The sequence below is a fragment of the Leucobacter celer subsp. astrifaciens genome (assembly GCF_001273835.1).
Taxonomy (GTDB): Bacteria; Actinomycetota; Actinomycetes; order Actinomycetales; family Microbacteriaceae; genus Leucobacter; species Leucobacter celer.
In genome coordinates, this window is the sequence record NZ_JHEI01000145.1 from 1 (window position 1) to 56,753 (window position 56,753).

The following is a 56,753-nucleotide window of genomic DNA, read 5'->3' on the forward strand; positions in this document are numbered from 1 at the left end:
CCCCCCCCCCCCCCCCCCCCCCCCCCCCCCCCCCCCCCCCCCCCCCCCCCCCCCCCCCCCCGAGACCGGATCCAGCCCCCGACACCGCGCCCGTAGTTCGGATCACACCCGTCATTCGGACCCGCATCGTCGATTCCAGCCGCAACAGGGGTGTGATCCGAAACACGGGCGGCACGCACCGCATCGTCGGTGGACGCCCGCAGCATCGACGAATCCGAGAAGATCGGGTTCAGCGAGTTCCACCTGCTCATGCGCCGCGGTCCTCTACCCCCTGACCCTCATCGCGGCGGTCTACGGCATGAACTTCGACCTCATGCCCGAGCTGCACTGGGCGTTCGGCTACCCGCTCGCGGTGGGCGCGATGGTCGGTTTCGCCGCGCTGCTGTACGTGGTGTTCAAGCTGAAGAAGTGGATGTAAGGCCCGAGCCGCACTCAGTCCGCAAGGCCGAGTTCGTCCATCACCTCCGCGAGGTGGGCGCGCTGCGCATCGGTGAGTCCCTGGATCGGCAGCGGCAAGCAGCGGTGCGGGGCGATCCCGAGCCGCTCCGCGATCGCCGCGACCACGCGCAGACTGCCGCCGAACTCCGCGAACAGCCGCCACAGCGGGTCGAGGCGCTCCGATTCCGCCCGGGCCGCGGCGAGGCGCCCCTCCCGTGCGGCGCGCGTGATGCGCAGCGCCGGCTCGGGCAACGCGCCCGCGATCACCGAATACCAGGCGTCGCAGCCCGCCCCCAGCCCGGTAGCCGCCGTGGCGTCGCCCGAGACGCCGACCGTGACGTGCTCCGGCACCGCCGCGCGCACGGCGCCGACGCGATCCCGAGCCGCCCCTGGTTCGTGCGGCACTCCCGGGATCTTGATCGAGGCGATGCCGGGAAGCCGGGCGATGCGCCCGTAGAACTCGGTGGTGAACGTGAAGTGCGTCGTCGCCGGGTTGTCGTAGACGATCACGGGCAGCGCGGTGCTCCCGCTGACCGCGCGGAACAGCTCGAACACGTCGTCCTCAGTGAGCGGCTGGTAGGTCATGGGCGCGAGCAGCAGGCCGCGAGCCCCCGCCGTCTCGGCACCTCGCACGTGCTCGAGCACCTGCGAGGTGCGCAGCTCGCTCACTCCGACGAACACCGGGGTCTCCCCCGCGTGCCGCACTGCGAGACGGGCGACGCGGGCGCGCTCCTCCGCCGTCAGGTACGCGGAGCACCCGGTCGAGCCGAGAGCCGTGATCGAGTCGACGCCGGCGGCCGCGAGACGCTCGACGATGCCGGCGAACGCCCGCTCGTCGACGCGGTCGTCGGCGAGCGGGGTGAGCGGGAACGCGCTGAGGCCGGTGAACACGGCGGTCACTCCCCCATCGCTGCGGGATCGGGGACCTGCCGGAGGCCGAGCGCTGCGACCGGTTCCGCGTTCATGCCGCCTCCGGCCGGGGGTGCGCCTGGAGCCAGGCGAGCACCTGCTGCGCGTGGGTGCTGGGCGGGAAGATCGGGTAGAACACGTGCTCGATCTCGCCGTCGGCGACGATCAGGGTGAGCCTGGCATAGAGGCGTTCGTGCCCGGGAGCGGCGAAGGTCGGCAGGCCCAGCGCATCGGCGAGGGCGAGCCCCGCATCCGAGATCATCGCGAACGGCAGCCGCAGCCGATCCGCCACCTCGGCCTGGTACTCCGGCGACTGGCTCGAGAGGCCGTAGACCCGCTGGGCACCGGCACCGCGAAGCTCCTCGAAGTGGTCGCGGAAGTCGCAGGCCTCGGTGGAGCAGCCCCGCGCGCCGGGGATGCCGTCCCACCCCTCGGGCAGATCGACGCCCGGACGGCCCGTCAGCGGGTAGAGGTAGATCACGGTGCGGCCGGTGCCGAGCGCGTCGAGGCGCACCAGACCCCCATCGCTGGTCGGCAGCTCCAGGGCCGGCATCTCGAGGCCCGGCAGGTGCTCCGCGGCCCCGTCGTCCTCGGGGACGGGCAGCCCCTCCGGCAGGATCGTGTAATCGGCCACGGGGTCCCCTTCCGCCTCGTGCTCCTCGGGAAAGCCGTGCGATGCGCCCTCGTCGAGCCGGCGCTGCAGCTCCCGCCGCCGTGCGTCGAGCGCGGTGATCGAGCGGTCGAGTTCGGAGATGGCATCGCGGTACACCGCGAGCGAGGTGACGCACTCGTCGCCGTGCTCGTGCCCCGTCTCCAGGCACTCCACGAACGGCGCGGTGCGGCCGGGTGCGATGCCCAGCTCGCCGAGCTCTCGGATCTCGCGCACCGCACGCACGTGGCGCTCCTCGAAATCGCGGTACCCGTTGGGCTCCCGGTGCGCCTCGATCAGCCCGATCCGCTCGTAATAGCGAACGGCCTTGATCGACACTCCGGCCCGTCTCGCGAGTTCTCCGATGCGCATCCTCTACCTCCGCTCCCACGGTAGACCCTCCCCCACGGGGCAGGGTCAAGCGGGAGCGCGGGTCTTCAGCCGGCTTCGGCGAGACTCGCGTAGTGGTCGGCGGCCTCCGCCACCCGGTTGTTGTACTCGACCGTGTCGTTGTAGGCGGCGACCGCGGCGATCCAGTTTCCCGGGTCGCGCAGGTCTCCGCCGATCCCGCAGAGATAGCGGGCCGCCGAGTACACAGCGTCGTCGATGTCCTGCGGATCGACGATGCCGTTGCCGTCGCCGTCGCTCCCCCACTCGGCCCAGGTCGAGGGGATGAACTGCATCGGGCCGACGGCCCGGTCCCAGACGGTGTCGCCGTCGAGTTCCCCTCCGTCGGTATCGGGGATGGCCAGGGTGCGGGTGCCGTCGAGGGCGATGCCCCGGATCGGAGGGACGGCTCTGCCGTTGTCGGCGAGCGTGCTCCCGTCGATGGTGCCGTGCACCGACTCCACGAATCCGATGCCGGCGAGGGTGTTCCAGCCGATCCCGCATTCCGGCTGCTCGACCGACATGCGGCTCGCGGTCTGGGCGTACGCCGTCAGCGCGCGCTCGCCGATGCCGGTGCGGCGGGCCATATCGGCCAGCCAGACGGGATCCACGGCGTACGCGGACTCCGCCGGCGCCTCAGCACTCGGCTCGGGGACGGTCTGCGGCGCCTCGGGCAGGGCGGTCGGAGCGCGGGGCGCGGCCTCCACGGCGGTCGGCGCGATCATCCCGCTGCCGAACACCACCGCCAGCAGCACCGCACCGACGCCCAGCACACCGGCTGCGATCGAGACGACGAGCAACCAGGTCCCGCCTCGCCGAGCACCGCTCATGTTCCTCCGTCCAGAGGCGGAACGCCCGCCCCGATCCTGCGAACGAACCAGATCGTCCCGCCGATGATGCCGCTGAGCGCCAGCGCGCCCCCGCCGACGATACCCGCTATCGCCGCCGGATGCATGTCCGCTCGCAGCAGGGCGTCCAACGGATCCTCGGCCTCTCGCGAGGCGGAATCCCGTATGCCCTTCGCATCGGCTCCGTTCGCTCCCCTCGCCGTCGTCTTCGCATGCTTCGACTGCGTCGCGGTCTTCGTCTGGGAGGCGGCCACGGCCTGAGCCCCTGCCGCCCGCACTGCCGCGCCGACCGCCGCGCCCGCGGCCGCGGCGTCCGGGTTCACTCTCACCTCGCAGAAGACGTTGCCGAGCGGCACGTCGCCGACCTGGAACACGTAGGTGTGGGTCGCCGTGCTGAGCGAGCGGCCGGAGCCCGGATTCGTCGCCACCGCTCCCACCGTGAGCTTGTAGACGCCCTTCTGGGAGAAGACCCAGGCGGCGTGGGTGTGCGCCGGCTCGGGAACGGGGATCGTGCCGGGCAGCGCGTAGGCGCCGCTCGTGAGGATCGGTTCCCAGCCGCCGAACGACCCCTGCGTGGCGAGGAACACGTCCCCCGGCCCCTCGACCGCCATGATGTTGATCGACACGTCGGTGTAGCCGCTCGCCTCCACGAAGCGCTTGGTGTTCCACCCCGGCCAGATGAGGTTCGGATCCTGCGAGAGCGGCAGCATGTACCCCCGCGAGGGCGCCCCCGCGATGCCCGCCGGGATCGCACCCCAGGCGTCCTCCTTCACCTGCAGCGCCACCGTCTCGGCCTCGCGGATCCTCTCGAACGCCGTCACGTCCTCCTTGATCTGCAGCACCGCCTGCCCGCCGCCGACGGAGACGTTGAAGGCGTCGATGTGCCCGTGATCGAGCACCACCGCGGGTGTGCACTGCTGCGTCGGCGCCACCGGGGTCGACGAGGGCGGCGTGCCGCCGCCCGGGTTGGTCCCGCTTCCCGGGTCCGTCCCGCCTCCGGGGCCGCTCCCGCCGTCCGCGGGTTTCGCGACGTTCAGCGTGTCCCAGCCGACCAGCGCGCCATCGCGGTCTTTCAGCACGAGCGAGTGGCCGCCCGCCGCCGTGTTCGCGGGAACCGCCGCACTGAAGTTGCCGCCCGTATTGGTCTGCACCCAGCCGAGCCACACGGGCTTCCGAGCGTGGAGCCAGACGGAGACCCACTCGCCTCGCAGTTCCTGCTGGGTGACCTTCGCCGTCGCGAGCTGCCCGGCCTGCACGGTCTTCTTCGGGCTCGTCACCTGCACGCCCGCTCCAGCCTTGACCTTCCGCAACTCGCCGTCCGGGATCGGAGTCCTATCCTCATGCCCGGGCCGCGTCTTCGCCTCGCCGGTGACGGTGAGCACCATCCGCTCGGACTTCGACGCGGAGAAGTCGCTGCTCCACGTCGGCACGAACTCGGCGACGATGGCGCGGTCGCCGGAGGGCAGCGCCGAGGTGCGGAACTTCGCGGTGCCGTCGCCGTCCACCGGGGAGTGCCCGAGCACCGTGCCGCTCGTCTCGTCGCGGAACTGCACGGCGCCGACGGCGGGCCGTGATCCACCGCCCGAAGCGGGGGCCGCATCGACGGAGGCGGTGAAGGTGACCGGCTCGCCAAGCACCGCCCGACCGGCCTCGGGTCCCTCGAGCACCTCCGTGTACTCCGCTTCGAAGCCCGTCGCCGTGGGAAGCGTGTGCGACGCGAGATCGCCGACCACGAAGGTGTAGTCGTTCTGCGCCCGCTGGGTCTTGCCCAGCACCCGCCCCTCGACCTCGAAGGTGAAGGTGTAGGTGCCCGCCGAGGTGAACGCCCAGTTCATATGCGCGTGCTGCGGCACGTCCATCGTCCAGTCGCCGAGCCCGCCCTGCGAGCTGAATATGCGCGTGGTGCCGAACGTCTCCTGCAGGAACAGCTCGGCCCGGCCTGGCCCGTCGACTGCGAGCAGCCGCACCTTCAGCCGGTTGCCCTCCACGGCCCCGCCGCGCAGCTTCGGATCCTCGGTGCTGAACCCCGGCCAGATGATGTCGTGGTTGCTCCACACCTGGGTGGCGAGCCAGATCGTGTCGCCCGTCTTGCCGACGAAGGGCCACTGCACGCTCGAGGGGATCTGCGTCTTCGCCTTGTCCGAGAGATGGTAGAGCGCCTGCTGCGGATCGAAGCGGATCTGGCTCCCGTTCGCGGCATCGTACTTCGACTGCAGCACGAGGTTCTGGCCGTCGAGGTACGCCGAGACCGCGTCGGTGTGGACGTTCCCGACGATCTGCTTCGCCCGGCTCACGGGGGCGGGCTGATCCGATTGGCCGGGGAGCGGCCCGCTCTCGGCCCGCGTCTCGGCCGCGGCTCCGGTCTGCGGGGCGGCCACGGGTGCCGACGCGCGCTGCGGGAGAGGCTGTGCGACGGGGCTGTCGCCGTCCTCGCCGCTGCCCCTGACCTCGTCGCGTTCCTCGTCCGGCGTATCCGCGGGAGCGCGTACGTCGCCGGAGGATGACTCCGTCGCCGGGACCTCGCCGGTCCCGTCTCCGTCCAGCTCCGGGTCCTCCCCTGCCTGCTGGTCCGCAGCGGGGTCGGGTGCCGTCTCACCAGCGGTCGCCTGTTCGGCGCCGGGATCGGATCCCGCGACTTCGCCCGAGATGATCTCGGCGTGGGCCGGCACCGGGGCGGCCACCGGGGCGGCAAGCGGGGCCAGCGCGAGAGCCAGCGCCGCTGCGATCGCGAGCCGGCGCACGTGCGGCCCCCGCGAGGTCGAGCGCAGCGAGGTCGATCGCCGCGCGAGGCGCAGTCGTTCGGTCATGATGCTCCTGCTTCGTGGAGTGCGCGGAGGCGACCGGGCTTCCCGGTCTCGCCATCGCCCTCGGTCTCGGTCTCGGTCTCGCCCTCGATCGGCCTGGCACGGCCGCGCAGGTACTTCATCAGCAGCCCGTGACGCGGTGCGAAGACCCAGGCCAGCAGGAACACGGCGGTGGCGACCAGCACGATGGTGCCTCCCGCAGGCCAGTCGAGGCTCCACGAGATGTAGAGGCCGACGAGCGCCGAGAACCCGCCGATCAGCGGCGCGACGAGCATCATCACCCCGAGTCGATCCGTGAGCAGCCGGGCCGCTGCCGCCGGCGTGACGAGCAGCGCGAGCACGAGGATGTTGCCGATCGTCTGGATCGAGATCACGATCGCGACGGCGACCATCACGTAGAGGGCCAGGTCGAGAGCGAACACCGGCAGACCCGTGGAGCGGGCCATCTCCCGGTCGAGGGTCACCGCCACGAACTCCTTGTGCAGCAGGAACGCGACGAGCAGCAGGATCGCCCCCGTCACGGCGACCGTGACGACATCCTCGTCGGGGATGCCCGTGATCGAGCCGAAGAGGAACTGCTGCAGCGATCCCGAGTATCCCGGGGACTGCGAGATGATCACGATGCCGAGCGCGAAGGCTGCGACGAAGAAGACGCCGATGACGCTGTCCTCCTTGATGCGCCGGTTCTGCGAGAAGATCGCGACGAGGACCGCCGTGAGCACGCCGGCCACCGCACCCCCGAGCACCAGGTTGCCCTGGATCACGAACGCGACGGCCAGCCCGGGGAACACCGCGTGCGCGACGGCGTCTCCGATGAAGGCCATGCCGCGCAGCACGACGTAGGTGCCGATGACGCCGCAGACGAGGCTCGACATCACGGCGACCAGGAGCGCCTTCGGCAGGAATCGCAGGTCGGGATTGAGCAGGTCGGTGATGAAATCGATGGGAGAGAGCATCAGGCGGCCACCTTCTTGATGGTTCTGCGCATGCAGAGCGAGTCGCAGTTTCCGAGTGCGAGCATCTGTGGATTCTGCGACTGCGCGCAGAATGACGAAGACAGGCGCATCAGGCGGCCACCCCCAGCACCTTGAGGATCGGGTTGTCGGCCTTGACGTCGAACGCGCGCATCCAGATCCTCGGTTCGAGCAGGTCTTCGGGGTGCGCGTCGGCGATCACGGTGCGGTTCACCAGGCACAGGCGGGAGCACTGGTGCATGGCGCTCGCGAGGTCGTGGGTGCTCATCACCACGGCCCGGCCTTCTCCCGCGAGCTCGTGGAAGAGGTCGAGCAGCAGCTCCTGCGTCGGCATGTCGAGGCCCGTGAAGGGCTCGTCGAGCAGCAGCAGCGTCGGCTGCAGTGCCAGCGCCCGGGCGACGAGCACGCGCTGCCGCTGGCCGCCGGAGAGCTCGCCGACCGGCCGGGCCGCCAGGTGGTCCATCTTCACGCGGGCGACGGCGTCGAGCACGGCCTCGTAGTCGGCGATCCGGGGGCGGCGGAGCCACCCGATCCGGCTCACGAGGCCCGTCATCACGACTTCCTCGACCGTGATCGGGAAGTCCCAGGCGAACTCGTGGCGCTGCGGCACGTACCCCACGCCGGACCGCGCGCGAGCCGCTGGGCGGTCATCGACGCGCACCTCGCCGCTCTCCGTGCGCACGACGCCGAGGATCGCGCGCAGCAGTGTCGTCTTGCCCGCGCCGTTCGGACCGATCAGGCCGACGAACTCACCGGCGTCGACGGTCAGCTCCACATCGCGCAGCACGCGCCGGCCTCCGAGGCGGACCGACAGGTTCCTCACCTCGAGCACGCTCATGCCGTCTCCTCACCGTCGTCGCCGTCGTCGCTGCCGCGCCGCTCGGCGACGCGCTGCCGTGCCGCCGCCCGCGCCCGCGCCCTGGCCCGCCGCGCGGTGATCAGCACCACGGCGACGGCGACGACGAGCGCGGCCCCGACCAGCCCGGCCACGATCCCGATGATGAGCCCGGTGCCACCGGATCCAGCACCGTCGGCGGCGGCAGCGTCGACAGCACCCGCCTCGCCGGCCGGAGCATCGCCCGCCGAATCCTCGTCGAGGGTGAGGGCCGACTCGTCGAACTCGGCCGCGAACGCCGCTTCGGGATCCGTCTCGTCACCGACTGCGAAGCGCAGCGTGTCGCGCGCCGAGACCGCGGTGCCGTCGACGAGGTCGCCCGAGAACTCGATCTCCACCAGGTAGACGCCCGGCTCGCTGAACACCCAGTTCGCGTGGGTGTGCGTGTTCACCTCGATCCACGACTCCTGCGGGAACGGATCGAACGTCGACCACAGCGGGTCGGGTTCGCCGAAATTGCCGCTCTGCAGGTACACCGACACGTCTCCCGGACCGTCCACGCCGAGGATGCTGAGGGTCGTGCCCATGCTGAGGGAGTCGAGCACCGTGGGCTCCTGCGTGTTCCAGCCCGCCCAGATCACCCCGGACGCCCGCACCTGCGGGATCACCCAGGCCTCGGCCCCCGGCTCGAGGCCGAGGAAGGAATAGGCGGGGTTGTCGGGGATCGTGAGCTTCGACGCGTCGCTCAGCTGCGCGACCACGTCCTCCGGCATGCGCCAGTACGAAGGAGAGGACGTGTCGTCGTGGATCTGCACGATCCACTCTCCCGTGTTCAGGGTCGGCCCGAAGTCGATGTGGCCGTCATCGAGCACCACCTGCCCCGTCCCCTGAGCCTGGTTCGGGTCGATCACCTGGCTGAGCCCGTCCTCCGGAGCCACCTCGTCGGCCGCCGCGATCGAGGCCGGCAGGATCACCAGCGCGGCGACGGCGGCGATGGCACCGCCGAGCAGTCTGCGTCTGAAGCGGGTCATTCGTCGTTCTCCTTGCTGTTGGTGCGGTTCGCGCGGTCATGCGCGTCGGTACCGTCGTCTCGGGTTGCGCCGCCGTCCGCTCGGCCCGGGTCGAGACAGTCGCGCACGGAGCGAGCATTGAATCGCATCATCTCGACGTAGCTCGTGACCTCCTCGCTGAAGGAGTCGCCGTAGACCGTGCACACCTCGATGCCCTGCTCCTTGGCGACCTCCACGAGCGTCGAGGAGCGCGCGGCGAGATTGGGCTCAAGGAACACCGCCGGCACGCGCAGATTGCGGATGGTCTCCGTGAGGCGCTTGCGCTCGGAGAGCGACGGCTCCACGGAGGGGTTCGACGTCACGAAGCCGGAGATGTCGAGGTCGTAGGCCCTGGCGAGGTAGCCGTAGGCGTCGTGGGTCGTGACGAGCGTGCGCCGCTCGCGCGGCACCTCGGCGATCGTCTCCCGCACTTCCGCGTCGAGCGCCTCGAGCTCGCGCAGATAGGCGGTCGCGTTCGCGCGATACTCCTTCGCACCCTCGGGATCCACCTCGATGAGCGTGTCGCGGATGCTCTCGGTGTACGACATCGCGTTGCGCACGTTCTGCCACAGGTGCGGATCGATCTCGCCGTGCACGTGCTTGCCGAGCACGGCCTGCGCGAGCTGGTAGACCTGCGACCCGGGACGCCCCAGGAAGCGGTACGCGGGATCACCGGGGATCTCGTGCAGTGCCTTGTTCGGCACCTCCACCACCAGATCCCCGGGGTCGAGCACCTCCTGGTGCACCTCGGAGGTGCCGTGCTCGTGATCGACGATCACCTGGAAGCTGTGCCCGTCGAGGTCGAGCGCCACATCGGAGTGGCCGGAGTTCAGCACGGTCGCGCCCTCCATTCCCGGAACGGCATACGGATCCACGCCGACGGCGAAGGTGATCGTGCCGGTGGCGATGTCGATCGGCTTCCGGTCCGGCGAGACCTGCAGTTTGCCCTGCAGATCGAGCGTGTAGTAGCCGGGCTCGGTGAAGGCCCAGCTCAGGTGCGTGTGCGTGTTCGGCGGGATCGTGACCGAGTCGTCCCTGTAGCCCCGCGAGCGGTCGAAGCCGTCGGACGAGTCGAAGTAGCGGTCGATGTCGCCGAAGCTGCCGGTGAGATAGGCGATCAGCTCGCCCGGGCCCTCGACGTTCGTGGCCGACAGGATCACGTCTGAGCTGCGGTCGGCGCCGTACTCCGCGCCTTCTCCTCGCACGCGCAGCCCGAGCCAGACCGTGTCGAGGGAGACGTCCTCGACGAGCGGGATGATCTCGGCCGCGTACTTCACCGCCTCCTCGGCGAGCGCCACGTTCGGCACGCCCTCGGGCAGGTTCGTATCGAGCGCTTTGATGAGGCTCTGCTCCTCGAGCATGAGGTAGTTGGAGAACGCCGCGTCGGCGTAGACGATGTTGCGAACGTCGCGCAGCGAGGGTTCGTAGCTGTGCGGGTCGCCGCCCTCGGGCACGAGCGACACCACGTCCACCCGGTCCCCGGCCACGTTACGCACGAGGTCGGCGAGGATCCCGGTCGTCGTCACGACCCGCACGCGCTGGTCGTCCAACGCCTCTGCGCTCGGCGAGCAGCCGGCGAGCGATGTGATCGCGACCGCGGCGAGCACGGTCGCGGCGAGGGAGCGGGTGGTTCGGGTTCTGCAGCGCACGGGATTCTTTCACTGGTGGCGGGTCGGACGGGCAGAGTCGGTGGTCAGAACGGAGCCTTCGCCGGTTGAGCGGAGCACGGAGCGCGGAGTCGAAACCCGGCCCGTCGGGTTTCGACTCGTCGCTGCGCTCCTCGCTCAACCGGCGAGGACGGACGCGCTCAGCGCTCGGCGCGGTAGAGGAACGCCGCCATCGCCTCACGCGTCACGTTCGACTTCGCCGCGTACACCGGCTTACCCGAGGGCTGCTTGATCCCCGTCGACAGACCGCTCTGCGACATCCACGCGATCTCCTTGTAGAACTTGTCGCTCTTCTGCACATCCGCGAACGGCGACACCGCAGGAACCGCAGGCTTCTTGCCCTCGTCGATGCGGTACATGAACGCCGCCATCGCCTCACGCGTGATCCCCGACTTCGGCTGGAACTTCACCGTACCGTTCGCCTGCTTCACACCCGTCGAAATCCCCTCAGACGCCATCCAGGCGATCTCCCGGTAGAACTTATCCCCCGGCTTCACATCCGTGAACAGCGACTTCACCGGAGCCTTGAAGTTCTTATCCCCGTACTGACGGTACAAGAACGCCGCCATCGCCTCACGCGTCACATTGTTCTTCGGCTGATACTGGAACGTACCATTCGCCTGCTTCACACCCGTCGAAATACCCTCAGACGCCATCCACGAAATCTCCGTGTAGAACTTGTCACCCTTCTTCACATCCGTGAACGACACCGTCGGCTTCGGATCCACGGGCTTCGGATCGGTGGGCTTATCCGCGGCCTTCACCGTGAGCTGCACCGGTGCCGACTCGGCGACGACTTCGTGGTCGTGATCGTAGAGCCGCGCGATGACCTGAGCCCCGTTATCGGCCTCGGCCACCTGATACTCGAGGACGTCCGAGAGCGCGCCTGAAATCACTGAGAAGTCGGCGGCGTCGCTCTTCTTGATGAACCAGTGGTAGTGATCCTCATCGGTCTGCGGATCCTGGTTCGCCTGCAGCTTCGCGGTATCACCCGGCTGGTAGGAGGCGGCGAGGCCCGAGATGCTGAGGGCCGTCTCCACAGGACCGTGGCCGTGATCATCGATATGGATCTCGATGGGCTCGGACTCGACGTACGCGGTGCCGTCGTCGTAGCTCAGCACAGCCTTGACCTTGGCGTGCGCCAGATCCTCAGTCACCTCGAAGGAGTAGCCGGCGCCGTGCTCACCCTCGATCTCGGTCCAGTGGTCCTCGCCCTGCCGCTGCAGGAACCAGTCGTAGCGGCTCAGCACCGAGGCCGGAGCGACGCTCGCGGTCAGTTCCGCCGTGTCGCCCGTGTGGTAGTGATCCGCTGCCCCCGAGACGGTGACCTGCTGGATCGGGGCAGCTCCGTGGTCGTCGATGTCGATCGTCACCGGCGCCGACTCGGCGACCAACGGCTTGTTCTCCCCCAGGCCGTCAGCCAGGAGCCGCGCGGTGACCTCGGCTTCGTCCAGCGCCTGCTCGGCGGTGATCGCGAGCTGCGTCCCGTTCTGGCCTTCGACCTTGACCGGCTCGCTCTGGTCCTTGCGCTGCACGTACCACTCGTACGAGCCGCCCTCGACGGATGGATCGACCGCCGCGTTCAGCACGATGGGCGTGTTCTGGTGGTAGTGAGCCTTCACTCCGGTGATCGACACCTCGGGATCGACGACGAAGCTGTACGTCGCGGTCTGGCTCTGCCCCGTCGCGCCGTTGGTGCCCGTGGCATCCGCGCGCACGGTGAGCTCGTAGGTGCCGGGCGCTGTGAACGCCCAGTTGGCGTGCGTGTGCGCCGGATACGGCTGCGAGATGGTGTTCGGCAGTTCGTAGCCGGTGCCGTCCTTCATGAGGGACTTCGGCGCCCCGAAGTTGCCCTGCGACCAGAGGAACACCTTGCCCGGCCCCTCGACCTCGCTCACGACGATGTCGGTGTCGGCGCCCGGGAAAGCCGACGTGATGGACTGGGTGTCCCATCCGGGCCAGATGAGGTTGTGGTCCTGCGTGAGGGGAAGATGGTAGATCTCCGAGGGCATGCCCGGCAGGAAATTCTCCGGCACTGTTCGCAGCGCCGCGTTCTTGACGACGAGGTCCACGGACTCGGGGGTGTGCAGCACGTGCGAACCGGTCACGTCCTCCTTCAGCGCAAGCCTGAGCGAGCCATCCTCGTCGAGCACCGGGTTGAAGGCGTCGATGTGACCGGTCGCGAGGAGTACGGGATCATCGAGGACCGCAAGGGGTTCGGCAGCGTGGGCAGTCGTCGGAACGACCAATCCGCCCACCAGTGCTGCGACGCCGGCGACCGCTACGGCCGTCGTGCGCGTGCGGGTCAGCAGTTTCATTGGAGCAACCTTCCATCTTCGATATCGCCTCTTTAATGAGAACGATTATCACTATAATTATGGAAGCGCCCCCGAAAAACAAATCAGGGGCGGGCGGTGAAAACCGCCCGCCCCTGATCGGAACGTGAGAAGAAGCGCGCGAACGCCTACCGAGCGCGACCGTACTGCGCCGAGATCGGGCAGTCGAACGGGTCGCGTGCGGCGAGCCCGACGCGGTTGAGGTACTCGATAACGATGGCGTATGAGCGCCAGAGCGAGGTCTCGGTGTAGGGAACGTCGAGCGTGCGGCAGTGCTCGCGGACGATCTCGCGCGTGCGCGCGAGATGCGGGCGTGCCATGCTCGGGAACAGGTGGTGCTCCACCTGATAGTTGAGGCCGCCCATGAGCCAGGTCGCCCACCAGCCTCCGCGGATGTTGCGGGAGGTGCGCACCTGCTTAGTGAAGAAATCGAGCTTCGCATCGTGGGCGATCACCGGCATGCCCTTGTGGTTCGGGGCGAACGAAGCCCCCATGTAGACGCCGAACACGGCAAGCTGCACGCCCATGAAGGCGAACGCCATGCCGAGCGGCAGGAGCATGAAGACCGGCACGAGCACGATCGCGAACCGTGCGGCGATGATCCCGAGTTCGATCCATCGTCCCTTGACCTGCTCGCGGCCGAAGAGATGCTTGAAGCTGTGGAAGTGGAGGTTGAGCCCCTCGAGCGTGAGCAACGGGAAGAACAGCCACCCCTGCCGCCGGGTGATCGCGCGCCGCAGGCCACGGGCCTGGACCGCGTCCTCCTCGATGAAGGAGATCGTGTCGACCTCGATGTCCGGATCCTTGCCGATGCGGTTCGGATTTGAGTGGTGGCGGGAGTGCTTGGAGTCCCACCACGAGTAGCTCATACCGATGAGCCCTGCGAGCACTCGGGCGAGGCGGTCGTTCGCCGGACCCAGCGGGAGGATCTGGCGGTGCGCCGCCTCATGCGCCAGGAACGCGATCTGGGTGAAGATGATGCCGAGCGCTGCGGCGATGAGGAGCTGGAACCAGCTGTCGCCGAGCAGGATGAATCCGGTGACGGCGCCGCCGAAGGCGATGGCGATCGCGACGCCGACCCACGTGTAGAACCAGGGAGCGCGACGCAGCAGGCCCGACTCGCGAACGACCTCGGACACGCGGCTGTAGGCTTTCGCGATCGGCGGGAAGTCACCGGCTCGAGCCCTGGTGGGGCGGAGCGGGCCGAGCCCGTCCAGCGTCGAGGTATGGGCGGTCGTCATGAGCGGCACCTGTTTCATTGTGAACCGCGCACGCTGCGATTCGGTGAAGCCATGGGCGGGTGCCGATCGCTGTCTTCACGGTATCGGGCCAAGCATGCAGGAGCCTGCATGCGTTGCGGATATGCAGCCGAATGTCAGGGATGCGGATGCGGGCGGACCGGGGCGCCGTGAAGTCGCCCCGCCGCCCGCACCGGGATCACAGTGCGCGGATCGCGCCGGCCTGCGGGCCCTTGGGGCCCTCTTCGGTCTCGAACTCGACCTTCTGGTTCTCCTCGAGGCTGCGGTGGCCGAAGCCGATGATCGCGCTGTAGTGCGCGAACACATCGCGAGAGCCGTCGTCCGGAGCGATGAAGCCGAAGCCCTTTTCGGCGTTGAACCATTTCACAGTGCCTGTAGCCATAGTGTTATTCCTTCGTAGTCTGGGACCGCATTGACGATCCGCGGTTCCGCGGCGGCGACGCCGGCGCGGGGTCTGAGTCGAGGCCGGAAGCCCCGATGACGAGGCGAGAGGCCTCGGTGATGCCGCCCGGGAGCAGGAGCCCGGAGCAGGCGCTGCTCGGGATTCGGGCAGGCGTCTTTCCGCGAGCGGGCGCGGGACGCCGGCTGCTCGCGGAGGGGTGATGACCCGGTGCGGCGGTGCGGGCCTCGATGCCTGCGTGCCGTCGGGGGAGAGAACGTCCGGAACGGTGGACGGGTAATGCAGTGGAGATGGTGAGTCGATTCGATCGAAGGTGCGCCCGCCGACAAGCGGGACCGCACGGAAAAAAGAAGATGCGCGAACCTTACGAAGCGCAGAAGTCAGAGACGAGAACAGCACGACGAACGATGTGCTGCAGGCCACACTACACGGCCCGGCTGGTAATACCATCCTGAGAACCGCACATCTTCGCCGCCTACGGTGAGGAGCATGACTGCAGCAGAGACCCCGAAGGGCGCGGACGACACGGACGACGCCCTGCCCCATCATGCTGCTTCCGAGCGGGCGGGGCACTGGGAGAAGGAGGTCGCGCGGTCCGGGCACGACTACCAGCCGACTCCTGCGACGGTGGCCCGACGAGCCGCCGAGGTGCGCCGGAACGCGGAGACGCTCAAGGGCGAGGGGACTCGTCCGAGGGAGGAGACCCCCGGCGACGAGGGTCAGGAGTAGCCGTCCGCGTTAGCCGTCGACGCCGGAGTCCGCCTCGAATGCCCGCCCCGGGTTCGATACGCAGATCCTGAGCCCGTCGGGTCGAACGCCGATACGCGCGCCGATGATCTCCCCGAAGCCGTCGCCGTCGAGCTGCACGGTGTGAGGCGTATCGAAGCGAACATCGAATCGCCGCCCACGCGCATAGACGAGCGCCCGCATCTTGGGGGCTCGCTCCAGCAGACGAGTGGCGAGCCGGGAGACGCGCGCAACACCCTGCGCGGTCAACCGGGTACCGATGCGCGCCCACCCGAACAGACTCTCCGGACGGAGCATGACCACGTCCAGCAGTCCGTCGTCGACCACCGCCTCGGGCAGCAACAGCATGTTGCCCGCGAGAGTGCCGCAGTTTCCGACGATCACCGTGTGCGCTCGCGTCGACCTCGCGGGGCCGCCGTCGATGCGATAGCGGAGAGAGAAGTGCCGATTCGCGAGGACCGAGCGGGTGATGGGCTGCACGTATGCCAGCCAGCCGATGCGCTTCTTCGCGATCGCGTTGGTGTGCTCCGCCATCTCCGAATCCAGACCGATCCCGGCCATCACCAGAAAGACGTGGTGTTCCCATTCGCCTCCGGTGCGCCGCAGTGTGGCGACCGCGATGTCGATGCTCTGGGTGGCGCCCGTGAAGGCGGCCCGAACCGCCGAGGGGATGTCTTTTAGCGGGACTCCCAGATTGCGGGCGAGGAGGTTCCCGGTGCCGCACGGCAGAATCGCGAGCGGCACCTCCGTGCGTTGGAGCGCCTCGGCGACCGCCCGCAGAGTTCCGTCGCCGCCGGCGACGATGACGACCTCGGGCCCGGCCTCGACCGCTTCGCGCGCAGCCCGCAGCCCCGAGTCGCCGCGATCCGTCGGATACCAGCGGGTGGGCGCCCACGATCGCCGTCGCCGTTCGGCCTCGACAGCCTCCCTCAGATGATCGAGCGAGATCTTCACGGGGTTGTACACGACGGCGGCGTGCGGCGGTGGAAGGAGCTGCGAGGGCACTAATTCGCTCCGCTGCCCACCGTGAGGTGGCTGCGCTGCTCGACGAGCGGACGGGTGAAGACGTCACGTTCGCCCAGTCCGACCCTGTTGATGTACCTGATGACGATCCGATACGAGGCGAAGAGCCCCACCTGCGTGTACGGCACGCCGCGCTCGCTGCAGTACGCGGCGATGAGAGGTGCGGCGCGTCGGAGATGGGGCCGGGGCATCGAGGGGAAGAGGTGGTGCTCGATCTGATAGTTGAGACCGCCCATCGCCGTATCGAGCAGGCGGCTCCCCCGGACGTTCCGGCTCATCAGCACCTGTCGGCGCAGGAAGTCGAGCGTGAGATCGCGCGGGACGAGCGGCATGCCCTTGTGGTTGGGCGCGAAGGAGACCCCCATGTAGAAGCCGAAGAGGCCGAGCTGCACGGCGAGGAACACCGCCGCGATCCCGGGCGAGAGCACCCAGAACACGAGTACGAGATACCCGATCAGCCGGAGGCTGAGCAGTGCGGCCTCCACCCATCGCCGCTGGAGGCGGCCCCGCGAGCAGACTCGTCGCACGCTGGAGGCGTGCAACGACAGTCCCTCGAGTAGGAGTATCGGGAAGAAGAAGACGCCCTGGTGCCCCCGGATCCATCGCAGCACAGGATTGCGCATAGTCGCCCCCTGCTCGGCGGTGACCGCGATGACGGGCAACTCGGTGTCCGGATCCATACCCAGTTTGTTCGGATTCGCATGGTGCCGGGTGTGCTTGTGCTGCCACCAGCCGTGCCGGCGGGTCGCTGCCAGGCAACGATCCCTCGATCGAGTGCCGCAACGGGCTATGCCGTGCGCCGCATTCAGATCTGCGGCGCATCCCCCCATCCCCCAGTGCATAGCCCGTTGCAAGGCGTCGGTCGGTATCGAACTTGGCGGAGTTCCCGATCCGATGATTTGGGCGGGGACAGCCCGAAATCAAAGCTACTCCGCCGCTCTCTTCCCGAAGACCATCGAAGGTCCAGATCACGCTCGACTTCCGGCCAGATCGCGTTCGATGGCCGAGAGGAATGGGCTCAGGGTTCAGGCCACCGGCAGGCGCGCCGAGACGAGCCAGGCATCATCGGTCGGCCCGGCACTGAATTCACCGCTCACACCCAGCACTCGTTCGGCCATCCGGTTCAAGCCGGTGCCCGTGGAGGGCAGGTCGCGGCGAGGTGTCGTCGGCAGGGGGCTCCGGATCGTCAAGGCGATCGATTCGGGGTCGAGTTCCAGCACGAATCGCACCTCCCCCGGGCCCGCGTACTTGAGGATGTTCGTGGCGGACTCCCGAACGATTCTCGCGAGGATGATCTCGGCTCCGCGAGGAATGCTCTCGTCGCTCGGATCGCCCACGCACGCGACGGGGTGTCCCGTCGCCTCGAACTCCTCCCGAGCCTCATCGATAGCGGCGGCCAGATCCCCCGAGGGGACCTCCGTGCCGCGCGGGGCGTCCTCGGCGAGTTCGATGACGAAGCGGAGGTCGCTCAGGGCTTTCCGCGCGGCAACGCGGATCGCATCCTGCGACCCGGGACGCGCACTGTCGTCGTCGAGCAGCTGCACGTGCATGGCGACGACCGTCAGGTGGTGGGCGATGCTGTCGTGGAGTTCACCCGCGATCCAGCGCCGTTCGGCGAGGACGGCCTGGCGTTCCTGTTCGGCGCGCTCGGCGAGTTCGTGCTCCAGGCGGCTCCCGCGCGTGTAGGCCAGGCGCAGCGCGAGTCCGACGCCTCCGGCGACCGTGGCGAAGATGAGGAACAGCGCGATGTTCGTCGGTGTGGAATCGCTCGCGCCGTACCGGAAGGCGTAGAGCGCGTTGAAGAGCAGAAAGCCTCCGGCGTAGCCGATGACCAGAGGAGTGGTTGCCAGCCGCAGGACGAGTCCGGCGGCGATGGCGCCGGCCACGAGCCCCGCAACCGCATTGTCCACGAAGAACGACAGCGCGATGCCAAGGCCAAGAGCCGACGTGGCCACCAACGGCGACCAGAGGTACAGGGCGAAGGTCAGAGTGGTGGCGATGCTGACGGCGCTGAGTACAGGGTCGGCATCGGGCGCCGTGAAGAGTCCGAGAAAGTCGAGGAGAGCACTGCCGCCGACGATGATCAGCAGCGCGATGCGCTCGGGGAGGTTCAGCCGTTCCGCCTGGCCCAATTGGAAGCGCTGAGGTTCACCCCTCGCTTCCGCGCGCCTCGACATGCTTCCAGTATCCCCTATCCGGCGGGTATATTAACGAATGCCGAGAAGCCTAGCGACGTGGTTCCAGAAAGTCATGGTCCTTGCACCTCCTCTCCTGGCTATACGTCTTACCTGACATCCATCCTTTCGGGAGCCACCTGTACGCACATCTGACGAAGCGGCAGACTCTTCCTGGACAAAGGTCTAGATGTCGGGTGCGGCGGCCAGGGAGCGCTCTCCCCCGGCGGCAACGCCCGCGTTCTTGCGGCAGTAGGATCGGTTCCATGGACGAGATCCGGGTTCTCATCACCGACGACGACCCTCTGGTGCGGGTGGCGCTGACGCATTTCGTGTCGCGCGCGCCCGAGATCAAGGTGATCGCAGAAGCCGAGAACGGCGTCGAGGCCATCGCCGCGGTCGAGCGCTACCAACCGGACATCGTCATGATGGACGTGCAGATGCCGATCATGGGCGGCATCGAGGCGACCGGCGAGATCACCTCCCGCTGGCCGGATACCTGCGTGCTCGCCGTCACCACGCTCGACGGGCGCGAGACCGTGCTCCCGATGCTGAGCGCCGGCGCTTCCGGATACATGCTCAAGGATTCCAGCGCCGACGAGATCGTCAGCGCTCTGCGACAGGCCCACCAGGGCACGAGCTCGCTGTCTCCTCGAATCGCCGCGATGCTCGTGAAGCACGTGCGCGAGGCGAAACCCTCGACGGCAGCAGGCGAACTCGATGCGCTCACGGAGCGCGAGACCGAGGTGCTGGAGCAGCTCGCGCGCGGCATGTCGAACGCGGAGATCGCCGACGCGCTCCACGTCTCGGAGGGAACGGTCAAGGCCCACCTCGGCAGCATCATGTCGAAGTGGCACGTGCGCGACCGGGTGCAGGTGCTGGTCGCGGCGGCGCGCGCCGGTCTGGTGAGTTTCAGCTAGTCCTGGGCGGCACGGCGACAACCCGATTCGGCGCTCTCCTGCCCCGGTCACCCCGCGTCGCGCATGGGCGACAGCTCACCGGTGCCGCGAATATGCGGGTTGCTGTGAGTCTCGTCTCATCATCCGGATGAGGCGTACCCTGAAGCCATGTGGACAGTACTCATAATCCTGTTCGTAGCGTAGGTGATCCTGTCTGTGGTGGGGTTCGCGATTCAGGGCCTGCTCTGGCTCGGGATCATCGGCATCGTGTTGTTCGTCGGAACCATCATCTTCGGGATCATCCGTCAACGAGTAGCGAATAAGAAGCTCTAACCGCGTTCCCCCGAAAAGGGATGATCCGAAAGAAGGCTGATCCGGCTCCCGCACTTCGCTCAGCGGTAGTGGTCGACGGCTTCGACCGGCCGCTCACGACGCTCGATCACCGCCAGATATCGCCGGCGTATGAGCAGGACCGCACCCGCGATCGCCGCTGGAACGATCATGTGCCAGCCGGCGAAGGGGACGGTCAGCGACAGCAGAACGACCGCGATGATCGCGACGAGTCGTCTGGTCCCGGAGAAGATCCGAATGGCTGCTGCAGAACCGATCAGATAGGTCGTGAGCACGAGGACGGCGGGCACGAACACGATGTCCTCCGTGCCCCAGCCGAACGCCGCTGCGCCGAGCAGGCCCGCACCGCCGATGCCGGCGACGGCGAGGATCGCGTTGCCCGGCACACCGTTGCCGTAGCGCCGTGCGAGGAGCGCGGGGGCCCAGCCGTCGCGCCCCAGGGCATAGCCCAGGCGCGACACCGAGGCGACGAACGCGTTGGTCGTGCCGAGGCAGATCACGACGGCGGCGATCGCGACGGCGGCAACGGCGGAGAGCCCGAGGCCCTGTTCGATGATGATGCCGAGAGAGACGCGGTCGACGGTGCGCGTGCCGTAGTTGCCCGTGCCGACGACCGCGAACGCGACGCCGAGGTACAGCACGGTGACGATCACGATGGTCAGCAGCGTCGCGAGAGGGAGCGTGCGTCTGACATCGCGGAACTCGGCCGAGAGGTGCGCGATGGCCTCCCACCCCGCGAACGCGAAGAACAGCACGACGACCGCCTGCCCGATCCCGGCGACGCCGTGCGGCGCGAACGGCGCGAATCGACCGATATCGATCTGCGGCAGCGCGACGAGGATCACCGCGATGAGGATCGCCGCGACGCCGAGGGCGAGCCCGATCTGCAGACGCGCGCTGATCCTCACCCCGGCGAGATTGGCGAGCACCGCGATCGCGAGCACTCCAGCTGCGAAGCCGGGCGCCCACCGCTGCTCGAGCCCGAGGGCGGCCGCGACGTAGTAGCCGGCGGTCAGCGGCACGATGGCCTGTCCGACCGATCCGGCGATGAAGTACCACCACCCCGCGACGCCTCCCGCGGCCGCGCCGAACGCGCGGGCGGTATAGGTGGCGACACCACCCGCATCGGGGTAGCGGGAGGCGAGCGAGGCGAAGGTGAACGCGAGCGGTACGCCGAGCAGCGCGCTGAACGCCCAGGCGGCGAGCGAAGCCGGCCCGGCCAGTGACGCGGCCTGCCCCGGCAGTACGAGGACGCCGGCACCGAGTATCGCGCACACGTAGAGCGCGACGCCCTGTCCGAGACGGATCGTTCCGGTCGGTGCGTCGTCCGTCGGGGCGGGGACCGCGGATGTCGTTCTGAGAGTCATGCCCTCATTTCATCGCTGTTGCCAAACCACGACGAGTGGCATAATGGCCATCATGCGCAAAAGAACAGACATCCATCGGGTTGCGCTGGCCGTGATGCCCGGCGCACCCATCTTCGAGCTCGCGGTACCGTGCGAAGTGTTCGGGATCGACCGCCCCGAGCTGTCGGATCCCTGGTACGAGTTCACCATCTGCGCGACCGCTCCGAACACCGCCATCGCCGGAGGGTTCGTGACGGGTTCCGCTTCCACGCTGGACGACCTCGTCACCGCGGACACCGTCATCGTCCCCGCCTGCACCCATGTTCACGAGCACCAGCCGCCGGAGCTGGTCGAGGCGGTGCGCGAAGCGCACCGGAGAGGCGCGAGAATCGCGTCGATCTGCTCGGGGGCCTTCGTGCTCGCGGAGGCCGGGCTGCTCGACGGCAGACGGGCGACGACGCACTGGATGCACGCGGAGGAGCTCGCGCGCCGCTATCCGCGGGTGATCGTCGACCCGACGGTGATCTACGCCGAGGATGACGGGATCCACACCTCTGCCGGCACTGCGGCGGCCATCGACCTGTGCCTGGAGCTCGTGCGTCGGGATCGCGGCACGGCAGTCGCCAACGCGCTGGCGCGGCGCATGGTGACCCCGCCCCATCGCACGGCCGATCAGGCCCAATACATGCTGGCACCGGTCGAAGCCCGCGAAACGACACCGCTGTCGATGGTGACCGAATGGGCCGTGCAGCACCTCGCAGAGCCCATTCGGCTGCGAGACATGGCCGCCCGCGTGCACCTGAGCGAGCGGCAGCTCACCCGACGCTTCCTCGATACCTACGGGCAGACTCCAGGCGAATGGTTGGTTCGCGAACGGCTCCGCCGCGCCCAGGAACTGCTCGAACGCACGGACGGCACCGTGGACGCGATCGCGGCCGAGTGCGGATTCACCACCGCTGCGGGCCTGCGCGCAGCTTTCAACCGGCACCTGCACACATCACCCAGCGACTACCGGAGCACGTGGGCGGCGTGAGGCCGATCCTCACCGACCTCGGTTCCGGTCCGGTGCTTCGTCAACGTCCCATGAGCCGAGGCGAAACGGTTCGATCCGCAGTTTCCGTCCGCTGACCCGGGAATCAGTACTCACCCGTGGCGCCGCGAGAGCCCGCGATATCGAAACTGCGCGCAGAACTCCGGCACCGTGCCTAGAATCAGCGTAGGCGTACGGAGGGGTAGAAATGACTGAATCCAGCTTGACTCCCGCTGAAGCACGTGAACTGGCGTTCGAGGCGTACACCTACGGGTTTGCGATCGTCGAGAACTATCGTGCGATGTTCGGCATGTGCGTGTGGGAGGGATCACCCCAGTACGCCGGGTTCAACCGCTATCTCCACGGCCGAGAGCTGTTCGATTCCAGCTACGACACCGTCGTGAATGCGAACAACGACACGCTGTACTCCACGACTTTCGCGGATCTGAGGGCCGAGCCGCTCGTGATATCGGTGCCGCCCACCGGCGACCGCTACTTCGTGATCCAGCTCGTCGACATGGGAACCGATAACTTCGCCTATATCGGCACCCGGGAGACGGGCCCCGACGGAGGCGACTTCCTCCTCGTGGGCCCCTCGTTCAAGGGCGCGCTGCCGCACGACCGTTTCGCACGCGTGATCGTGGCCCCGAGCCAGTTCGTGGCGCTGGCGACTCGTACAGCAATCGACGGTCCCGAAGACCTCGATGGCGTGACCGCCATTCAAGAGCAGTTGAGGATCCGCCCGCTGAGCGAGTTCCTCGGCACGCGAGCCGCAGCCGCAGCGCCGCGAATCGACTTCCCCGCGTACTCCCCCTCCGTGTACGGCACGGCGGAACTGTTTCCGCTGCTGAACTTCCTGCTGCAGTTCCACAGCATCCCGCTGCGCGAGAACCACCTGCTGAGACGTCTGCGTGCCATCGGTATCGGCCCCTACGAGACGTTCGACGTCGAGAAGTTCGAGCCGGACGTCCGGGCCGGGATCGAGGAGGGCGTCGCTGCCGCTCACCATGCGATAGAGGAGCGCGGCAATGCGCTCGGTGCGCTCATCGGCGGCTGGCAGGATATTCCTCCCATGGGCGACTACGGCGATGACTATCTGTTCCGATCCGCGGTCGCGTGGAAGTTCATCTACACGAACTCGCCGCAGGAGGCGATCTACCCGATCGCGGAGACCGATGCTGAGGGCGAGCATCTGCACGGCGGGGAGGAGTACGTGCTGCACTTCCCAGCCGGAGAGCTGCCCCCTGTCGATGCCTTCTGGTCGATCACGCTCTACGAATCGGCCAGCCGCCTCATGACCGAGAACGCGATCGGCCGGTACTCGATCGGAGACCGCACGCCCGGGATCCGCTACGCGGAGGACGGCTCGCTGAGCCTCTACATCCAGCATGGGTCGCCCGGGCCCGATCTCGAGAGCAACTGGCTGCCTGCTCCGGCCGGCCGCTTCTACCTCAATGCCCGTGCGTACATACCCCGGCCGTCCTTCCTAGACGGCAGCTACCGGCTTCCCGCGGTCCGGCGGCGCACGGCCGCGTAGTCCCGTCACCCCGCGGGTCGGATCGGCTAAAACGCGCCGATCCCCTGGCCGATCATGGTCGCCGCGATCACAGTCAGCAGCACGCTCATGATCGTGCTGTTGTTCAGCACGAGCCAGTTCCGGAGCGATTCGAGCGCTCCCGCCATCTTCGACGCGGCCAGCAGATAGGCGAGCACCGGGACCGCGACGGTTGCGGCGGCGATGATGACGAAGATCACGATCGCGACCGCGGTTGACGACCGATCCTCACCGGCGCTCAGGCTGATACCCGCCGAAGCCGCCAGCAGCAGGTTCTTCGGGTTGACCGCGGCGAGCAGCAACGCGAGGCCTGCAGCCTTCGGCGCGGTCATCGAATCGACGGCCGACATCCACTTCGGCAGGTCCGGCGCCTCCCCGTCGCGCGGGCGGGATCGCCACTGCTTCACGCCAAGCAGGAGGAGCACCACTCCGAGCAGGATCCTCACCACCCCGGAGATGACACGCGCGGTATCGGACTGCTCCGTCGGCAGCAGCGTGCCGAGCAGCGTGAACGCCGTGACGGCGATCGAGATCCCCGCAATCCACCCCAGGAGAAACCCGACACTGGTCAGCCTGGCCTTCGGGGAGAGCAGCATGAGGATGGTCGCGATGATCGGAATCGGACTGATCGCCACCCCCACCGCGAGGGGCAACACCTCGCCAACGGCCGCCGCCATCTCAGGCCGCTCCTGCAACGGGAGGCGAGGCTGCGGTGCTCGCGAGCCGGGGATCGTCGCTGATCATACTCGGATGCTACTCGAAACCGGTGGCGCCACCGCCCGCGATCGTGTTCAGAGCGGGATCGGGACCCCCGCGGCGAGCCTCTGATACGTCTCCGCACCGAGCGTGGCCGTGAGCACACCGTCGACGATCTGTTTGCCGGCGTCGCTGAGGATGGCGTCGTGCATCGGGCGCACGATCGCGTGTTCGAAGCCGCGCGCATAATCGATCGAGTCGGCGAGCTTCAACCAGGGAGCCGCGACGGGCAGCAGCAGCGTTCGCACCGCAGCCGGATCCTCGATCACCGGATGGGAGTCTCCCGTGTGCAGGGTCTCCCCCTCGACCAGGTACGCGTTGTTCCGCATCCGGGGCAACCCCGGATAGACCTCGGCGTGCTCTCCTCCCAGCACTCGCACTTCCAGGCCCGCGGCGACGAACGACTCGCCGGGCTCGACCGGGTGGATCCGAGCGGCATCGATTCCCGCCTCGAGCAGCTGGGCGGCGACGTCTTCGGGGGCCCACACGTGCGCAGCGATCCCATCGAGCACGCCTGCTGCGAGGTGATCGGGGTGCCCGTGCGAGATGAGCACGGCCTCGGCCTCGCCCAGAGCGCCGAGGTCGCTGAACGCCCCGGGATCGATCACGAGAGAACGATCGCCCCGCTCGATCTTGACGGCCGAGTGTCCGAGCATGGTGATGGTGGTCATGCGTGAGCCTTTCATCGGGTGTCACGTCCCACGCTAGGTTCAGTGCTCCGTCGCCACAAGACGGAATCGGCACGAGTCGGTGCGCGATCAGCCCTGCAGCGTGCGGTCCCGCCCGGAGAGGTACCCGAACCACATCAGGACGAGTTCGACGACGATGAGCGATACCAGTGCCGGTGCCCAGGATCCCGTGGCGTCGTGCAGGGCTCCGACCGCGACAGGACCGGCGGCGGCGAGCAGATAGCCGATGCACTGGGCCATGCCCGAGAGGGAGGCCGCCTGGGAGTGGTGCTCGGTGCGCAGGCCGAAGAGGGAGAGCGCGAGCACGATGCCCGCGCCTCCTGCAAGACCGGCGACGCACGCCCACAGCGCCCCGGCCTGCGGAGCGAAGAGGATCCCCGCGGTTCCCGCGAGCATCGTCAGCGGGATCAGGATGCCCAGCATCCGCTGATCGCGCAGTCGCGTGATGAGCGCGGAGCAGGCGAGGCTGCCGAGTATCCCGGAGGCGTTGAGCAGGAACTGGTGCCCGCCGGCTGCCGCTTCGCCGGTCCCCGCCGAGATCTCGATGGCGGGCAGCCAGGTGATGAGCACGTAGAAGACTACGGACTGCAGGCCCATGACCACCGTGACCTGCCAGGCGAGCAGGCTGCCCCACGGTGATCGGAGCGCGCGACGGGCCGGCACCCCGGGCGTCGGGGGCGTTGCGGGGTGTGCGAGCGGCACGGGAGTCGCGGAGGGCGCGGGATCCGTCGGCGCGTCCTGCCGGATCGGGGGCGTCGTGGGGCGGCGCAGCTGGGGCGCGAGCACCCCGAGCGCGATGAGCGCGAGACCCGCCCACATGCCCAGCGGCAGCCGCCACCCGAGTGCTGTGGCGCCCGCGATCGGCACCGCGACGCCCGCGGCGATGGCGGCGAAGATCGACTGCACGGCGGAGTATGCGCCGGTGAGCTGCCCGATCCGCAGCGGGAAGTCGCGCTTCACGATCGCGGGGAGCAGCACGTTCAGCACCGCGATCGACACGCCGATCAGGATCGTGCCGGCCCAGAGGAGCGCGATAGGCGGCATCGAGCGCACGGTGAGACCTGCTGCGAGCACCAGCAGGCTCAGCCCGATCGTGCGCTCCAAGCCGAGACGGTGCGCCGCCCTCGGTGCGAAGGGGGAGACGACGGCGAAGGCGATCAGCGGAAGGCTCACGAGCGCGGAGGCCTCGATCGAGGAGAGCCCGAGATCGTGCACGATGCTCGTCAGCACCGGGCCGACCGTGGTGATCGCAGCGCGCAGGTTTCCGGCGACGAGCAGCAGCCCGGCGAGGACGAGAGCCGTCGGGAGTGGACGGATCGGCTGCGCTCCAGAGGCGCCTGGCGCCGGGATCCTCGTCATGGGTGATGTGCCTTCGGTTCTGGATGATTCAGTGCTTGGCGACGTGGGCGTGCACGAGTTCGACGGTGCGGTCGGCGGCTCGTGCCGCCGCTTCGGGATCTCCCGCCGCGACGGCCGCGACGATCGCGACGTGGGCCTCGTCGATCGCGGCGATCTCCTCGGCTTCCGCGGCAAGGTCGAAGCCGGGATCGCGCATGTAGAGGAGGGCCTGCTCGTTCCCCCCGACGCCCCGGTAGATCTCGGCCAGCAGCGCGTTGCCCGACGTCTCGAGCAGCAGCCGGTGGAACGCGATGTCGGCAGCTGCGTACTCCCCCGCATCGGCGGCGCTCGCCCGCGCCGCCAGAGCTTCTCGTAGCGCGCGGACCTGCTCGGCCGAGGCCCGCCCGGCGGCCAGGCGCGCGCCCTCGCGCTCGAGGATGCCGCGCACCTCGGCGACGTCGACCGCGCGGTCCTGGTCCACCCGCCGGGCGAGCGCCGGAGCGACGTCGCTCGTCGCGGTCACGTATGTGCCGTACCCTGCGCGAGCGCCGAGCATACCCGCGTGCACGAGGGCGCGCAGCGCCTCACGCACGCTGTTGCGACTCACCCCCAGCTCTTCGGCGAGATCGAGCTCGCCCGGCAGCAGCGACCCGACCGGGAACTCGCCTGAGGTGATGCGCTGCCGCAGCTGTTCGGCGACGCGCTCGGACAGAGTCGGGACTGGTGCGATGCGAGGCATGGTCCCCACCGTATCAAATAGCCTAATGTAGGACAAATAAGCGCTTCCGCTTTTCACCTGCACCCCCGAAGCGCCGTCGGCCGATTCGAATGGCATCACATAATCAAAACGATTTGATATAGGATCGACGAGATCGAGCATTCAGCACGAGCAAGGAGGCCAATGCATGAAGCTGTCCCATCGCGTTCCGCAGATCCCCGTCGCAACACGAGAGAGCACCCGAGGGAGCGTGGTCGCGGCACGAGATACCAGTGTGCAGGCCGGACTCGAGATGTTCGACCAGGGCGGCAACGCCGTCGACGCCGCAGTCTCCACGGCGCTCGTCGCGGGCGTGATCGAGCCCACGGAAACCACGCTGGCGGGCAGCGGGTTCATCCTGCTCCATCACCCGTCGCTCGGTCCGATCTCGGTGGAGTTCGGACCGCTCGCTCCTGCCGCAGCTCACGCCGAGATGTACGAACTCGACGCGGAGGCGGCGCCTTCTCCCGTGCTCGGCCTCGCCCCGGTTCGCGGCAACACGAACGTGACGGGTCCCCTGGCATCCGGGGTGCCCCGAACGCTGTACGCCCTTCTCGAGACCCAGGCCCGATGGGGACGCCTCAGCCTGCAGCAGGTGCTCGCTCCGGCGATCCGCGCTGCGGCGGAAGGATTCGAATCCGACGGCTGGTTCGTGCTCAACGCTCTCCAGGACCTCGCACTCCTGCGGAAGGATCCCGGATGCGCTCGCACCTTCCTCACCCCCGACGGCCTCCCGATCGGAAGCGACAGCGCGGTCGCCTACGGCCGGTCCGTCGCCACCCCTCCTCGCGTTGTCCAGCCCGCACTGGCGGAGACACTGCAGCGGATCTCGGACCACGGTCGGCAGGACCTGCTCTCGGGCGAAACAGCGCGTGCGCTGATCGAGACGTTCGAGGAATACGGCATGATCCTCTCGAAGGACGATCTCGCACGCATCCCACCCGAGGTGCGAACCCCGCGGTGCATGCCCTTCCGAGGCTCGCGAATTGCCGTTCCGCATTCCCCCGGCGGCGGGCTGACCGTGCTCGAAGCGCTGAACGTGTGGCAGCACCTGGTGCCGACCGGAACAGATCTCCCGCGGGAGAAGCGCCTGCTGCTGCTCTCCCGAGTACTCCGGCACGCGTTCGCCGACCGCTATCACTGGCTCGGCGACAGTGCGGCAAGACCCGTTCCCGTCGACGCGCTCCTCTCCGACGACTACGCGAAGCAGATCGCACGGCGTTGCGCGGAGTCGCCCTGGGACGGGGACCAGGTGGTGGGTCCGCCCTGGACCCACTTCGCCGGCACCGCGCTGAACGACCCGTGGCCGTTCGATCCCGAACAGCGGTCCGCTCAGTGGTCGGGCAGCGGGGCCAGCGAGCCCACGAGCGGAACCACGCACATCTCCGCCTCTGACACCGACGGCTGGATCGCATCGATCACCCACACCGCTGCGAATCACTTCGGCTCAGCGGTTCTCTGCCCGAGGACCGGTCTCCTCTTCGACTCCTCGATGGCATGGTTCAACGCACGACCCGGATCGGCGAACAGCGTCCTGCCCGGCGGCCGTCCCGTCGCGAACATGGGCCCCGCCCTGATCCTGGACGGCACCAGCGGCGCGGGCCGGGCACTCGGTGCTTCGGGCGGCAGACGCATCATCAGCGCGGTGACGCAGCTCGTCATCGAGATCGCCGAGAACGGCCGCTCCATCAAGGAAGCCCTCGCAATGCCTCGGATCGACTCGAGCGGGTCGCAGACGGTGATGCACGAGTTCGATGCGCCGATCGCCGAGTCGATCGTGGAATTGGACGCTCAACTGATCGGCCAACGGTCACTCCCATTCGAGCTCGATTTCGCGAGGGCCAACATCGCGGAGTTCGTCCCTGGCGGGCCTGCGCGCACGGCGATCGAAGCGCGGGCATACGATTTCTGACAGCGCGGATGCGCCCCGGCGAGAGCATGCGATGCCGGACGGCGCGATGATCCTCAACAGAACCGGGTCGAAACGGTAACGCTCTCGTGAATCGCTTGCGCGATCCGGCTCCTGTCCTTACGCTAATAGATGTCAAAACGATTTGATTACTAGACCCAGCCCCATGATCGAAGGAGATCCCATGGTCACCCCATCATCGACTCGCTCGAACCGAATCCTGCAGGGGAGCGCGCTTGCCGCCACGTGCGCGCTCGCGCTGACCGCCTGCGCCGGCAGCGGAGGCTCCCCCGACGCGGCCGGCACGTCGAACGGCTCCGGCTTCGCCGATATGTCCCCCGTCACCCTCGTGGTGCAGTCACCGTACGGCCCCGATCACTTCATGTCGGAGATGTGGGTCGACTACGCAGAGGTCATCGAGGAGAGGTCCGAGGGAAAGATCACCTTCGACATCTCGTACTCATCGGCCTTGAGCTCGGTCGCCGAGCAGGAAGCCGGACTGCGCGACGGCTTGCTGGACATGGCCTGGTCGATGCCGGCATACAATCCGACCGCGCTCCCCATCAACGCGCTGATCACAGAAGTGGCCTTCCTCACTGAGCAGACTCCGCTCGTATCGCAGCTGCAAGGTCACGGCTCGACTCAGTTCGGCATGGAAAACGAAACCCTCAATCAAGAGCTCTCCGACGCGGGGCTCGTCTCGCTGTTGACGATGGTCGGTCAGATGCCCAACAACGTCATGATCTGCACGGATAGCCCGGTGCAGTCGCTCGCGGACTTCGCCGGCAAACGGATCCGCGTTCCCGGCGCAGGCTGGGCGACCGAGGTCGAGGCGCTGGGGGCGACTCCGGTGAACATCGTGCAGGCGGAGGTCTACGAAGCACTCGAGCGCGGTGTCATCGATTGCGCCGTGCAGTCGCCCGCGAACAGCCTGCAGCTGGGCATGCTCGATATCGCCGACTACTACTCGATCGACACCGAGGTCAACTTCCAGGGCTGGAACGGCACCCACATCACGATGTCGGAGCGCGTCTGGAACGAGCTCCCTCTGGAAGCTCGACAGCTGCTGTGGGACGAGGCCGGCAACACGCTGCTGCGGAGCATGCTCGTGGGCGGGATGGACGCCTGGGCCGAGGAGATCCGGACCGCCTCCGAAACGCTCGAGGTGGTCGGCTACGACGACGACGTCCGTGAGGCGCTCCGCGCGCAGCGCGAGAACACCCTCGCCGATGTCGAAGAGCGCGCCGACGAACTGGCAGGCGAGGGCAACGACCTCATCGCCAGCTACCAGGCGGTACAGGCCGACTGGCGCAACATTGTCGGCGAGATCGGTTACTCCGACGACACCCACCCCACCTGGATCGATTGGGCCGAGGCGTATGACGCCTCCCCCACGAATGTCGACGCCTTCATCGACGCATACATGGAGCGCGTGCAGATCCCGAATCGGCCGCAGTAGCGGAACGAATACGGGTGGGATCGTGCGCCCGCGATCCCACCCGGTTCTCGCGTTCCCCGCAGCGCCCCCAAGAGACTAGGAGCCCCCTATGCCAGCATCTGCAAGCGGCCAAGACCCGGCTCTCCCCGAGACCATCGGGGAGCAGACGCCCCTCCGAGGCGCCCCGAGCATGCTCGAGCGCATCACGAACGCGGCTGGAGTCTTCGGCGGGATCGGGATCCTCCTGCTGCTGCTCCACGTCGTCGCGGACGTGGCGTCGCGCCATGTTCTCAATCGCCCTCTGCACGGCACCCTGGAGATCTCCCAGTACTGGTACATGCCGATCATCGTCTTCCTCGGGCTCGCGATAGCGGAGCGAACCGATCAGCACATATCCGCGCCAATCATCTACGACCGCCTCAAGCCCGGACTGCAGCTGGAACTCGCCGCGATCGCCACGGTGCTATCCGTGCTGCTCCTCACCGGGTTCGCCTGGTTCGGGTTCGAGGAGGCGGTGACCCTGATGCAGCAGGGCGCCGCAGGTATCGTCAGCCAGGTGCCGATCTGGCCCACCCGGTTCCTCGTTCCTCTGGGGTCGCTGCTCTTCGCCCTGGAAATCATCGCAAAGTTCATCTCGCACGCAAGGCAGGTGCGGGCGGCACATCGAGAGGAATCCACACGATGAACGTCACCACCACACTCGAAGTCGCGCAGAAGCCGGTGAAGCTCCAAGACGCGAAGTACTGGCGCTCATGGCCGGTGCGCTGCGTGCTGTACGGTCTATCCATCCTGACCGTCGGGGCGATGATCTTCGGAAGCTTCTCCGCGCCAGCGGTCGGCGGTCTCGCAGCGCTGCTGATGCTCTGTCTGCTGTTCATGAACGTTCCGATCGGCGTGGCCATGGGCATTGCAGGTGCGCTCGCGCTGCTCATCATGCGCGGACAGGGAGTGATGGAGGGGGCGCTTCGCTCGCAACCCTTCGGTATCACGGCGGTCTGGAGCTATGCGGTCCTGCCGCTCTTCATCTTCATGGGGCTGCTCCTCTGGCGCTCGGGCATCTCCGAGCGGATCTATGCTGCGGCGACGAACTGGCTGTCCTGGCTGCCGGGCGGCCTCGCGGTCGGCACCAATTTCGCGGGCGCGGGCATGAGCGCCATCACGGGGTCCACTGTCGCGACCGTGGCAGCACTCGGCCGCATTGGCCTGCCGGAGATGCTGAAACGCAATTACGATCCACGTCTGGCCACCGGTTCAGTCATCATCGCCGGCACCGGAGGCCAACTGATCCCCCCGAGTATCTACATGGTGATCTACGCCGGGATCGCCTCCGTTCCCGTCGGCCCGCAGCTCATGGCCGGCATCGTTCCCGGTCTGCTGCTCGCGGTGCTGTACACCGTCATGATCATCGCCATCGTGGCCGCCTTCCCGCATCTGGTCGGACGCAAACGGGGTGAGAGGTTCGGTGACGCCTCGATCGGCTGGGCGGAGCGATGGCGGTCTCTGGCGAGGATCTGGCCGCTGCCGATGCTGGTACTGGTGATGTTCGGCGGCATGTACGCCGGGTTCTTCACGACGACCGAGGCCGGCGCCATCGGCGCGCTGGGCGGCCTCCTCCTGACGTTCCTGTATCTGCGCCCCCGGAAGGCGGTGCACGCCGTCGGTCAGTCCCTGAAAGACACCGTCGGCTCGACCGCAGGAATCTTCTTCCTCTTCTTCGGAGCGATGGTCTTCAACCGGGCCCTTACCGTGAGCGGCGCGACCAACGTGATCACCGAGGCGATCGACGGTCTCGGCCTCAACGCGATCGGTTTCCTCCTGATGCTCGTGCTGATGTATCTCGTACTGGGGATGGTTCTCGATCCGCTCACCATGATGCTCATCACGGTGCCACTGCTCATTCCGTCACTGGACTCGCTCGGCATCAGTCTGGTGTTCTTCGGCGCCTTCGTCGTGCTGCTGGGAGAACTGGCCGTGACCACGCCGCCGGTCGGCATGCTGGTCTTCATCCTGTTCAAGCTTGCGCAGCTCAAAGAGGTGAGCATGGGACGGAAGATCACCCTGGGGCATGTGTTCCTGGGTTCGGCCTGGTTCCTGCCGATCTCGGTCGCACTGCTCGTGCTCATGATCTTCTTCCCGCACATCGTCACCTGGCTCCCCGAGCAGATGTCCGAGCGATAGCGCTGACCGGCCTTTGCTGAGGAGCGCCCATGATGGGGTCATCTCGGTCGCGGAAGCGACTCCCGCCACATGATCTCCGGCTGCACGGTCAACGGTTCTCCGGGGGGATCTCCCCCGTCCGCGAGCCGAAGCGCCAGACGGACCGCCTCCGCTCCCGCTTGATCCATGCGCAGTTCGAGCGACGTCACCGGAGGAGTGGAAGTGCGCGTGAGCTCGCTGTCGGTCAGCGCGGCGATCGCCAGCTGACCGGGGACGTCGACGCCGAGCGACGTGGCCACCTCGAGCACACCGCGAGCGAATGTACTAGGGCCGGTGAGAATCGCATCCGGAGGGTTCTCACGGGAGAGCAGACGATGCGCGGTGTCGAGTGCTCCCTGCATGCCGGTCCCCTCATACACGGCGATGTGCTCGGGGGGGAATCCATGAGCGAGACACCATTCCTCGTAGGCCGCCGTCGAGATCCGATTCCAGGAGTTGGACTCAGTTCCCGAGATGTAGGTGATGCGTTTCCGCCCCTCCCCGCGCATCGCCTCGAGCATCTCGACGGTCGCGGTGCGGAAGTCGATGTTCACCACCCACGGTACGTCGGCGTGGACCGGGTCCGCATCGATCATGACAACAGGAGTGCCGCGGGACCTCAGTTCGGCCACCACCTTGTCGTCAAAGCAGGGGTGGGCCACGATACAGGCGTCCATGGCGACGCTGGTGGCCGAGCTGTCCAAGACATCGGGCACGTGGATCAGCCCGCGACCGTGCTCGAGCGCGTGCGTGGCGATCGAGCTCAGCAGACTCTGAAAGGTCTCAGTTCCGCGCAGGGTGCCATGGATCGCGTCCTTCGGCCGAAGGATCAGACCGATGATGCCGGCTTTGGAGGAGCGAAGCGACCGCGCCGAGGGATCCGGTTGGTAGTTCAACTGCGCCGCGGCGTTGCGCACCCGCTCCTTGGTCTTCTCGGATATGGGACGGCTGCCCGAGAACACATGAGACACCGTGCTGATCGACACATTCGCCAGGCTCGCGACATCTCGGATCGTGACTTTCCTGCCGTTCGGCGGGGGGTTCCTCGTCATCGATCTCTCATCCTCTGGGTGCAGTTCCTAGTAGTAGTGTATGCTAAATCAAATCGTTTTGATTATCTTCACTCGACGAAACCAAAGACGCCGATCCGCCACATCGAGTGAGCAAGACCTCGGACCGAAAGGAACGAACGTGAGAATCGCACTGTGCCAATTCACCGCGGGAACCGATAAGGCCGCGAACCTGCGGGGGATCCTGGATCGGGTCGATGAGGCAGCTTCCCAGCAGGTGGATCTGCTCATCTTCCCCGAATATGTCATGTACATGTCGGATGAATCGAGCGCGGCGATCCGCGACCAGGCGGAGAGCCTCGACGGCCCGTTCGTCACCGCTCTGCGCAACGCTGCGCAACGACACGCGATGCACCTCATCTGCAATGTATTCGAGAGCTCGCATGAGAGCCGGCCCTTCAACACCTCGGTGGTCATCGACGACTCAGGCGAGCTCATCGGAAGCTACCGGAAGGCGCACCTCTACGACGCCTTCGCGTATCGAGAGTCCGCGAATGTCCGGGCGGCGAGCCACCCGGAGCCCCTGGTCCTCGCGATCCACGGATTCAAGGTGGGCGTCATGATCTGCTACGATCTCCGCTTCCCGGAGTGGGCTCGAGCCAATGTCGACCGGGGCGCCGACCTCCTGGTGTACTCCGCCGGATGGCCGCCCGGCCCCCGCAAGGAGGACCACTGGACGACCATGCTCCGCAGCAGGGCCATCGAGAACACCAGCTACGTCGCCGGAGTCGTGCAGGGGCCGCCGCTCGCAATCGGCACGACCCTGCTCGTCGACCCGCTCGGCGGCATCGAGGGAGAGCTCACGAACGAGGACGGGCTCCTCATCCGCGACATCTCGCCGGAACGCGTGCGACGCGTGCGAGAACTGAATCCGAGCCTGCAGAATCGTCTGCCGGAGGGAGCCCTCAGCACCCCGGACTGAGGTTCGTTTCGCGCGGCGTTCGGCCTTTCGGTCGCGCCGTTGACGAGCCCCACAGACCGGCACGAACACGAGCCGCGTCGCCCGCGATGCGAACGCGCGATGCCACGGGGCTACCGTGGAGCCGACCGACCCCTCCGTCTTTCGCATTCACGGCAGAGGCTGTGCTTCCAAGGCACTGGCTTCTGAACCGTCCCGGGTTCTGTTCCGGTTGCGATGTGAGTACCGGCGCGGCGGCCCAGAACTGTTCGCCCTCCACACGTTCGGACACTCAGCCGGCCTGCAGCATGTTGCGCGAAGCTCGCAGCAAGCGATGAGGCCATCGCTGTCCGCCTGCGAACTGACCGCTCTACATCAGGGAAGAGGCGGTCAAAGAGGGCTCCTCGAATTGTACGGGTCTGCGTGATGAGCTTCCTGTCGTCACAAGAATGACACGGGCAGCACGATGACATTGGAGGTGACGTATGCGTGCTGGAGCTGCGCTCGTCGCAGTGGGTGTGGTTTGCCTGGCTTTGTCGGCTTGTGCCGGCACAGGAACCGGCAAATCCTATACGAGCCTGGAGGATCTCCTCGCGCAGTCATCGAGCTCGAGTGACGCACCCAGGGCCTTCTCCAAACGTACTCCGCTCGAGCCCTGCGGGCCGTTTGAGAGCTCGCAGGCAGAGACACCCGAGGAGCTCTTCGATTGTTTGAACAGCGCCGCCTCGAACGGAACGGAGGCTGTGCTCGTCAGCTACACGGTCGAGGGCGACCCCCTCGTTCGCTACTACCGCTGGGTGCCGGGAGGCGAACACGTCGAAGTGTTCACCGACGGAAGCTTCGACAGCTACGGGGGCTCCTGGTCGCTGAGCGTCTGTCCCCCGCCCGAGAAACTCGAACATTTGGAAGCTTGCGAGCATCAGATGACCTACTGAAGATGCGAACGGCTGGAGGTCTCCGAGCCAGACATGCGCTCCCGCGCCGCCCGAGCTCGGCCGGCGACTACAGGCATCCCAGGGGTTCGGCTCGTGACCGTCCTCAACACCTGGCTTCGACTCGCTGCACTCGCTCAACCGGCGGTGCAGCGCACACATAAAAGAACCCCCGCAAGTAGAAGCCTTGCGAGGGTTCAGTAACGGTGTAATAGCCGCTACGTGGCTCCGACCGGCATCGATCCGGTGACCTTTCGATTTTCAGTCGAACGCTCTACCAACTGAGCTACAGAGCCAGGCAATCTCCAGCTGGCGATCACCAGAGACGAAGAAACCCTTCCGTAGAAGGGTTCTTCGTCTGGCGACCCTGACGGGACTTGAACCCGCGACCTCCGCCGTGACAGGGCGGCGCGCTAACCAACTGCGCCACAGGGCCATGCTGATATTCAATTGTATTCGGTGTTAGTGACCCCAACGGGATTCGAACCCGTGCTGCCGCCGTGAAAGGGCGGTGTCCTAGGCCGCTAAACGATGGGGCCGAAGCAATTTCTCGCTTGCTACCGAGATGAAATCCTATGACGGATCACGCATGGAGCGCAAATCGAGTCCACGAAAGCGGGATCCCTGGCGTGTCGTGTCCGAACCAACGCCCCCGCGAAGGGTCATTCCGGACTCCCGAATCCACGAGAACCGTGGCACAGTGGGAGCAAGCGGGCCGCAACGGCGCGACCCGGCGACTGGAGGAACCATGGGATCCCACCCGCTCGACTCACTGACGGCAGACGAACTCTCGGCGACCTCGGCACTGCTGGCCGTGGAGAAGGGCATCGACGCCGGCTGGCGCTACGCCTCGATCATCCTGCGCGAGCCTCCGAAGGTCGCGGTCAAGGCCTGGCGCGAAGGGGACCCGATCGTGCGCCGCTCTCTCGCCGTGCTCTGGAACAAGCAGAGCAACGACGTCTACGAGGCCATCGTGAACCTCACCGAGGGCACGCTGGAGAGCTGGGAGCACGTTCCGGGCGTGACGCCCAACTTCACGGTCGACGAGTATCACGACTGCGACGTGGCGCTGCGGAAAGACCCGGCGGTGCGGGAGGCGCTCGAGCGCCGCGGCGTCGATCCCGACCTCGTGCTCTTCGACCTCTGGACCTACGGCCACGAGGTGATGCCGGAGCAGTGGCGGGATCGCCGCCTCGGCTGGGTGGACATCTGGGAGCGCGCGACCCCCGGGGGCAATCCCTACGCCCACCCCGTGAGCGGCCTCAAGGTGATCGTCGACGTGAACACCATGGAAGTGCTGCAGATCGACGAGGGGCACGACCGCGGCTTCCCCGAGGTGGACGCGGAGTACACCCCCGAGCTGCGCGGGATCGAGGAGCGGCAGGATCTCACACCGCTCGACATCGTGCAGCCCGACGGGGTCTCGTTCGAGATCGAGGGATCGCTGCTGCGGTGGCAGGACTGGGAGTTCCGCATCGGGTTCAACTACCGCGAAGGGCCGGTGCTCTACCAGGTGCGTTTCAAGGACGGCGACGAGTACCGGGACGTCGCCTACCGCATGTCGCTCGCCGAGATGATCGTGCCCTACCGCGACTCGAGCTTCGACCACTACCGCCGCACGGCCTTCGACATCGGCGAGTGGGGCTTCGGCTACATGTGCACCTCTCTCGAGCTGGGCTGCGACTGCTTGGGCGAGATCACCTACCTCGACGGGGTGCTCCCCGACACGAGCGGGCAGTCCCGGGTCACGAAGAACGCGATCTGCCTGCACGAGGAGGACGACGCAGTGCTCTGGAAGCACGTGGACCCCGACGCCGGCACCGAGGTGCGCCGCATGCGCCGCTTCGTGATCTCGGTGCACGCGACGGTCGCCAACTACGAGTACCTCGTGTACTGGCGTTTCTACCCCGACGGCAACATCGAGTGCGAGATCCGCGCCACCGGCATCATGGTCTCGACCCCGATGGAGGAGGACGCGGCCGCCTTCCCCACCGGCACCGTCGTCGACCGTCGCACGTACGCCCCCTACCATCAGCACTTCCTGGTGGCCCGCCTCGACCTCGATATCGACGGCGGCGACAACACGGTGGTCGAGTCCGATTCGATGGCGGCGCCCCTCAGCGACGCGAACCCCCTGGGGTTGGACCTCCACACGCAGGGCACCGTGATCGCCTCGGAGAAGGACGCCGGGCGCCTCTACAGCTGGGAACGGCAGCGCGCCTGGAAGGTGCAGAATCCCGGCAAGCTCAACGCCTGGGGCGCCCCGACCGCCTACAAGCTCGTGCCGACGGGGTCGTTCCCCGCGATGTTCGACGAGTCCTCGCCGATCCTGCGCCGCAACCCCGTGATCGGCAGCACGCTGTGGGTCACCAAGCACCACGACAGCGAGATGTGGCCCGCGGGCGACTACCCGACGCAGTCGAAGAACGATCTGGGCAACGGCATGAGCTCGTGGATCGCCGACGACGAGAACCTCGTCGACACCGATGTGGTGCTTTGGTACGTCTTCGGCATCCACCACATCACCCGCACCGAGGACTGGCCCATCATGCCCGTCGACAAGGTGGCATTCACGCTGAAGCCCTTCGGCTTCTTCGACCGCAACCCGTCGCTCGACGCACCGCGTTCCCCCGCCAAGGGATCCTGCTGCGCGGGCGGATCCTGCCACTGCGACCACGGCGCCGTCGACTGAGCAGAGCAGAGCAGAGCAGAGAGGGAGTCGAACTCGGGATGGGTCTCGGGTTTCGACTCCGCTGCGCTCCGCTCAACCGGCGGGAGAGACCGCGCTCCGCCGGTTGAGCGAGCNNNNCGAGTCGAAACCCGAGAAGGCTGCGAAGATCCCGCTCAGCCGCCGAGCGCGCGCTGCACACGGCTCAGCGAGATGTTCTCGTGCAGCATCGTGCCCGAGCTGGTGCGCTGCTCGAAGTGATACCCCATCTTGCCCTGGCAGAGCATGCCGATGAGGAACGGCTCGTCGGCATTCCACATGATCCACGTCGGCTGACCGTACGCATTGCTGCCCAGGAATGTGATCTCGATGTCGCGGCCGCCGATGCGCTGCACGCTGGGTGTCAGCGTTTCGCGCGTCAGGGCCACGCTGCCGTTCCCCGCCTGCTGCATCTCACTCATAGCACGATCCTAGCGAACGGCAGCGCGATTCGGACAGAGCACCTCCGAGGATGACACGAACGTCATCGCGGGAATCCCCTCAGGCGAAGAACGCTCCGGTCGCGCGGGCGAGTCCGTGCAGATCGTCGACGTGCGCCAACTCGCGCGCCGAGTGCATCGAGAGCAGCGGCACCCCCACATCGACGGTGCGGATCCCGAGCCGCGTCGCGGTGAGCGGGCCGATCGTGGATCCGCACGGCACCGTGTTGTTCGACACGAACTCCTGCGTCGCCACGCCGGCGGCCTCGCAAAGACCGCGCCACAGCGCCGCGCCGTGGGCATCGCTCGCGTAGCGCTGGTTCGCGTTGACCTTCAGCATCGGCCCCTTCCCCGCGAGCGGGCGCACCCGAGGATCGTGCTTCTCCGGATAGTTGGGATGCACGGAGTGCCCGGCATCGGCGGAGAGGCACCAGGATCGCGCGTTCGCGCGCGCGATGTCCTCCGTCGATGCGCCGAGGCCCACGCGAATGCGATCGAGCACGTCGGAGAGGAACGGACCGGACGCACCCGAGCGCGTCTGCGATCCCAGTTCCTCGTGGTCGAAGGCGGCGAGCATCGCGACGGTGGCGGGGGCCGGCTCGCTCTCGATCAGGGCGACGAGGCCGGCGAAGGTCGAGCTGAGGTTGTCGAGGCGCGGCGAGGCGAGAAGATCGCCGCGCGCGCCGATGCGCTGCGGGTACTGGGTGTCGTACAGGCGCACATCGGTTCCGGCGATGTCCTCGGGACGCATCTCCTGCGCGGCGAGCAGCTCGAGCACGGAGACGTCCTCGGCACCCGCCGCCAGCACCGGCTGCACGTGGCGCTGCCGGTCGAGTGCGAGGCCCGTGTTCGCCTCGCGGTCGAGGTGGATGGCGAGCTGCGGGATCCGCGCGACCGCGGGCGTACTGACCAGGTGCTCGGCGCCGTCGCGGGTCACGATGCGCCCGGCGAAGCCGAGGTCGCGGTCGAGCCACGAGTTGACGAGCGGGCCGCCGTACACCTCGACACCGGCCTGGGCCCATCCGTCCGCGGTGAAGTCGGGCCGGGGCTTGAGCACGAAGCCCGGCGAATCGGTGTGCGCACCGAGCACCCGCACGGGGCTCGTCGCATCGACGCCCTCCCCTGCGCGCCACGCGATCAGTGCGCCGTCGCGCACGACGAAGCCGCGCGATCCGGCCTGCACGGCCGTCCAGGCCTCGGCCTCGTCGTGCACCTCGAAGCCGGCGTCCAGGAGCGCGGCGGCGAGCGACGCCGCCGCGTGGAACGAGCTGGGCGACGCCGAGACGAACTCCGAGAACTGCTCGATGTAGGCGTCGCGATCCGCCAGCAGACGCTGCGGCGAACCCTGCTGCCCCGTGCCCACGGCGCCTAGACCTCTTCCGTCTCGCCGGACTCGGTGTCGGTCTCGTCGGAGTCCGGCTTCTCGAACGCCGCCGCGAACTCGGCCAGCAGTCGTGCGCCGAAGCCGGTGGATCCGGTCGAGCGCCACAGCTCGTCGCTCTCGGCCTGCATCGTGCCGGCGATGTCGAGGTGCCCCCAGGGCAGGCCGTCGACGAACTCGTTGAGGAACAGTGCGGCGAGGATCACGCCCGCGTACTGTCCGCCGATGTTCGACAGGTCGGCCGTGCTCGACTTGAGCTGGTCGCGGTAGCGGTGGTCGAGCGGGAAGCGCCAGATGTTCTCGTCGGTCGCATCGGCGGCGGCCTGCAGCTGCTCGGCGACGGCGTCGTTGTTGGCGAGCATCGCCGCCGTGCGTGTGCCGAGCGCCATCATCGCGGCGCCCGTGAGCGTGGCGATGTCGACGATCGCGTCGGGACGGCGCTCCTCCTCGGCGGCCAGCACCAGGCCGTCCGCCATCACGAGGCGACCCTCGGCGTCGGTGTTCTTCACCTCGACGGTCTTGCCTCCGCGGATGGTGAGCACGTCGCCCAGCTTGGTCGCGCTGCCGGAGGGCATGTTGTCGGTGCACATCAGCCAGCCGGTCACGGCGGTCCTGGCTCCCAGCTCGCGCAGCGAGGTCATCGACGCGAACACCGCCGCGGCGCCCATCATGTCGAACTTCATCGCGGCGTGCATGGCGTTCGACGGCTTCAGGCTGATGCCGCCGGAGTCGTACATGATGCCCTTGCCGATGAGCGCGAGATACCCGTCGGCGTCCGCCGGGCGGTACGAGACCTTGATCATGCGGGGCTCTTCGATGCTGCCCGCGTTGACGCCGAGCAGGCCGCCGGTGCCGAGCTCCATCAGCGCCGCGCGGTCGAAGACCTCGACCTCGAGCCCGAACTCCGGAGCCAGCCGCTCGATCACCTCGGCAAACTTCACGGCGCTGAGGTGACGGGGCGGGGTGTTCGCGAGGTCGCGGGCGATCGCGGCGGTGCGCGCGAGCACCAGACCGCGCTCGACGCCGTACTCGGCCGCCTCGACGTGCTCATCGCCGATCTGCAGCATGAGCTCGTCGAGGGCGACGGTGCTCGGATCGCCCTTCAGCGCGTCGTAGCGGTAGCGGGCCAGCACCGCTCCCTCGATCGCGGCCTGCACGGCGACGTCGGCGTCCCAGTCGCCGGCGCCGTCCTCCACCGAGTCGAGGATCCCGGTGAGGTCGACGGCCAGGCGGCCGGCCTCGCGAGCCGCGCGGGTGAACGCGGCGACGGCGTCGCGCAGCTGCGCGTCGGTCTCGAGGCCGGTCTTGCCGGTGCCCACCAGCACGCGCAGCGGCCTGCCGGGCAGCAGCAGGGTCTGGTTCGACGCGCCCGTGAAGCCCGCGGCTGCGAGCGCGTCGCGTCCGATCTCGGAGAGATCCGCGGGCAGCTCGCCCTCCGAGGAGACGAAGACTGCCGTCGCGGCGGGATCCCCGAGGGGCGTCGCCGAGACGCTGACCCGCGTGGAGTGCGCGAGCGAGGGAACGGGATCGAAGGCAGGATCAATCACAACACTCATGGGCTCCAGCCTAGCCCTGCCGGACACCCGCGGGCGCCCCGCTCACTCCCACTCGTTCACCCCCACGCCCTGTGCACTCGTGAAGTGGGAGTCGCGTTCTGCCGCTCTCCCCGAAGCGAAGCGGCAGAACGCGACTCCCACTTCGCGACTCAATCGACGGCGAGCGCGACGACGGGCGACACCCGGATCGCACGACGGGCGGGCGCGGCCGCGGCGACGAGCGCGAGCAGCACCCCGAACACCACGACCCCGAGGAGCACCGGCCAGGGGATCGTCGGCGCTGCGATCCCGAGCTGCGAACCGAGCAGAGACTGGGCCGCAGCCCACCCGTAGAAGACGCCGAGCAGCAGCCCGAAGCCGAGCGCGGCGAGCGTCATCTGCGCACTCTCGGCGAGCACCATGCGCCGCACCTGACCGCCGGTGAATCCCAGCGCGCGCAGCAGCCCGAGCTCGCGGGTGCGCTGCAGCACGCTCAGCGAGAGGGTGTTCACCATGCCGACGGCCGCGATGACCGCCGAGAAGCCGACGAGGCCCGTGAACACCGCGGTGGTCACGGTGAGCGTCTGATCGAGCGTGGCGGCGAGCGCCGGATCGTTCTCGAAGGCGAGGAGGGTCATGGTGCGGTAGCTGTCGAGCGCGACCGCGAACATGGTGACGAGCGTGACCCCGATCACGAGCCCGATGGTCGAGCGGGAGCTGCGCTCCGGGAATCGCACGGCGTTCGCGGCGGCGAGCCGGCCGGTGGGCGTCCCCCTGAAGAGGCTTCCGGCAAGGCGCAGCAGGGGCGGCATCACGAGGTGCGCCCCCAGCGCGATCCCGGTGAAGGAGAAGAGCCCGCCGAAGAACGAGACGAGCAGGGCGAGCGGGGAGACCAGGCTGAGCAGCAGGCCCAGCGTGAGCAGCGCGGCGCCGATGATGAACAGGATCACCGCCCACACAGTGCGCGCCGTGCGTCCTCGGGCCTCCTCCGGCCGCAATTCGACGGCCGCACCGGTCGCCTCGACGGGCGAGACCCGGCCCACTCGTCGCGATCCCACCCACGCAGCGGCCCAGGTGGTCACCACGACCACGGCGAGCGCGACAAGCGCGAGCGGGTCGAAGAGCGGGTAGACGCGCCCCTCCGGCAGCCACCCCAGGCCCGGACCCCACACGACGGCGACGGCGCAGAGCGCCTCCGCGAGCACGAAGCCGAGCGCGGCGCCGATGGCGCCCATGACGAGGCCCTCCCCCGCGACCCGGGTCCGCACGCGCGCTGAGGTCGCCCCCACCAGCCGCAGCAGCGCGATGGTGCGGGTGCGCCCGGCGATGATCGTCGCGAAGGTGTTGGCCGTGACGATCGCTCCCACGTAGAGCGCGATCACGATGAACACGAAGGACACGACGAGCAGCATCATGCGGAAGGTACCCGACTCCGCGATGAGTGCCGGGTCGAGGGCGGCCGTGAGCACACCGGTGAACAGGATCAGCGTGACCGCGAACATCGTGCTGAGCGCCGATACGACGATGGTCGCGGCGTGCTCGCGGATCCCGGCCGGCACTCTCATGCCGCGGCCCCCTGCGCCTCGAGGTTCAGCATGGTCTCGGAGATCTGCTCCGGTCGCATGGGACCGCGATCGGAGACGATGCGTCCGTCTGCGAGGAACAGGATCCGGTCGGCGTGGCTCGCGGCGATGGGATCGTGCGTGACCATGGCGATGCTCTGCCCGCCCTCGACCACCGCGGAGCGCAGCAGAGCGAGCACCTCGCGGCCCGTGCGGGAGTCGAGGGCGCCCGTCGGCTCGTCGGCGAAGACGATGTCGGGCCTGGTGGCGAGGGCGCGCGCGATCGCGACGCGCTGCTGCTGCCCACCGGAGAGCTCGTGCGGGCGGTGGGTGGTGCGCCCCTCGAGGCCCAGCGCGGCGACGAGCGCGGCGATCCGATCCCGCTCCTGCGCCGTCGGCCTGCGCCCGTCGAGTTCGAAGGGCAGCCGCAGGTTGCCCATCACGTCAAGGGTGGGCACGAGGTTGAACGACTGGAACACGAATCCGATCCGGCGCCTGCGCAGCCTCGTGAGCGCCGCGTCGCCGAGGTCGGTGATCTCGTCGTCACCGAGCCACACACGTCCTTCGCTGGCGCTGTCGAGGCCGGCCATGACGTGCATGAGCGTCGATTTTCCCGATCCCGACGGCCCCATGATGGCGGTGAACTGGCCGCGCTTGATGCCGATCGAGACATCGTCGAGGGCGGTGACGAGGTGGGCCCGGTCGCCGTAGTGCTTGCTGAGGTGGGCGACCCGCGCCACCAGGTCCATATCGCTCGGTCGAATATCCATGCTTCGACGCTAGAAGGCGGCCCGCGGCATCGCGTCAGCCCTGGGTACCGCGGGAGTCGTCCCCCGGTACCGCTTTCGCGACCGGCGGGCATCCGGAGACAAATATATGCGCAGGAATACAATCCGGGATCACATGTTGCACTCGACATGAAAGCGTTCGGATTCCTCTCCTTCGGGCACTACGGGCCCGTGCCCGGGTCGCGCGTGCGCACCGCGGGCGACATGCTGCGCCAGACCATCGAGCTCGCGGAGGGCGCCGACGAGATCGGCGTCAACGGCGCCTATGTGCGCGTGCACCACTTCGCCAGGCAGGCGGCATCACCGATCCCGCTGCTCACCGCGATGGCCGCGCGCACGAAGCGCATCGAGGTGGGCACCGGCGTGATCGACATGCGCTACGAGAACCCGCTCTACTTCGCCGAGGAGGCCGCGGCGCTCGACCTCATCGCCGACGGGCGAATCGCCCTCGGCGTGAGCCGGGGATCCCCCGAGACCGCACTGCGCGGCTACGAGGCCTTCGGCTACACCGGGGCCGAGGACCCGCGCGGCGCCGATATCGCGCGGGACAAGTTCGAGCTGTTCCTGCGCGCGATCGAGGGCGAGGCGCTCGTCGACAGCGACCCGCAGATGGCGCCTCCCGGCAGGCTCTCGATCGAGCCCCGCTCCCCCGGCCTGCGCGACCGCATCTGGTGGGGTGCGGGATCCCGCGCCACGGCCGAGGAGACCGGTCGCAAGGGGCTCAACCTCATGAGTTCCACCCTGCTCACCGAGGCGACGGGCGAGCCCTTCCACGTGCTGCAGCGCGACCAGATCGATCGCTTCCGCACGGCCTACCGGGAGGCCGGTCACACCGGCTCGCCGCGCGTCTCCGTGAGCCGCAGCGTCTTCCCGATCGTGAGCGCGGAGGACGAGGCGTACTTCGGGCTGCGCGGGCGCGACGGGCAGGATCAGATCGGCGTCATCGACGGGTTCCGCTCGACCTTCGGCAAGACCTACGCTGACACGCCGGATCGCCTCATCGAGCAGCTCAAGGCCGACGAGGCCGTCATGGCCGCGGACACCCTGATGCTCACGATCCCGAATCAGCTGGGCCCCGAGTACAACTTGCACGTGCTGCAGGCCTTCGCCGAGCACGTCGCCCCCGCGCTGGGCTGGAAACCCAACACGGAGAGAGCGGTCGAGGGCGACGCGGTGTAAGGAGTCCTGCTCTTCAGAGCGCGAGAGTCATGAACACGCTGTTCGGATCCTCTCGATAGGATCCGAAGGGCTGGCACAGCTGAAACCCCGTCTTTCGGTAGAGGCCCCGGGCAGGTGCGAAGAACTCCATGCTTCCCGTCTCGAGAGATACTCGCGTTACGGCTCGCTCGCGAGCATCCGCGAGCGCATGCTCGAGCAACGCGGACGCGATCCCCTCTCCACGGCGCGCAGGGTCGGTTCGCATGCTTTTCAGCTCCTCATGCCCTGAATCGAGCGAGGCAAGGGCGACAGTCCCGAGAACCGACTCCTCATCGGCCGCCGCCCAAACCCGAACGCCTGGAGCACACAATCCGCTCAGGTCGAGCGCGTGCCGGCTCTCCGGAGGAGCCGTCGGGAGCAGATCGCGCAGATGATCGTGCAGGAATTGAATCAAACGAGGATCAGCAAGGTCTGCGCGAGATATGCGGTGCATGATTCAACAGCCTATTGGACTCTACACATCGCTGAACCACGACGACTCCGAGCACCACCTGCATGTGCGGCAGGCCCTCGTCGAGCGCATCGCCCCCACGCTGGGCTGAAAGCCGAACACGGGGTCCAGTGCAGGGATCCGCGAAGACTCAGCGCCGATATCTGGTGTAGCCCGGCGTCCGAGCGGAAGCCGCGAGGCCCGCACGCTCGAGTGCGCTCTGGAGGCCGATCGACATCTCGGGCAGATCGGGGCGGCTGCCCGGGAGCGGCCGGGCGATTCCGGCCAGGAGCGAGCATCGTCTCCCCTGCCATTCGAGGACGACGCGCGCGTATTCGGTACCGGTGCACCAGATCAGGCCGCTGATCTCGTCGAACGGGATCCGGCGAGCATCCGAGCCGATCGTGAGCGTCAGAGCGTCGTGATCGTAGGCGAGGGTGACCTGTATCGTCCGCGCCCGGAACGGCGCTTTCAGCACGAGGAGCAGGGGAAGGCAGAGGCACAGTGCAGCTGCGATGATTACGATGCGCGCCACTCGCCCGGACTCGGGCGCGACCAGGATCGCCAGGGCGCTGACCAGCGCACCCGCGCACAGGGTGATCACCGCGATGGCGATCCCGAACGTCCTCAACCGGGCCCGCACGGCGGCGAACACCAGCGATTCGCCCTCCTTGCGCCCCTCCCACTCGGGTGCGGGCGGCGGCAGAGTGCGAAAGCGAGAGAGAGTCATTGACCAGCCGGTTCAGTGGGAGGGGCGATCGCTCCGCTGGGGCGCGACCGAGGTTTTCACGGATTCGCCCGTATTCGGAGAGCGGTCCAGGAAATCACAGTGTACTGGGCGGACCCTCGCCGAGCACGTCGCCCCAGCCCCGGGCTGGACACCGAGCACCCAGAGGGGGCGGTCGACGGAGAATGGCTCCCGCACCTACGCTTGACGCATGACCGCGAGTTGGGAAACAAGGGTCGGCCTTTTCTGGGATGCCGTGGACGAGGATCAGCCCGAGGCTGCCCTCGAGGCCATGCACGCGCTGGTCGAGGAACGTCCCGCCGATGACCCGGAGGCCGTGTACGAGTGGGCTTCCGTGCACGACTACCTCGGCATGGAGCGCGAGGCGATTCCGCTCTACGAGGCCGCTCTCGAACTCGGCCTCGCCGGCGCCCGAGAACCGCAGGCGATCATCCAGCTCGCGAGCTCGCTGCGGAACGTCGGCGAACCGGATGCCGCTGTCCGGCTTCTCCGCGAACACCCGAACGATGAGGTCACGGGTGACGCTGCCCAGGCCTTCCTGGCCCTGGCGCTCAGAGACAGCGGCCACCAGGACGAGGCTCTCCGCACGGCTCTGGTGGCGCTCTCCCGCACGCTGCCGCGGTACCGCCGCGCGGTCGAGCACTACGCGGAGCAACTCGTCACCCGCGCACGGCCCGCATCCGCTGAGACGTCACCGGATTCACTGAAGTCGGATTCTGAGCGGAATCCCGCCCCGACCGGGCCGTGAGCGCGGCACTCGCACCGGACGGCCCCGTTCCGACGAAGTGCGAAGATGGGGGCGTGATCGAACAGCTGCGCCTCCCGACGACCCTCGAGACACGGCACGGGCAGGTGACGATCCGGCGGGCCGTGCCCGAGGATCTCGACGCCATCGTCGCACTGATTCACGACGACCCGATCAGCGCGGCTCGCGGAGAGAACCCGGGCCCTGATGACGGATCGGCGTACCGCCGCGCCCTGTCTCAGATCGTCGAGGATCCCCGCAACGAGCTGATCATCGCCGCCGACGCGACGGATGCGATCGTCGGTACTCTGCAGCTGACCAGCATTCCCGGCCTGGCGCGTCGGGGAAGCACCCGTCTTCAGGTCGAAGCGGTGCGAGTCGCCCCGCACACGCGGTCGCTCGGGATCGGCGGCGCGATGATGAGGTGGGCCATGACGAAGGCCGCGCCGGCCGTCGGCGCGACTCTGGTGCAGCTCACCTCTGACAGCGCCAGAGCGGAGGCGCACCGGTTCTATCTGGGCTTGGGCTTCACCGATTCCCACGTGGGATTCAAGTACCGCGTCACCCTGTGACGGTACGCGCCCGGTCGGCGGACGGAGCAGACCGGCGTTCACCTCCGCGCGACGATGACGCCCTGGGGGCGCACCCCCGGGTCCACGCGGGTGCGGGCCTCGGTCACGGTGAAACCCGCGTGCTCGAGACGCTCGGCGAGCGCCTCGGCCGACCAGGTGTAGGCGGTGGTCACCGCGTGGTCGAAAGGCTCGCCGGCTGATCCGTCGAAGAACCCGATCAGCAGGCCCCCGCCCGGCGCGATGCACCGGGCGAACTCCGCGAGCGGCTCATCGATGGTTTCAGGAGGCATGTGGATGAGCGAGAACCACGCGAGCACTCCCCCGAGGCTCTCGTCCCGCACCCCGAGACGCTCCGCCCGCCCCACCCGATAACGCGCACGGGGGTAGCGTCTCGCCGCATCCGCGATGAAGGCCGCGGTCGGATCGACGCCCTCGATATCGATGCCCTCGCGCCGGAGGAAGTCCGTCCACTGCCCCGGGCCGCACCCGACGTCGATGATCCTTCCGCCGATCCCGCGCGCCCACGCGAGCAGGAAGTCCCGGTCCTGCTCCGCCGCGTGCTCGATCCTGCCGACGACCTCGATGTACTCCTCCACACGCGCGGAGTAGGCCGCCGACACCCGGTCGATCGTCATGGATCCAGCCTAGCCGCGGAGCAGACCCACTCATCATCGTTCCTCACCGGAGCACCTGGTCGCTCGCCCGAGCGGCCTGGGTCGGACGTCGTGACCGGCCGTAGTTCGTGCACCTGCGGCAGGGTGCTGCAGAGTGCAACCCTGTCGCAGGTGCCCGAGTTCTCTGGGATGAGCGGGTCGCGGGCTCGGAGGGAGAAGGGAGAGAGAAGGGAGAGGGCTCGAAGGGGCGACGAGGAGTATCGTCAGGTCTGCTCACCGCACGGGCGGCGCCCTGCCGTCTCGGTTAGGGTGAGGGTATGAGCAGGGGAAAGCGCATCACGAGGTTCGTCGGCTGGGCCGGTCTCACCGGGGCGGGCGCACTGCACGCCGTCTGGGCTTCGGGATCGCCGTGGCCCGCGAAGAACTCGAAGCGACTGGGCGAAGCCGTGGTCGGCAGTTCGAAGGCGCTGCCGAGCCCCACGGCGACCTGGGTCGTCGCCGGAGCGGCGTTCACCGGAGGAGCGATCGCCGCGGGCGGACTCGGCGAGGGGCGTGCCGTCGTCGGTTTCAGACGACTCATGGGCCTGGGCCTGCTCGCCCGAGCCGCGGCTGGAGGCGACGCCGCCCTCTCAGTGCTGGGGCTCCCGGCCCCCGGGAAGCGTTTCCGCGAACTCGACCAGCGCTACTACCGCCCGCTGTTCGGCGTTCTCGGACTCGCGATCCTGCTCGGCGCCAAGAAGGGCGCCAAGAACTAGGAAACGAGGCGCCGGGCGCCCGGCATCACTGGAGCTGCGACAGGTACGCCCCCCGCAGCGCGGGATAGTACTGGTCGAAGCCCGGCCGCTCCGTCTCCTCGGTCGCGGCGACGAGCAGGTCGAGATAGTACTCCCAGCCCGGGCCGATCTCGCCGACCCCGTCCACCCCGTCATCATCGAGGTGGTGGACGAACCTGACGAGAGAATCGTTGCCGTCCTCCTCGACCAGCAGCTCCAGGTGCCAGCCGCCCACCTCATCCTCGGCCTTGAGCACGATCCGGTCGGGCGCCTCGCACGCGATGATGCGTATGCCGATCGCCGGCTCGTGATCCTCGAAGCGCATGCGCACCTGTACCCTTCCGCCGGCGCGTCCATCGCCGTCCCACGGCCCGAACCACCGCTCGGTGAGCTCGGACTCGGTGAGATAGGCCCACGCCTCATCGGGTGGCAGCGCAAGCGACCGCGCGAGCACCAGATCCATCCCGCGCTCGGTGCGCACCAGCTTGCCTGTCGCCTCAACCATGTGCCCAGAGTACTCGCACCCCATCGACCGGTCGACCCGAGGCGCGAAGACCCGGCCCACCGGCCGTCGCCTCGACCCGAGCACGGTTCCGCAGGCTCCCCCGCAGGTGAGCCTCTCCGAGAGCGACGCTCCCGGAGACAAGCGCGGCGGCGAGCAGGAACGATCCGGGAGGCACCATGCCGGTGAGCAGCGCGGTCACCACTCCCGCGATCGCCAGAACCACGCACAGCGCCGCGACCGCGCCGCGCAACAGGCCCGCTCTCCGCCCGTGGCTTCCCGCGCTCGGCACGCCGACCGGAGCGGCTCCGGCCCCCGGCCGGGCGGGCGTCTCGCCGACCAGCCGCATCAGCCGCTTCTCCCCTCGCGCGAACACGACCGCGGCCGGGATCACGCACGCCGCGACCGCGATTAGCCACGGGATCCGGCTCGCCCACCAGGCGCCCGTGTGGGGTGCCGGCAACGGCAGGCCGGCGCCCCACACGAGCGCGACGAGCGGCAGGATCACCGGCATGTGCCAGAGGTACACGGTCATGGCGTGGGCTCCGGCTCTCGCGGCGGCCTTCGACGCCGCCCTGTTGCGCATCACCCGGTCGAGCCTCGGTCGCAGCAGGTGCAGCAGGAAGAACTGAGTCGCTCCGAGCAGCGCGATGGCCGCAGTGGGCGGGTTGAGGTTGTCGATCATGTCAGGCGACCACCCGCAGGCGACGAGCACCACGAGCACCACGAGCGGAATCGCGACACCGGCCAGGAGCATCCTGCGCGACAAGGCTCCGCAGGATCGGTCGAGGAGCGCGAAACCGAGCTGTTGCATGAGGAGCCAGACGAACACGAGGTTCAGGTAGCCCGCTGCCGATTCACCGTGCAGTCGCACGAGATCGACGAGCACGACACCCGCGGCTAGAGCGCCGAGGGTGAGGAGCGGGCGGCGCTCGTGCAGCCAGGACATCGCGGGGACCAGCGCCGTGGCACCGAGATACACCGCGAGGAACCACAGCGGCTGCCCGATGCGCAAGCCCGCCTCGGCGAGGAGAGACGGCTCACCGCCGAGCATCGCGGCCGAGGACAGCACGCCGCCCACGACGAGGATCATCGAGGCCGACGGAACCGCGAGTCTGCGGACGCGACCGACGACGTACTCGCTCGCGCTCGCCCCGCGTGCGCGCATCCGGCGCCACTGCGACAGCGAGGCGAAACCGCCCGCGATGAAGAACAGCGGCATCACCTGGAGCGCCCAGGTGACCGGCGCGAACCAGCCCTGGCCCGAGAGCGCCACGCTCGTGCGCAGACCGTCGTCGGGGGTGCTCTCCACTCCGACCATGAGCGCGTGGAGAACGACCACGACGAGCAGGCACACGGCTCGGACGGCGTCGATCGTCGTGTCGCGCCGCCCGGCCTCCGGGGCCGCAGCCGCAGGAGGGGCGGTGCTGCGCGAGGCCGTCGCCGGCGTCGGCGGGGCGGACATGGTGCGGGTCGGGGTCATCTCAGCTCCTTGCATCGGGTACAAGGAACGTACGGGCGCGACCCACCGCCCCGCGTCGCTCCGGAGAGCGATCCGCGGGGCTACGCGCGGGGGATCCTGGCGTCGCGATCCGCTCAGCGGCCGACTGCGACGAGTCCCGATTCGTAGGCGGCGACGACGATCTGCGTGCGGTCGCGCAGGCCGAGCTTGCCGAGCACCCGCGAGACGTGGGTCTTGACCGTCTGCTCGGAGAGGAAGAGCCGGCCCGCGATCTCGGCGTTCGACAGTCCGGTCGCCACGAGCCGCATGACGCCGAGCTCGCGCTCGGTGAGCGGGGAGAGCACGGCCGCGGTGTCGCGCGGTGTCGGGCGCGCCGCGTAGTCCGCGATGAGCTTGCTGGTGATGGACGGGGCGAGGAGCGCTTCGCCCGCCGCCACGACGCGCACCGCGGCGACCAGATCCTCGGCGGTGGAGTCCTTGAGCAGGAAGCCGCTCGCCCCCGCCCGCAACGCGGAGAAGACGTACTCGTCGGCGTCGAAGGTCGTGAGGATGAGCACCCGCGGGTGCTCGAGTCCGGGCATCGCGTGAATCGCCCGCGTCGCCTCGAGTCCGTTCATGAGCGGCATGCGGATGTCCATGAGCACGACGTCGGGCCTCGCCCGGCGCACCAGGTCGACGACCTCGTTCCCGTCCGCGGCGCTCCCCACGACCGAGATGTCCTCCTGCGCGTTCAAGAGCGCTCCGAATCCCTCGCGCACCATCGCCTGGTCGTCGACGATCACGACTCGGATGGGGGCTGCGACTGCTCCGGGTTGCACCATGCATCGATGATAGCCAGGCGACCCCGGCGCGCAGATCCCTCTCCGGTATGGCCTCGGTTCACTCCGCAGGGTGATGCCCCGCGCACGACCGTTTCCTACGGTGGTCGTCATGTCGCTCACAGCCATCGCCCTCGCCGCCATCGGCGCACTCGGCCTCGCCGTCGGCACCCACTTGCAGCATCGCGCGGTGCGGGAGGCTCCGATGCTCGAGGATCCATCGACCGAGACGCATCGCGCGGATGCGGCAGCCGCCCGCGCGCTCACCCGCCCCGTCTGGCTGCTCGGCATGGGGATCGTCGTGCTCGCAACGGCGCTCAACGTCGTGGCGCTGGGCCTCGCTCCCATCGCGCTCGTGCAGCCGGTCGGGTCCCTCGCGCTCGTGTGCGCCGCACTCATCAGCGCTCTCGCGCTGCGAGTGCCCCTGAGCCGAGGGCTCCTCGTCGGGATCTCGCTCGCGGTACTGTCGGTCGCGGTCTTCGTCGGCGTCTCGTCCCGCTTCGCGCTCGAGACCCGCGCGACGGATTCCTCCACTGCCCTGCTGTCCTGGCTGCTGCTCGGTCTCTGCCTGCTGGGCCTGCTCGCGATCCGGCTCCGCACCGGGCACATCGCGCGCGTCGCCTGCGCGGGCGTCATCTTCGGCGGCGTCGCCTCGGCCGTGCACGTCGTCGCAGTCGAGGTGATCGCTCGGCTCGCAGCAGGCACCCCCGGGCCCGTGAGCGAGGCAGTGCGCGGGATCGACGCGAACCCCGTCTCGACGCCCGGTCTCTGGGCGCTGGTCGCACTGCTCGCCGCGGCCTCCGGCATCGGCATGTGGCTCGTGCAGACCGCCTACGCGAGCGGACCGCCCGAAACGGTGCTCGCGGGCCTCACCGTGATCGACCCGCTCACGGCGATCGCGGTCGGTGCGATGCTGCTCGGCGAGTACGACCGGATCCCGCTGCCCGGGATCCTCGTGCTCGTCCTGAGCGGAGCGACGGCGCTCCTCGGGGTCTTCCTCATCGTGCGCCATCATCCCGGGCTGGCGCGCGCCGAACGCCCTCGGGACAGCGTCGGGTCCCAGATTCGCAGGACTCAGATCCAGGGTCCCCTGGAGATCGTCGCCGCAGATGGCGCCGCGAGCCGGAATAGGAGAAGCTGACATGGTGACCACCGCACCCGTGACGACGACGAAGGAGCGCACCTTCAGTCTCGCGCGCCTCACCGGGGACTACGCCTACGTCATGCCGGGCTTCTTCATCTCGCTGTTCGCGTTCGTCGTGCTCGTGCCGCTCACGGCTCTCGCGATCAGCACCCTCGTCATCTGGGTCGGGGTCGTGCTGCTGCCCCTCGCGCTGGTCATCGCGTCCGGATTCGCGGAGCTGTCCCGCGCCCGGCTGCGCCACTGGGGGGTCTCGCTCCCACCCGCTCGCTATGCTCCCGTCACCCGAGGCCTCACGGGCTTCATCAAGCGGATCGCCGAACCACGACGGTGGCTCGACCTCGCCTTCGAGACGGTGGTCGCCCTGCCCCTGCGCACCTTCACCTTCGTCGTCGCCACGACGTGGACGGCGGGCGCGCTCGGGGGCATCACGCACGTGTTCTGGGGCGTCTTCCTGCCGCAGGACGATCTCCCGCTCCCCGGCATGATCCTCGAGGCGATCACCGACGGCGCCGCACCCGATGCGGTCTCCCGCTCGTACCTGCTCGATACCGGGTTCAGCTTCGTGTGCGGGGTGATCCTCCTGCTGACGCTGCCGCTCGTCATGCGGGGCCTCGCCCGACTCGACGCGGCGGCGACGGCAGCGGCGCTCGGCGGGCTCCTCGCGTCGGCGTCCGAGGCGGCCCCCGCATCCCCCGCATCCCCCGCGGCGATCCCGAGCCCGCCCGCGGACACCGATCGCACCCAGGACGGCCCCGGGCGGCTCGTATCCGGCTCCGGCTGGGCCTGGATCACCGCGATCTTCGTCGCGATCGTCTCGATCGCGGTCGGCTGGCCGGTGCTCTCCGTTCTGTACGGCACCCCGGTCGTGGCCGCCATGTGCCTCGCGATCGCCTCCGCCGCGGCCCTGCTCGTCGCCGTCCGCTGGCCGCGCACCGGGGTCGCGCTGCAGACCGCCGCCGCGGTCGCAACGGCGGCCGTCACCGCCGCCTCCCCCGGCCTGTCCTGGCTGCCCTGGCCCTGGCCCGTGATGACGCTGATCCTGCAGGTGATCCTCGTGCTCATCGTCGCACTGCGGCACCCGTGGCCGCTCGCGATCACGGCCTGGGCCGTCCCCCAGGCCGGCGTGCTGCTCGCGACCATCGCCATCGGCATCACCCCCGGAGCGCGGGTCAGCCTCATCGTGTCCGCCTCGGTGACCGCGGGGCTGCTCGCCATCGGCATCGCCATCCGTCAGCTGGTGTCGAGCCGGGGCGCTCTGCAGGAGGAGCGCCGGGCGAGTGCCGAGCTCAGCGCACAGCGCACGGAACTGCAGGAGCGCAACCGGATCGCCCAGGAACTCCACGACGTGGTCGCCCACAGCATGTCGGTGATCAGCATCCAGGCGACCACCGCCAGATACCGCCTGCCCGGCATGGACTCCGAGACGGAACAGGAGTTCCAGTCGATCGCGGCTTCGTCGAGGCAGGCGCTCACGGAGATGCGGGGGCTGCTCGCCGTGCTCCGCTCGCCTGACCGCGAGGCCGAGCTCGCACCCCAGCCCGCGCTGACGGACATCCCCGCACTGGTCGACGCCACCCTCCGCTCGGGTGCGCGCATCTCCTTCCGCTCGAACGCCGACGCGGCCGCCGCCTCGGTTCCGGCTGCGACGGGCCTGACCGCGTACCGCATCGTGCAGGAGGCGCTGAGCAACGCGGTGCGGCACGCTCCCGGCGCCGAGATCGACGTCGCCGTGACGTTGACGGAGGATCGGCTCGAGGTCGAGGTCGTGAACGGCCCGGCCGACGGACCGGATGGGTACGAGACGGCGCCCGGCGCCGGTCTGGGACTCACCGGGGCGCGGGATCGGGCGACTGCCCTGGGCGGCGCCGTCGACACCGGGCCGCACGGTTCGGGCGGGTTCCGCGTGCACGCCGTCCTCCCGCTCGCCTGACTGCGACGTGCGCCCGGCGCTCGCGCCGTGCGCATGGCACCGTGGTGCCCGCAAGGCCCCTCTGACGTACCGCGTGGTCGATACCTCAGGGTGACGCGCCGGCCGCGTTCCGGTTCGTAGTCTCGGCGCGTGGACATCATCAACGAATTCATCCTCCAGGCCGCAGCCTCTCCCTGGCTGCTCCTGGTCATGTTCGGAGTGGCCGTCGTCGACGGCTTCTTCCCACCGGTCCCGAGCGAGACGGTCCTGGTGGCCGCCGCGGCCGTGGCGGGATCCACCGACGCCCTCCCCACCGTCGTACTGCTGTGCCTCGTCGCCGCGATCGGAGCGATGATCGGCGACAACATCGCTTACGGGATCGGGCGCTCCGTCGGCACGACGCGCTTCGGCTGGATGCGCGGCGCCCGTTTCTCCGCCGCGTTCGCCCGCACGCGGAGCGCCCTCGAACGCCGCGGCGCCCCGCTCATCCTCGGCGCCCGCTACATCCCGGTCGGCCGCGTCGCCGTCAACATGGCCGCCGGAGCTCTGCGCTATCCCTGGCGGCGCTTCCTGCCCCTGAGCGCCCTCGGCGGCACGGCCTGGGCGGTGTACAGCGCCGCCCTCGGCATCCTGGCCGGCCACTGGCTGGAGGACCAGCCGCTGTTCAGCGCCGCGCTGGGTGTCGCTTTCGCGCTCGTGATCGGCCTCATCATCGATCGTGTCGCAGCGGCGAGACGGCGCCGCGCGGAGGCCGCTGCCCCGAGCCTCTCTCCGTCCGAGACCGCAGCAGAGTCGCCTCGGGGTCTTGCGCACGACCGGGGTGGGTGGCGTACACTCGAGGGCGTGAAGAACTGACGCAGCCCCCATTCCCGCCCCGCCGCTCGGCCGGGCACCGCCGTAACGGCGTCGGGAAGCTGCGTATCCGGCCCGAGAGGCCCGCGCGATCTCGCGCAGCTCGAGAAGCACCTTCGCACTCGCCATCGCTGCGCCGATCACGCGAAGGCGAGCCCCATTCGAGGAGACGCCCGCTCCGACGGCAGTGACGCACCCCGGCCGACCCCGGCGGAACACCTTCGACGTTCCGAAAGGCGGCTCGCATGCCCGCACCACATCTCGCACGTACCTCCACCGCACCGGATCTCGCGGCGGCCACACGCGCCGCGACCCGGGACACCGGTTCCACCCGACTCACACACCTCGCGGTCGAGGGCGTCTCGCACGCCTACGAGGACCGACGAGTGCTCAGCGATATCTCGTTCACGGCGATGCCCGGCGACCGCATCGGCCTGATCGGGGAGAACGGCACCGGCAAATCCACGCTGCTGCGCATCCTCGCGGGTGCGCAGCAACCCGACGCTGGCACCGTATCGCTCCCGGGCAGCGTCGGCCTGCTCGCGCAGGAACTGCCCTATCCGGAAGACACCCCGATCTCGCACGTGCTCGACGACGCGCAGCGCACCGCGGTGGCGACCCTCGCGCGCATCGAATCCCTCGGCGAGCAGCTCGCTGCGCACCCCGAGGATCCCGCGACCGCCGCTGCCTATTCGCTGGCCCTCGAAGAGGCCGAACGGTCCGACGCCTGGTCGGCCGAGGCGCGGCGCGGCGAGACCCTGGCCGGGCTCGGGCTCGGCGGGATCCCGCCGCACCGCGCCATCGGCGCGCTCTCGGGAGGTCAGCGCCTGCGACTGTCGCTCGCGGCGCTGCTGTTGGAGGCACCGCACACGCTGCTGCTCGACGAGCCG

Annotated in this window: 51 protein-coding genes and 3 tRNA genes (1 of these 54 running past the window's edge); 20 read left to right on the plus strand and 34 right to left on the minus strand. The window is 68.6% G+C overall.

Annotated elements, in window-relative coordinates:
* On the plus strand, positions 1-418 hold a 418-nt coding region (locus tag AMS65_RS20515; RefSeq protein WP_306455232.1), incomplete at its 5' end, for a CorA family divalent cation transporter.
* A gap of 14 nt (positions 419-432) precedes the next feature.
* Here AMS65_RS20515 and AMS65_RS15635 read toward each other — a convergent pair.
* From AMS65_RS15635 to AMS65_RS15685, 11 genes are all read right to left on the minus strand, one after another.
* Positions 433-1,329 (minus strand): dihydrodipicolinate synthase family protein, encoded by an 897-nt coding sequence (locus AMS65_RS15635; protein ID WP_053385179.1) that lies wholly within the window; start codon positions 1,327-1,329, stop codon positions 433-435.
* A 70-nt stretch (positions 1,330-1,399) separates the two neighbouring features.
* Positions 1,400-2,368, minus strand: a complete 969-nt coding sequence (locus tag AMS65_RS15640) for a MerR family DNA-binding transcriptional regulator (protein ID WP_053385116.1) — start codon at positions 2,366-2,368, stop codon at positions 1,400-1,402.
* 65 nt (positions 2,369-2,433) lie between these two features.
* Positions 2,434-3,213, minus strand: coding sequence for a lytic transglycosylase domain-containing protein (locus tag AMS65_RS15645; protein ID WP_075201039.1), 780 nt, complete (start codon positions 3,211-3,213; stop codon positions 2,434-2,436).
* The gene (locus AMS65_RS15650; RefSeq protein WP_053385118.1) at positions 3,210-6,038 is read right to left on the minus strand and encodes a choice-of-anchor M domain-containing protein; all 2,829 of its coding nucleotides are present in this window, start codon (positions 6,036-6,038) and stop codon (positions 3,210-3,212) included. Before AMS65_RS15650 ends, AMS65_RS15645 begins: the two co-directional genes overlap by 4 nt.
* Positions 6,035-6,991, minus strand: a complete 957-nt coding sequence (locus AMS65_RS15655; RefSeq protein WP_083451767.1) for an anchored repeat-type ABC transporter permease subunit — start codon at positions 6,989-6,991, stop codon at positions 6,035-6,037. The genes AMS65_RS15650 and AMS65_RS15655 overlap by 4 nt, the downstream gene beginning before the upstream one ends.
* Before the next feature lie 109 nt (positions 6,992-7,100).
* Positions 7,101-7,847 carry an anchored repeat-type ABC transporter ATP-binding subunit gene (locus tag AMS65_RS15660; protein WP_053385119.1) on the minus strand — a complete coding sequence of 249 codons (747 nt, stop codon included), beginning with the start codon at positions 7,845-7,847 and terminating at the stop codon, positions 7,101-7,103.
* On the minus strand, positions 7,844-8,875 hold the full coding sequence (locus tag AMS65_RS15665; RefSeq protein WP_053385120.1) for a choice-of-anchor M domain-containing protein: 1,032 nt from the start codon (positions 8,873-8,875) through the stop codon (positions 7,844-7,846). The genes AMS65_RS15660 and AMS65_RS15665 overlap by 4 nt, the downstream gene beginning before the upstream one ends.
* Entirely contained in the window at positions 8,872-10,542 is a 1,671-nt protein-coding gene (locus tag AMS65_RS15670) for an anchored repeat ABC transporter, substrate-binding protein (protein ID WP_053385121.1), read from the minus strand. Before AMS65_RS15670 ends, AMS65_RS15665 begins: the two co-directional genes overlap by 4 nt.
* 158 nt (positions 10,543-10,700) lie before the next feature.
* The gene (locus tag AMS65_RS15675; protein ID WP_053385122.1) at positions 10,701-12,878 is read right to left on the minus strand and encodes a choice-of-anchor M domain-containing protein; all 2,178 of its coding nucleotides are present in this window, start codon (positions 12,876-12,878) and stop codon (positions 10,701-10,703) included.
* Positions 12,879-13,024: 146 nt separating this feature from the next.
* A complete protein-coding gene (locus tag AMS65_RS15680; RefSeq protein WP_053385180.1) occupies positions 13,025-14,137 on the minus strand; it encodes a fatty acid desaturase family protein in 1,113 nt (370 codons plus the stop codon).
* Between the two features lie 196 nt (positions 14,138-14,333).
* On the minus strand, positions 14,334-14,537 hold the full coding sequence (locus AMS65_RS15685) for a cold-shock protein (RefSeq protein WP_053385123.1): 204 nt from the start codon (positions 14,535-14,537) through the stop codon (positions 14,334-14,336).
* A 507-nt stretch (positions 14,538-15,044) separates the two neighbouring features.
* Between AMS65_RS15685 and AMS65_RS15690 the strand changes: the two genes are divergently transcribed.
* Entirely contained in the window at positions 15,045-15,284 is a 240-nt protein-coding gene (locus tag AMS65_RS15690) for a hypothetical protein (RefSeq protein ID WP_053385124.1), read from the plus strand.
* A gap of 9 nt (positions 15,285-15,293) precedes the next feature.
* On the opposite strand, the gene AMS65_RS15695 is transcribed toward AMS65_RS15690, so the two are convergent.
* The 3 genes from AMS65_RS15695 to AMS65_RS15705 all read right to left on the minus strand — a co-directional run bounded on the left by AMS65_RS15695 (position 15,294) and on the right by AMS65_RS15705 (position 18,502).
* Positions 15,294-16,307, minus strand: coding sequence for a diacylglycerol/lipid kinase family protein (locus AMS65_RS15695; protein ID WP_053385125.1), 1,014 nt, complete (start codon positions 16,305-16,307; stop codon positions 15,294-15,296).
* Positions 16,307-17,167, minus strand: a complete 861-nt coding sequence (locus AMS65_RS15700) for an acyl-CoA desaturase (protein WP_083451768.1) — start codon at positions 17,165-17,167, stop codon at positions 16,307-16,309. Before AMS65_RS15700 ends, AMS65_RS15695 begins: the two co-directional genes overlap by 1 nt.
* Positions 17,168-17,350: 183 nt before the next feature.
* Positions 17,351-18,502, minus strand: coding sequence for a sensor histidine kinase (locus AMS65_RS15705; RefSeq protein ID WP_083451769.1), 1,152 nt, complete (start codon positions 18,500-18,502; stop codon positions 17,351-17,353).
* Between the two features lie 263 nt (positions 18,503-18,765).
* Here AMS65_RS15705 and AMS65_RS15710 point away from each other — a divergent pair, with 263 nt between their 5' ends.
* Positions 18,766-19,419, plus strand: coding sequence for a response regulator (locus AMS65_RS15710; protein WP_053385127.1), 654 nt, complete (start codon positions 18,766-18,768; stop codon positions 19,417-19,419).
* Positions 19,420-19,790: 371 nt separating this feature from the next.
* Here AMS65_RS15710 and AMS65_RS15715 read toward each other — a convergent pair whose 3' ends face one another.
* Entirely contained in the window at positions 19,791-21,116 is a 1,326-nt protein-coding gene (locus AMS65_RS15715; protein WP_083451770.1) for an APC family permease, read from the minus strand.
* A 52-nt stretch (positions 21,117-21,168) separates the two neighbouring features.
* Here AMS65_RS15715 and AMS65_RS15720 point away from each other — a divergent pair, with 52 nt between their 5' ends.
* Positions 21,169-22,128: a GlxA family transcriptional regulator gene (locus AMS65_RS15720; RefSeq protein ID WP_053385181.1), complete on the plus strand. Its 960-nt coding sequence runs from the start codon at positions 21,169-21,171 to the stop codon at positions 22,126-22,128.
* A 205-nt stretch (positions 22,129-22,333) separates the two neighbouring features.
* The gene (locus AMS65_RS15725) at positions 22,334-23,662 is read left to right on the plus strand and encodes a DUF1254 domain-containing protein (RefSeq protein ID WP_053385128.1); all 1,329 of its coding nucleotides are present in this window, start codon (positions 22,334-22,336) and stop codon (positions 23,660-23,662) included.
* Between the two features lie 26 nt (positions 23,663-23,688).
* On the opposite strand, the gene AMS65_RS15730 is transcribed toward AMS65_RS15725, so the two are convergent.
* The 4 genes from AMS65_RS15730 to AMS65_RS15745 form a co-directional block, all read right to left on the minus strand.
* Positions 23,689-24,357 carry a GAP family protein gene (locus tag AMS65_RS15730; RefSeq protein WP_053385129.1) on the minus strand — a complete coding sequence of 223 codons (669 nt, stop codon included), beginning with the start codon at positions 24,355-24,357 and terminating at the stop codon, positions 23,689-23,691.
* Between the two features lie 114 nt (positions 24,358-24,471).
* Positions 24,472-25,107, minus strand: coding sequence for an MBL fold metallo-hydrolase (locus tag AMS65_RS15735; protein ID WP_053385130.1), 636 nt, complete (start codon positions 25,105-25,107; stop codon positions 24,472-24,474).
* An 87-nt stretch (positions 25,108-25,194) separates the two neighbouring features.
* Entirely contained in the window at positions 25,195-26,484 is a 1,290-nt protein-coding gene (locus tag AMS65_RS15740) for a CynX/NimT family MFS transporter (protein WP_053385131.1), read from the minus strand.
* 28 nt (positions 26,485-26,512) lie between these two features.
* Entirely contained in the window at positions 26,513-27,202 is a 690-nt protein-coding gene (locus AMS65_RS15745; protein WP_053385132.1) for a FadR/GntR family transcriptional regulator, read from the minus strand.
* Positions 27,203-27,368: 166 nt separating this feature from the next.
* Here AMS65_RS15745 and AMS65_RS15750 point away from each other — a divergent pair, with 166 nt between their 5' ends.
* From AMS65_RS15750 to AMS65_RS15765, 4 genes are all read left to right on the plus strand, one after another.
* On the plus strand, positions 27,369-29,132 hold the full coding sequence (locus AMS65_RS15750) for a gamma-glutamyltransferase (RefSeq protein ID WP_053385133.1): 1,764 nt from the start codon (positions 27,369-27,371) through the stop codon (positions 29,130-29,132).
* A 181-nt stretch (positions 29,133-29,313) separates the two neighbouring features.
* A complete protein-coding gene (gene dctP, locus AMS65_RS15755) occupies positions 29,314-30,588 on the plus strand; it encodes a TRAP transporter substrate-binding protein DctP (protein WP_053385134.1) in 1,275 nt (424 codons plus the stop codon).
* Between the two features lie 88 nt (positions 30,589-30,676).
* Positions 30,677-31,252, plus strand: coding sequence for a TRAP transporter small permease (locus AMS65_RS15760; RefSeq protein WP_083451772.1), 576 nt, complete (start codon positions 30,677-30,679; stop codon positions 31,250-31,252).
* A complete protein-coding gene (locus AMS65_RS15765) occupies positions 31,249-32,745 on the plus strand; it encodes a TRAP transporter large permease (protein WP_053385136.1) in 1,497 nt (498 codons plus the stop codon). Before AMS65_RS15760 ends, AMS65_RS15765 begins: the two co-directional genes overlap by 4 nt.
* 38 nt (positions 32,746-32,783) lie before the next feature.
* Here AMS65_RS15765 and AMS65_RS15770 read toward each other — a convergent pair whose 3' ends face one another.
* A complete protein-coding gene (locus tag AMS65_RS15770; RefSeq protein WP_053385137.1) occupies positions 32,784-33,815 on the minus strand; it encodes a LacI family DNA-binding transcriptional regulator in 1,032 nt (343 codons plus the stop codon).
* Positions 33,816-33,954: 139 nt separating this feature from the next.
* Here AMS65_RS15770 and AMS65_RS15775 point away from each other — a divergent pair, with 139 nt between their 5' ends.
* Together AMS65_RS15775 and AMS65_RS19555 are read left to right on the plus strand one after the other, a co-directional pair.
* Positions 33,955-34,755 (plus strand): carbon-nitrogen hydrolase family protein, encoded by an 801-nt coding sequence (locus AMS65_RS15775; RefSeq protein ID WP_053385138.1) that lies wholly within the window; start codon positions 33,955-33,957, stop codon positions 34,753-34,755.
* 461 nt (positions 34,756-35,216) lie between these two features.
* Positions 35,217-35,666, plus strand: a complete 450-nt coding sequence (locus AMS65_RS19555; protein ID WP_157502356.1) for a hypothetical protein — start codon at positions 35,217-35,219, stop codon at positions 35,664-35,666.
* Positions 35,667-35,886: 220 nt separating this feature from the next.
* On the opposite strand, the gene AMS65_RS15785 is transcribed toward AMS65_RS19555, so the two are convergent.
* The 3 genes from AMS65_RS15785 to AMS65_RS15795 form a co-directional block, all read right to left on the minus strand.
* A tRNA-Phe gene (locus tag AMS65_RS15785) sits at positions 35,887-35,959 on the minus strand.
* A gap of 63 nt (positions 35,960-36,022) precedes the next feature.
* Positions 36,023-36,099: transfer RNA gene (locus AMS65_RS15790), tRNA-Asp, on the minus strand.
* 30 nt (positions 36,100-36,129) lie between these two features.
* A tRNA-Glu gene (locus tag AMS65_RS15795) sits at positions 36,130-36,202 on the minus strand.
* A gap of 209 nt (positions 36,203-36,411) precedes the next feature.
* Between AMS65_RS15795 and AMS65_RS15800 the strand changes: the two genes are divergently transcribed.
* The gene (locus AMS65_RS15800) at positions 36,412-38,355 is read left to right on the plus strand and encodes a primary-amine oxidase (protein ID WP_053385140.1); all 1,944 of its coding nucleotides are present in this window, start codon (positions 36,412-36,414) and stop codon (positions 38,353-38,355) included.
* Positions 38,356-38,507: 152 nt separating this feature from the next.
* Here the strand turns inward: AMS65_RS15800 and AMS65_RS15805 are convergent, their stop codons facing one another.
* From AMS65_RS15805 to AMS65_RS15825, 5 genes are all read right to left on the minus strand, one after another.
* Positions 38,508-38,792, minus strand: a complete 285-nt coding sequence (locus tag AMS65_RS15805; protein WP_053385141.1) for a hypothetical protein — start codon at positions 38,790-38,792, stop codon at positions 38,508-38,510.
* Between the two features lie 79 nt (positions 38,793-38,871).
* Complete coding sequence (locus AMS65_RS15810; RefSeq protein ID WP_394324730.1) at positions 38,872-40,173, minus strand: M18 family aminopeptidase; 1,302 nt, start codon at positions 40,171-40,173, stop codon at positions 38,872-38,874.
* A gap of 5 nt (positions 40,174-40,178) precedes the next feature.
* Positions 40,179-41,747 carry a leucyl aminopeptidase family protein gene (locus AMS65_RS15815; RefSeq protein ID WP_053385142.1) on the minus strand — a complete coding sequence of 523 codons (1,569 nt, stop codon included), beginning with the start codon at positions 41,745-41,747 and terminating at the stop codon, positions 40,179-40,181.
* A 149-nt stretch (positions 41,748-41,896) separates the two neighbouring features.
* A complete protein-coding gene (locus tag AMS65_RS15820) occupies positions 41,897-43,291 on the minus strand; it encodes an ABC transporter permease (protein ID WP_053385143.1) in 1,395 nt (464 codons plus the stop codon).
* Positions 43,288-44,058, minus strand: a complete 771-nt coding sequence (locus tag AMS65_RS15825; protein ID WP_053385144.1) for an ABC transporter ATP-binding protein — start codon at positions 44,056-44,058, stop codon at positions 43,288-43,290. Before AMS65_RS15825 ends, AMS65_RS15820 begins: the two co-directional genes overlap by 4 nt.
* 147 nt (positions 44,059-44,205) lie before the next feature.
* Here AMS65_RS15825 and AMS65_RS15830 point away from each other — a divergent pair, with 147 nt between their 5' ends.
* Complete coding sequence (locus AMS65_RS15830; RefSeq protein ID WP_053385145.1) at positions 44,206-45,255, plus strand: LLM class flavin-dependent oxidoreductase; 1,050 nt, start codon at positions 44,206-44,208, stop codon at positions 45,253-45,255.
* 13 nt (positions 45,256-45,268) lie between these two features.
* On the opposite strand, the gene AMS65_RS15835 is transcribed toward AMS65_RS15830, so the two are convergent.
* Together AMS65_RS15835 and AMS65_RS15840 are read right to left on the minus strand one after the other, a co-directional pair.
* Positions 45,269-45,727 (minus strand): GNAT family N-acetyltransferase, encoded by a 459-nt coding sequence (locus tag AMS65_RS15835; RefSeq protein WP_053385146.1) that lies wholly within the window; start codon positions 45,725-45,727, stop codon positions 45,269-45,271.
* Between the two features lie 148 nt (positions 45,728-45,875).
* Positions 45,876-46,454 carry a hypothetical protein gene (locus AMS65_RS15840; protein WP_053385147.1) on the minus strand — a complete coding sequence of 193 codons (579 nt, stop codon included), beginning with the start codon at positions 46,452-46,454 and terminating at the stop codon, positions 45,876-45,878.
* Between the two features lie 208 nt (positions 46,455-46,662).
* Here AMS65_RS15840 and AMS65_RS15845 point away from each other — a divergent pair, with 208 nt between their 5' ends.
* Complete coding sequence (locus AMS65_RS15845; RefSeq protein WP_083451774.1) at positions 46,663-47,220, plus strand: tetratricopeptide repeat protein; 558 nt, start codon at positions 46,663-46,665, stop codon at positions 47,218-47,220.
* A gap of 53 nt (positions 47,221-47,273) precedes the next feature.
* Complete coding sequence (locus tag AMS65_RS15850) at positions 47,274-47,789, plus strand: GNAT family N-acetyltransferase (protein ID WP_053385183.1); 516 nt, start codon at positions 47,274-47,276, stop codon at positions 47,787-47,789.
* Positions 47,790-47,827: 38 nt separating this feature from the next.
* Here AMS65_RS15850 and AMS65_RS15855 read toward each other — a convergent pair whose 3' ends face one another.
* The gene (locus AMS65_RS15855; RefSeq protein WP_053385148.1) at positions 47,828-48,424 is read right to left on the minus strand and encodes a class I SAM-dependent methyltransferase; all 597 of its coding nucleotides are present in this window, start codon (positions 48,422-48,424) and stop codon (positions 47,828-47,830) included.
* Positions 48,425-48,720: 296 nt separating this feature from the next.
* Here AMS65_RS15855 and AMS65_RS15860 point away from each other — a divergent pair, with 296 nt between their 5' ends.
* Positions 48,721-49,158, plus strand: coding sequence for a DUF3995 domain-containing protein (locus tag AMS65_RS15860; RefSeq protein WP_053385149.1), 438 nt, complete (start codon positions 48,721-48,723; stop codon positions 49,156-49,158).
* Between the two features lie 25 nt (positions 49,159-49,183).
* Here AMS65_RS15860 and AMS65_RS15865 read toward each other — a convergent pair whose 3' ends face one another.
* The 3 genes from AMS65_RS15865 to AMS65_RS15875 form a co-directional block, all read right to left on the minus strand.
* Positions 49,184-49,681 (minus strand): SRPBCC family protein, encoded by a 498-nt coding sequence (locus tag AMS65_RS15865; protein WP_053385150.1) that lies wholly within the window; start codon positions 49,679-49,681, stop codon positions 49,184-49,186.
* Positions 49,674-51,161 (minus strand): acyltransferase family protein, encoded by a 1,488-nt coding sequence (locus AMS65_RS15870; protein ID WP_053385151.1) that lies wholly within the window; start codon positions 51,159-51,161, stop codon positions 49,674-49,676. Before AMS65_RS15870 ends, AMS65_RS15865 begins: the two co-directional genes overlap by 8 nt.
* Before the next feature lie 113 nt (positions 51,162-51,274).
* Complete coding sequence (locus tag AMS65_RS15875; protein WP_053385152.1) at positions 51,275-51,961, minus strand: response regulator; 687 nt, start codon at positions 51,959-51,961, stop codon at positions 51,275-51,277.
* Positions 51,962-52,070: 109 nt separating this feature from the next.
* Here AMS65_RS15875 and AMS65_RS19560 point away from each other — a divergent pair, with 109 nt between their 5' ends.
* The 4 genes from AMS65_RS19560 to AMS65_RS15895 all read left to right on the plus strand — a co-directional run.
* The gene (locus AMS65_RS19560) at positions 52,071-53,099 is read left to right on the plus strand and encodes a DMT family transporter (protein WP_053385153.1); all 1,029 of its coding nucleotides are present in this window, start codon (positions 52,071-52,073) and stop codon (positions 53,097-53,099) included.
* A gap of 1 nt (position 53,100) precedes the next feature.
* A complete protein-coding gene (locus AMS65_RS15885) occupies positions 53,101-55,032 on the plus strand; it encodes a sensor histidine kinase (RefSeq protein ID WP_053385154.1) in 1,932 nt (643 codons plus the stop codon).
* Between the two features lie 129 nt (positions 55,033-55,161).
* Entirely contained in the window at positions 55,162-55,866 is a 705-nt protein-coding gene (locus AMS65_RS15890; RefSeq protein WP_075201042.1) for a DedA family protein, read from the plus strand.
* A 242-nt stretch (positions 55,867-56,108) separates the two neighbouring features.
* Positions 56,109-56,753: the beginning of an ATP-binding cassette domain-containing protein gene (locus AMS65_RS15895; RefSeq protein ID WP_053385155.1), read on the plus strand. 798 nt of this gene lie beyond the right edge of the window; 645 of the gene's 1,443 nt are visible here — the first part of the coding sequence; it begins with the start codon at positions 56,109-56,111; the stop codon falls past the right edge of the window.

Excerpts from the sequence above, each read along its gene's own strand:
- AMS65_RS15705 (WP_083451769.1), bottom strand. The coding sequence starts at position 18,502 with ATGTCGAGGCGCGCGGAAGCGAGGGGTGAACCTCAGCGCTTCCAATTG.
- AMS65_RS15650 (WP_053385118.1), bottom strand. The coding sequence starts at position 6,038 with ATGACCGAACGACTGCGCCTCGCGCGGCGATCGACCTCGCTGCGCTCG.
- AMS65_RS15865 (WP_053385150.1), bottom strand. The coding sequence starts at position 49,681 with ATGGTTGAGGCGACAGGCAAGCTGGTGCGCACCGAGCGCGGGATGGAT.
- AMS65_RS15675 (WP_053385122.1), bottom strand. The coding sequence starts at position 12,878 with ATGAAACTGCTGACCCGCACGCGCACGACGGCCGTAGCGGTCGCCGGC.
- AMS65_RS15740 (WP_053385131.1), bottom strand. The coding sequence starts at position 26,484 with ATGACGAGGATCCCGGCGCCAGGCGCCTCTGGAGCGCAGCCGATCCGT.
- AMS65_RS15725 (WP_053385128.1), top strand. The coding sequence starts at position 22,334 with ATGACTGAATCCAGCTTGACTCCCGCTGAAGCACGTGAACTGGCGTTC.
- AMS65_RS15760 (WP_083451772.1), top strand. The coding sequence starts at position 30,677 with ATGCCAGCATCTGCAAGCGGCCAAGACCCGGCTCTCCCCGAGACCATC.
- AMS65_RS15830 (WP_053385145.1), top strand. The coding sequence starts at position 44,206 with ATGAAAGCGTTCGGATTCCTCTCCTTCGGGCACTACGGGCCCGTGCCC.
- AMS65_RS15735 (WP_053385130.1), bottom strand. The coding sequence starts at position 25,107 with ATGACCACCATCACCATGCTCGGACACTCGGCCGTCAAGATCGAGCGG.
- AMS65_RS15800 (WP_053385140.1), top strand. The coding sequence starts at position 36,412 with ATGGGATCCCACCCGCTCGACTCACTGACGGCAGACGAACTCTCGGCG.
- AMS65_RS15665 (WP_053385120.1), bottom strand. The coding sequence starts at position 8,875 with ATGACCCGCTTCAGACGCAGACTGCTCGGCGGTGCCATCGCCGCCGTC.
- AMS65_RS15835 (WP_053385146.1), bottom strand. The coding sequence starts at position 45,727 with ATGCACCGCATATCTCGCGCAGACCTTGCTGATCCTCGTTTGATTCAA.
- AMS65_RS15715 (WP_083451770.1), bottom strand. The coding sequence starts at position 21,116 with ATGACTCTCAGAACGACATCCGCGGTCCCCGCCCCGACGGACGACGCA.
- AMS65_RS15845 (WP_083451774.1), top strand. The coding sequence starts at position 46,663 with ATGACCGCGAGTTGGGAAACAAGGGTCGGCCTTTTCTGGGATGCCGTG.
- AMS65_RS15745 (WP_053385132.1), bottom strand. The coding sequence starts at position 27,202 with ATGCCTCGCATCGCACCAGTCCCGACTCTGTCCGAGCGCGTCGCCGAA.
- AMS65_RS15660 (WP_053385119.1), bottom strand. The coding sequence starts at position 7,847 with ATGAGCGTGCTCGAGGTGAGGAACCTGTCGGTCCGCCTCGGAGGCCGG.
- AMS65_RS15730 (WP_053385129.1), bottom strand. The coding sequence starts at position 24,357 with ATGGCGGCGGCCGTTGGCGAGGTGTTGCCCCTCGCGGTGGGGGTGGCG.
- AMS65_RS15870 (WP_053385151.1), bottom strand. The coding sequence starts at position 51,161 with ATGACCCCGACCCGCACCATGTCCGCCCCGCCGACGCCGGCGACGGCC.
- dctP (WP_053385134.1), top strand. The coding sequence starts at position 29,314 with ATGGTCACCCCATCATCGACTCGCTCGAACCGAATCCTGCAGGGGAGC.
- AMS65_RS15640 (WP_053385116.1), bottom strand. The coding sequence starts at position 2,368 with ATGCGCATCGGAGAACTCGCGAGACGGGCCGGAGTGTCGATCAAGGCC.
- AMS65_RS15700 (WP_083451768.1), bottom strand. The coding sequence starts at position 17,167 with ATGCACTGGGGGATGGGGGGATGCGCCGCAGATCTGAATGCGGCGCAC.
- AMS65_RS15855 (WP_053385148.1), bottom strand. The coding sequence starts at position 48,424 with ATGACGATCGACCGGGTGTCGGCGGCCTACTCCGCGCGTGTGGAGGAG.
- AMS65_RS15885 (WP_053385154.1), top strand. The coding sequence starts at position 53,101 with ATGGTGACCACCGCACCCGTGACGACGACGAAGGAGCGCACCTTCAGT.
- AMS65_RS15645 (WP_075201039.1), bottom strand. The coding sequence starts at position 3,213 with ATGAGCGGTGCTCGGCGAGGCGGGACCTGGTTGCTCGTCGTCTCGATC.
- AMS65_RS15690 (WP_053385124.1), top strand. The coding sequence starts at position 15,045 with ATGACTGCAGCAGAGACCCCGAAGGGCGCGGACGACACGGACGACGCC.
- AMS65_RS19560 (WP_053385153.1), top strand. The coding sequence starts at position 52,071 with ATGTCGCTCACAGCCATCGCCCTCGCCGCCATCGGCGCACTCGGCCTC.
- AMS65_RS15770 (WP_053385137.1), bottom strand. The coding sequence starts at position 33,815 with ATGACGAGGAACCCCCCGCCGAACGGCAGGAAAGTCACGATCCGAGAT.
- AMS65_RS15825 (WP_053385144.1), bottom strand. The coding sequence starts at position 44,058 with ATGGATATTCGACCGAGCGATATGGACCTGGTGGCGCGGGTCGCCCAC.
- AMS65_RS15710 (WP_053385127.1), top strand. The coding sequence starts at position 18,766 with ATGGACGAGATCCGGGTTCTCATCACCGACGACGACCCTCTGGTGCGG.
- AMS65_RS15875 (WP_053385152.1), bottom strand. The coding sequence starts at position 51,961 with ATGGTGCAACCCGGAGCAGTCGCAGCCCCCATCCGAGTCGTGATCGTC.
- AMS65_RS15815 (WP_053385142.1), bottom strand. The coding sequence starts at position 41,747 with ATGAGTGTTGTGATTGATCCTGCCTTCGATCCCGTTCCCTCGCTCGCG.
- AMS65_RS15680 (WP_053385180.1), bottom strand. The coding sequence starts at position 14,137 with ATGACGACCGCCCATACCTCGACGCTGGACGGGCTCGGCCCGCTCCGC.
- AMS65_RS15720 (WP_053385181.1), top strand. The coding sequence starts at position 21,169 with ATGCGCAAAAGAACAGACATCCATCGGGTTGCGCTGGCCGTGATGCCC.
- AMS65_RS15820 (WP_053385143.1), bottom strand. The coding sequence starts at position 43,291 with ATGAGAGTGCCGGCCGGGATCCGCGAGCACGCCGCGACCATCGTCGTA.
- AMS65_RS15685 (WP_053385123.1), bottom strand. The coding sequence starts at position 14,537 with ATGGCTACAGGCACTGTGAAATGGTTCAACGCCGAAAAGGGCTTCGGC.
- AMS65_RS15765 (WP_053385136.1), top strand. The coding sequence starts at position 31,249 with ATGAACGTCACCACCACACTCGAAGTCGCGCAGAAGCCGGTGAAGCTC.
- AMS65_RS15750 (WP_053385133.1), top strand. The coding sequence starts at position 27,369 with ATGAAGCTGTCCCATCGCGTTCCGCAGATCCCCGTCGCAACACGAGAG.
- AMS65_RS15805 (WP_053385141.1), bottom strand. The coding sequence starts at position 38,792 with ATGAGTGAGATGCAGCAGGCGGGGAACGGCAGCGTGGCCCTGACGCGC.
- AMS65_RS15860 (WP_053385149.1), top strand. The coding sequence starts at position 48,721 with ATGAGCAGGGGAAAGCGCATCACGAGGTTCGTCGGCTGGGCCGGTCTC.
- AMS65_RS15840 (WP_053385147.1), bottom strand. The coding sequence starts at position 46,454 with ATGACTCTCTCTCGCTTTCGCACTCTGCCGCCGCCCGCACCCGAGTGG.
- AMS65_RS19555 (WP_157502356.1), top strand. The coding sequence starts at position 35,217 with ATGCGTGCTGGAGCTGCGCTCGTCGCAGTGGGTGTGGTTTGCCTGGCT.
- AMS65_RS15655 (WP_083451767.1), bottom strand. The coding sequence starts at position 6,991 with ATGCTCTCTCCCATCGATTTCATCACCGACCTGCTCAATCCCGACCTG.